The sequence below is a fragment of the Rhizobium sp. Leaf384 genome, from assembly GCF_001424065.1.
Lineage (GTDB): Bacteria > Pseudomonadota > Alphaproteobacteria > Rhizobiales > Rhizobiaceae > Ferranicluibacter.
In genome coordinates, this window is the sequence record NZ_LMQE01000007.1 from 1 (window position 1) to 55,477 (window position 55,477).

The 55,477-nt window shown below is 62.7% G+C and carries 60 protein-coding genes, 1 tRNA gene and 1 pseudogene (1 of these 62 cut by a window edge); 23 read left to right on the forward strand and 39 right to left on the reverse strand.

Going from position 1 to position 55,477, the window contains the following annotated elements; translation table 11 throughout:
* The 15 genes and pseudogenes from ASG25_RS15725 to ASG25_RS15805 all read right to left on the reverse strand — a co-directional run.
* On the reverse strand, positions 1-966 hold a 966-nt coding region (locus ASG25_RS15725), incomplete at both ends, for a phage major capsid protein (RefSeq protein WP_210168465.1).
* Positions 967-1,404: 438 nt separating this feature from the next.
* Positions 1,405-2,559 carry a S49 family peptidase gene (locus ASG25_RS15735; protein WP_244479426.1) on the reverse strand — a complete coding sequence of 385 codons (1,155 nt, stop codon included), beginning with the start codon at positions 2,557-2,559 and terminating at the stop codon, positions 1,405-1,407.
* A 500-nt stretch (positions 2,560-3,059) separates the two neighbouring features.
* A complete protein-coding gene (locus ASG25_RS15745) occupies positions 3,060-3,959 on the reverse strand; it encodes a phage portal protein (RefSeq protein WP_062475919.1) in 900 nt (299 codons plus the stop codon).
* 2 nt (positions 3,960-3,961) lie between these two features.
* Entirely contained in the window at positions 3,962-4,156 is a 195-nt protein-coding gene (locus ASG25_RS15750; protein ID WP_062475922.1) for a hypothetical protein, read from the reverse strand.
* Complete coding sequence (locus tag ASG25_RS23485) at positions 4,156-5,094, reverse strand: terminase TerL endonuclease subunit (protein ID WP_348271268.1); 939 nt, start codon at positions 5,092-5,094, stop codon at positions 4,156-4,158. The genes ASG25_RS15750 and ASG25_RS23485 overlap by 1 nt, the downstream gene beginning before the upstream one ends.
* Before the next feature lie 126 nt (positions 5,095-5,220).
* A pseudogene (locus tag ASG25_RS23490) lies at positions 5,221-5,992 on the reverse strand (terminase large subunit); the annotation flags it as partial.
* A gap of 1 nt (position 5,993) precedes the next feature.
* Positions 5,994-6,377: a hypothetical protein gene (locus ASG25_RS15765; protein ID WP_244479427.1), complete on the reverse strand. Its 384-nt coding sequence runs from the start codon at positions 6,375-6,377 to the stop codon at positions 5,994-5,996.
* A gap of 207 nt (positions 6,378-6,584) precedes the next feature.
* Positions 6,585-6,902, reverse strand: a complete 318-nt coding sequence (locus tag ASG25_RS15770) for a hypothetical protein (protein ID WP_062475934.1) — start codon at positions 6,900-6,902, stop codon at positions 6,585-6,587.
* A complete protein-coding gene (locus tag ASG25_RS15775; RefSeq protein WP_244479428.1) occupies positions 6,902-7,108 on the reverse strand; it encodes an HNH endonuclease signature motif containing protein in 207 nt (68 codons plus the stop codon). The genes ASG25_RS15770 and ASG25_RS15775 overlap by 1 nt, the downstream gene beginning before the upstream one ends.
* A 331-nt stretch (positions 7,109-7,439) precedes the next feature.
* Complete coding sequence (locus tag ASG25_RS15780; protein WP_062475940.1) at positions 7,440-8,135, reverse strand: transcription termination/antitermination NusG family protein; 696 nt, start codon at positions 8,133-8,135, stop codon at positions 7,440-7,442.
* On the reverse strand, positions 8,119-9,348 hold the full coding sequence (locus ASG25_RS15785) for a hypothetical protein (protein WP_062475943.1): 1,230 nt from the start codon (positions 9,346-9,348) through the stop codon (positions 8,119-8,121). Before ASG25_RS15785 ends, ASG25_RS15780 begins: the two co-directional genes overlap by 17 nt.
* Positions 9,345-9,638 (reverse strand): hypothetical protein, encoded by a 294-nt coding sequence (locus tag ASG25_RS15790; protein ID WP_062475946.1) that lies wholly within the window; start codon positions 9,636-9,638, stop codon positions 9,345-9,347. Before ASG25_RS15790 ends, ASG25_RS15785 begins: the two co-directional genes overlap by 4 nt.
* Positions 9,635-11,095: a hypothetical protein gene (locus ASG25_RS15795; protein ID WP_062475949.1), complete on the reverse strand. Its 1,461-nt coding sequence runs from the start codon at positions 11,093-11,095 to the stop codon at positions 9,635-9,637. The genes ASG25_RS15790 and ASG25_RS15795 overlap by 4 nt, the downstream gene beginning before the upstream one ends.
* A gap of 2 nt (positions 11,096-11,097) precedes the next feature.
* A complete protein-coding gene (locus ASG25_RS15800; protein WP_156379779.1) occupies positions 11,098-11,580 on the reverse strand; it encodes a hypothetical protein in 483 nt (160 codons plus the stop codon).
* A gap of 220 nt (positions 11,581-11,800) precedes the next feature.
* A complete protein-coding gene (locus ASG25_RS15805) occupies positions 11,801-12,016 on the reverse strand; it encodes a YdaS family helix-turn-helix protein (protein ID WP_062475955.1) in 216 nt (71 codons plus the stop codon).
* 82 nt (positions 12,017-12,098) lie between these two features.
* On the opposite strand from ASG25_RS15805, the gene ASG25_RS15810 reads away from it, so the two are divergent.
* The 10 genes from ASG25_RS15810 (at position 12,099) to ASG25_RS23165 (ending at position 16,179) form a co-directional block, all read left to right on the forward strand.
* Positions 12,099-12,791: an XRE family transcriptional regulator gene (locus ASG25_RS15810; RefSeq protein WP_082480328.1), complete on the forward strand. Its 693-nt coding sequence runs from the start codon at positions 12,099-12,101 to the stop codon at positions 12,789-12,791.
* A 481-nt stretch (positions 12,792-13,272) separates the two neighbouring features.
* Positions 13,273-13,461 (forward strand): hypothetical protein, encoded by a 189-nt coding sequence (locus ASG25_RS15815; protein ID WP_156379611.1) that lies wholly within the window; start codon positions 13,273-13,275, stop codon positions 13,459-13,461.
* A 72-nt stretch (positions 13,462-13,533) separates the two neighbouring features.
* The gene (locus ASG25_RS15820) at positions 13,534-13,770 is read left to right on the forward strand and encodes a hypothetical protein (protein WP_062475961.1); all 237 of its coding nucleotides are present in this window, start codon (positions 13,534-13,536) and stop codon (positions 13,768-13,770) included.
* On the forward strand, positions 13,770-13,949 hold the full coding sequence (locus tag ASG25_RS15825) for a hypothetical protein (RefSeq protein WP_062475965.1): 180 nt from the start codon (positions 13,770-13,772) through the stop codon (positions 13,947-13,949). Before ASG25_RS15820 ends, ASG25_RS15825 begins: the two co-directional genes overlap by 1 nt.
* Positions 13,949-14,128: a hypothetical protein gene (locus ASG25_RS15830; protein WP_062475968.1), complete on the forward strand. Its 180-nt coding sequence runs from the start codon at positions 13,949-13,951 to the stop codon at positions 14,126-14,128. Before ASG25_RS15825 ends, ASG25_RS15830 begins: the two co-directional genes overlap by 1 nt.
* Positions 14,125-14,337: a hypothetical protein gene (locus ASG25_RS15835; protein ID WP_062475971.1), complete on the forward strand. Its 213-nt coding sequence runs from the start codon at positions 14,125-14,127 to the stop codon at positions 14,335-14,337. The genes ASG25_RS15830 and ASG25_RS15835 overlap by 4 nt, the downstream gene beginning before the upstream one ends.
* A complete protein-coding gene (locus ASG25_RS23160; RefSeq protein WP_164490741.1) occupies positions 14,330-14,503 on the forward strand; it encodes a hypothetical protein in 174 nt (57 codons plus the stop codon). Before ASG25_RS15835 ends, ASG25_RS23160 begins: the two co-directional genes overlap by 8 nt.
* Position 14,504: 1 nt before the next feature.
* Entirely contained in the window at positions 14,505-15,023 is a 519-nt protein-coding gene (locus tag ASG25_RS15840) for a hypothetical protein (RefSeq protein WP_062475974.1), read from the forward strand.
* On the forward strand, positions 15,005-15,373 hold the full coding sequence (locus ASG25_RS15845) for an HNH endonuclease signature motif containing protein (RefSeq protein WP_062475977.1): 369 nt from the start codon (positions 15,005-15,007) through the stop codon (positions 15,371-15,373). The genes ASG25_RS15840 and ASG25_RS15845 overlap by 19 nt, the downstream gene beginning before the upstream one ends.
* Positions 15,370-16,179 (forward strand): hypothetical protein, encoded by an 810-nt coding sequence (locus ASG25_RS23165; RefSeq protein WP_062475981.1) that lies wholly within the window; start codon positions 15,370-15,372, stop codon positions 16,177-16,179. Before ASG25_RS15845 ends, ASG25_RS23165 begins: the two co-directional genes overlap by 4 nt.
* Before the next feature lie 18 nt (positions 16,180-16,197).
* Here ASG25_RS23165 and ASG25_RS15855 read toward each other — a convergent pair whose 3' ends face one another.
* Entirely contained in the window at positions 16,198-16,410 is a 213-nt protein-coding gene (locus ASG25_RS15855; RefSeq protein ID WP_062475984.1) for a hypothetical protein, read from the reverse strand.
* Positions 16,411-16,498: 88 nt separating this feature from the next.
* Between ASG25_RS15855 and ASG25_RS15860 the strand changes: the two genes are divergently transcribed.
* Genes ASG25_RS15860 through ASG25_RS15875 form a run of 4 tightly spaced genes read left to right on the forward strand, consistent with a single transcriptional unit; the run spans position 16,499 to position 18,753 of the window.
* Positions 16,499-16,753, forward strand: coding sequence for a hypothetical protein (locus ASG25_RS15860; RefSeq protein WP_062475987.1), 255 nt, complete (start codon positions 16,499-16,501; stop codon positions 16,751-16,753).
* A complete protein-coding gene (locus ASG25_RS15865) occupies positions 16,750-17,394 on the forward strand; it encodes a hypothetical protein (RefSeq protein WP_062475990.1) in 645 nt (214 codons plus the stop codon). The genes ASG25_RS15860 and ASG25_RS15865 overlap by 4 nt, the downstream gene beginning before the upstream one ends.
* A complete protein-coding gene (locus ASG25_RS15870) occupies positions 17,395-17,655 on the forward strand; it encodes a hypothetical protein (protein WP_062475993.1) in 261 nt (86 codons plus the stop codon).
* Positions 17,656-17,664: 9 nt separating this feature from the next.
* Positions 17,665-18,753, forward strand: coding sequence for a tyrosine-type recombinase/integrase (locus tag ASG25_RS15875; RefSeq protein ID WP_062475996.1), 1,089 nt, complete (start codon positions 17,665-17,667; stop codon positions 18,751-18,753).
* 57 nt (positions 18,754-18,810) lie between these two features.
* Here the strand turns inward: ASG25_RS15875 and ASG25_RS15880 are convergent.
* Positions 18,811-18,886, reverse strand: a tRNA-Ile gene (locus ASG25_RS15880).
* A 155-nt stretch (positions 18,887-19,041) separates the two neighbouring features.
* On the opposite strand from ASG25_RS15880, the gene ASG25_RS15885 reads away from it, so the two are divergent.
* Positions 19,042-19,845, forward strand: coding sequence for an SIMPL domain-containing protein (locus tag ASG25_RS15885; RefSeq protein WP_277996168.1), 804 nt, complete (start codon positions 19,042-19,044; stop codon positions 19,843-19,845).
* A 205-nt stretch (positions 19,846-20,050) separates the two neighbouring features.
* Here the strand turns inward: ASG25_RS15885 and ASG25_RS15890 are convergent, their stop codons facing one another.
* The 10 genes from ASG25_RS15890 to ASG25_RS15935 all read right to left on the reverse strand — a co-directional run bounded on the left by ASG25_RS15890 (position 20,051) and on the right by ASG25_RS15935 (position 32,081).
* Entirely contained in the window at positions 20,051-20,419 is a 369-nt protein-coding gene (locus ASG25_RS15890; protein WP_062476002.1) for a hypothetical protein, read from the reverse strand.
* Between the two features lie 199 nt (positions 20,420-20,618).
* Complete coding sequence (locus ASG25_RS15895) at positions 20,619-21,023, reverse strand: nuclear transport factor 2 family protein (RefSeq protein ID WP_062476005.1); 405 nt, start codon at positions 21,021-21,023, stop codon at positions 20,619-20,621.
* A gap of 114 nt (positions 21,024-21,137) precedes the next feature.
* Complete coding sequence (locus ASG25_RS15900; RefSeq protein WP_062476008.1) at positions 21,138-21,563, reverse strand: secondary thiamine-phosphate synthase enzyme YjbQ; 426 nt, start codon at positions 21,561-21,563, stop codon at positions 21,138-21,140.
* 115 nt (positions 21,564-21,678) lie between these two features.
* Positions 21,679-22,032, reverse strand: coding sequence for a DUF1428 family protein (locus tag ASG25_RS15905; RefSeq protein WP_062476011.1), 354 nt, complete (start codon positions 22,030-22,032; stop codon positions 21,679-21,681).
* Between the two features lie 116 nt (positions 22,033-22,148).
* Positions 22,149-23,405, reverse strand: coding sequence for a DUF930 domain-containing protein (locus ASG25_RS15910; protein ID WP_156379780.1), 1,257 nt, complete (start codon positions 23,403-23,405; stop codon positions 22,149-22,151).
* Positions 23,406-23,459: 54 nt separating this feature from the next.
* Positions 23,460-24,059 (reverse strand): GNAT family N-acetyltransferase, encoded by a 600-nt coding sequence (locus ASG25_RS15915; protein ID WP_062476017.1) that lies wholly within the window; start codon positions 24,057-24,059, stop codon positions 23,460-23,462.
* Between the two features lie 377 nt (positions 24,060-24,436).
* Positions 24,437-26,491, reverse strand: coding sequence for an RNA polymerase sigma factor RpoD (gene rpoD / locus ASG25_RS15920; RefSeq protein ID WP_062476020.1), 2,055 nt, complete (start codon positions 26,489-26,491; stop codon positions 24,437-24,439).
* Between the two features lie 662 nt (positions 26,492-27,153).
* Entirely contained in the window at positions 27,154-29,067 is a 1,914-nt protein-coding gene (gene recQ, locus ASG25_RS15925) for a DNA helicase RecQ (RefSeq protein ID WP_082480332.1), read from the reverse strand.
* 346 nt (positions 29,068-29,413) lie between these two features.
* Entirely contained in the window at positions 29,414-31,453 is a 2,040-nt protein-coding gene (dnaG, locus tag ASG25_RS15930; RefSeq protein WP_062477031.1) for a DNA primase, read from the reverse strand.
* 169 nt (positions 31,454-31,622) lie between these two features.
* Positions 31,623-32,081: a GatB/YqeY domain-containing protein gene (locus tag ASG25_RS15935; RefSeq protein WP_062476023.1), complete on the reverse strand. Its 459-nt coding sequence runs from the start codon at positions 32,079-32,081 to the stop codon at positions 31,623-31,625.
* A 334-nt stretch (positions 32,082-32,415) separates the two neighbouring features.
* Here ASG25_RS15935 and carA point away from each other — a divergent pair, with 334 nt between their 5' ends.
* Positions 32,416-33,627 (forward strand): glutamine-hydrolyzing carbamoyl-phosphate synthase small subunit, encoded by a 1,212-nt coding sequence (carA, locus tag ASG25_RS15940; protein ID WP_062476026.1) that lies wholly within the window; start codon positions 32,416-32,418, stop codon positions 33,625-33,627.
* Positions 33,628-33,810: 183 nt separating this feature from the next.
* Here the strand turns inward: carA and ASG25_RS15945 are convergent, their stop codons facing one another.
* From ASG25_RS15945 to ASG25_RS15955, 3 genes are all read right to left on the reverse strand, one after another.
* A complete protein-coding gene (locus tag ASG25_RS15945) occupies positions 33,811-35,199 on the reverse strand; it encodes an MATE family efflux transporter (RefSeq protein ID WP_062476029.1) in 1,389 nt (462 codons plus the stop codon).
* A gap of 119 nt (positions 35,200-35,318) precedes the next feature.
* Positions 35,319-36,596: a TCR/Tet family MFS transporter gene (locus ASG25_RS15950; RefSeq protein ID WP_082480334.1), complete on the reverse strand. Its 1,278-nt coding sequence runs from the start codon at positions 36,594-36,596 to the stop codon at positions 35,319-35,321.
* A gap of 337 nt (positions 36,597-36,933) precedes the next feature.
* Positions 36,934-37,845 carry a neutral zinc metallopeptidase gene (locus ASG25_RS15955; protein ID WP_062476031.1) on the reverse strand — a complete coding sequence of 304 codons (912 nt, stop codon included), beginning with the start codon at positions 37,843-37,845 and terminating at the stop codon, positions 36,934-36,936.
* A gap of 370 nt (positions 37,846-38,215) precedes the next feature.
* Between ASG25_RS15955 and carB the strand changes: the two genes are divergently transcribed.
* Positions 38,216-41,701 (forward strand): carbamoyl-phosphate synthase large subunit, encoded by a 3,486-nt coding sequence (gene carB / locus ASG25_RS15960; RefSeq protein ID WP_062476034.1) that lies wholly within the window; start codon positions 38,216-38,218, stop codon positions 41,699-41,701.
* A 205-nt stretch (positions 41,702-41,906) separates the two neighbouring features.
* Here the strand turns inward: carB and ASG25_RS15965 are convergent, their stop codons facing one another.
* The 3 genes from ASG25_RS15965 to ASG25_RS15975 all read right to left on the reverse strand — a co-directional run bounded on the left by ASG25_RS15965 (position 41,907) and on the right by ASG25_RS15975 (position 43,709).
* Positions 41,907-42,944, reverse strand: coding sequence for an alpha/beta fold hydrolase (locus ASG25_RS15965; RefSeq protein ID WP_062476037.1), 1,038 nt, complete (start codon positions 42,942-42,944; stop codon positions 41,907-41,909).
* A 78-nt stretch (positions 42,945-43,022) separates the two neighbouring features.
* Positions 43,023-43,367: a hypothetical protein gene (locus tag ASG25_RS15970; RefSeq protein ID WP_062476040.1), complete on the reverse strand. Its 345-nt coding sequence runs from the start codon at positions 43,365-43,367 to the stop codon at positions 43,023-43,025.
* Positions 43,368-43,412: 45 nt separating this feature from the next.
* Positions 43,413-43,709: a hypothetical protein gene (locus tag ASG25_RS15975; protein WP_062476043.1), complete on the reverse strand. Its 297-nt coding sequence runs from the start codon at positions 43,707-43,709 to the stop codon at positions 43,413-43,415.
* Between the two features lie 238 nt (positions 43,710-43,947).
* Here ASG25_RS15975 and greA point away from each other — a divergent pair, with 238 nt between their 5' ends.
* Positions 43,948-44,424, forward strand: coding sequence for a transcription elongation factor GreA (greA, locus tag ASG25_RS15980; protein ID WP_062476046.1), 477 nt, complete (start codon positions 43,948-43,950; stop codon positions 44,422-44,424).
* 236 nt (positions 44,425-44,660) lie between these two features.
* Positions 44,661-45,734, forward strand: coding sequence for a glycosyltransferase family 4 protein (locus ASG25_RS15985; RefSeq protein WP_062476048.1), 1,074 nt, complete (start codon positions 44,661-44,663; stop codon positions 45,732-45,734).
* On the opposite strand, the gene ASG25_RS15990 is transcribed toward ASG25_RS15985, so the two are convergent.
* The 4 genes from ASG25_RS15990 to ASG25_RS16005 all read right to left on the reverse strand — a co-directional run bounded on the left by ASG25_RS15990 (position 45,726) and on the right by ASG25_RS16005 (position 49,253).
* Positions 45,726-46,652 carry a hypothetical protein gene (locus tag ASG25_RS15990; RefSeq protein ID WP_062476051.1) on the reverse strand — a complete coding sequence of 309 codons (927 nt, stop codon included), beginning with the start codon at positions 46,650-46,652 and terminating at the stop codon, positions 45,726-45,728. The two genes, ASG25_RS15985 and ASG25_RS15990, sit on opposite strands and share 9 nt — an antisense overlap.
* Positions 46,653-47,120, reverse strand: coding sequence for an Lrp/AsnC family transcriptional regulator (locus ASG25_RS15995; protein ID WP_062477034.1), 468 nt, complete (start codon positions 47,118-47,120; stop codon positions 46,653-46,655).
* A gap of 258 nt (positions 47,121-47,378) precedes the next feature.
* Complete coding sequence (locus ASG25_RS16000) at positions 47,379-48,401, reverse strand: glycosyltransferase (RefSeq protein WP_062476054.1); 1,023 nt, start codon at positions 48,399-48,401, stop codon at positions 47,379-47,381.
* Between the two features lie 9 nt (positions 48,402-48,410).
* Positions 48,411-49,253 (reverse strand): glycosyltransferase family 2 protein, encoded by an 843-nt coding sequence (locus tag ASG25_RS16005; protein ID WP_244479429.1) that lies wholly within the window; start codon positions 49,251-49,253, stop codon positions 48,411-48,413.
* A gap of 364 nt (positions 49,254-49,617) precedes the next feature.
* Here ASG25_RS16005 and trxB point away from each other — a divergent pair, with 364 nt between their 5' ends.
* The 4 genes from trxB (at position 49,618) to ASG25_RS16025 (ending at position 53,741) form a co-directional block, all read left to right on the forward strand.
* Positions 49,618-50,592, forward strand: coding sequence for a thioredoxin-disulfide reductase (gene trxB, locus ASG25_RS16010; protein ID WP_062476060.1), 975 nt, complete (start codon positions 49,618-49,620; stop codon positions 50,590-50,592).
* Between the two features lie 111 nt (positions 50,593-50,703).
* A complete protein-coding gene (locus tag ASG25_RS16015; RefSeq protein ID WP_062476063.1) occupies positions 50,704-51,600 on the forward strand; it encodes a LysR family transcriptional regulator VtlR in 897 nt (298 codons plus the stop codon).
* 681 nt (positions 51,601-52,281) lie between these two features.
* Positions 52,282-52,575 carry a metalloregulator ArsR/SmtB family transcription factor gene (locus tag ASG25_RS16020; RefSeq protein ID WP_062476066.1) on the forward strand — a complete coding sequence of 98 codons (294 nt, stop codon included), beginning with the start codon at positions 52,282-52,284 and terminating at the stop codon, positions 52,573-52,575.
* Positions 52,576-52,613: 38 nt separating this feature from the next.
* On the forward strand, positions 52,614-53,741 hold the full coding sequence (locus tag ASG25_RS16025; RefSeq protein ID WP_062476070.1) for an alkene reductase: 1,128 nt from the start codon (positions 52,614-52,616) through the stop codon (positions 53,739-53,741).
* Between the two features lie 92 nt (positions 53,742-53,833).
* On the opposite strand, the gene ASG25_RS16030 is transcribed toward ASG25_RS16025, so the two are convergent.
* Together ASG25_RS16030 and ASG25_RS16035 are read right to left on the reverse strand one after the other, a co-directional pair.
* The gene (locus ASG25_RS16030) at positions 53,834-54,988 is read right to left on the reverse strand and encodes an MFS transporter (RefSeq protein WP_062476076.1); all 1,155 of its coding nucleotides are present in this window, start codon (positions 54,986-54,988) and stop codon (positions 53,834-53,836) included.
* Between the two features lie 19 nt (positions 54,989-55,007).
* On the reverse strand, positions 55,008-55,477 hold the 3' portion of the coding sequence (locus ASG25_RS16035; protein ID WP_062476080.1) for a pyridoxal phosphate-dependent aminotransferase. The gene runs 733 nt beyond the window's last position; the window shows 470 of its 1,203 coding nt (coding positions 734-1,203); the start codon falls outside the window, past its right edge; the stop codon is at positions 55,008-55,010.

A 55,477-nucleotide genomic window follows, 5' to 3' on the forward strand; every position in this document is an offset into this window, starting at 1 on the left:
CGTCGGGCCCTTGTCGATCGCCAGATACTGCGACAGGTCGACCAGCATGATGTCGCCAGCCGTGCCGAGCGTTGCGGCGTACTCGACGGGGATGATCGGGCGGCCCATCAGCGTGGCATACTGGCTGCCGTTCGCACCGGGCGGTGTGAACATGATGGCAGGCGCTGCGATGCCGCCGACGTTCTCGGTCCCCGCCGCATTCTTGACCTTGATCACGAACTGGTAGAGCTGAGGTTCGACGTCTTGGTTGATGATCCAGACAGCGTTCTTGCGCGAACGGGCCGGCATGCGAGCCCACATCTTGAGGATGTTTTCCGCAACGATGGTGCCGGCCAGCTGATTGGCTTCCTTGGGAACGGTGATGGCAGATCCGCCATTAAGGAAGCCGAGCGGCATACCGGCGCCCGTGCCGTTGACGATCGCATCCTCGATCTTGAACAGGAATTCGTCGGCAAATGCCTGTCGCAGCCAGGACTCGAGCGCGGTCGAATCCTGCAGAAGCTCGTCGGTCGCGTAGCAAAGCCCCGTGAGCTTATCGAGCTCCATCTTGATACGACGAAACTTCGGTGTGCTGTCACGCTTCAAGCCAGCCTCAGCCGTCCAGAACGACTGGATACCGCCCCAACGCGAACCGTTCGCGCGGCTCGTTTCGTCGACACCATTCATGTGGATGCCGTTCGAGTTGGGCCCGATGGGAATGCGGCGCACTCGGCTGGCGATCTCGCCGCCCTCGTATGTGTTCTGCAGGAGCTCGTTAGAGAAGTCCGTCTGCACAAGAAAGCCACCATCGGCCGCAACACCCTCCGACATACCGGTCGGGCCGGCAAAGATCAGCCGGGGATCAGCACTGCCGCGACGATCGGGGTTAGCGGCGCCGGCGATCGCCAGCATCTGCTCGCCGAGCGAGGAGAAGCGCGCGCCTTCGCGGCCCTGCGCATTGTTGCGGTCGGCGTTTTCGTTCGGGTCNAGCGGCGCCGGCGATCGCCAGCATCTGCTCGCCGAGCGAGGAGAAGCGCGCGCCTTCGCGGCCCTGCGCATTGTTGCGGTCGGCGTTTTCGTTCGGGTCRATCACGCTACCGAYCGAGCGCTGGCGCTCCATCTGGCGTTCGGCGCGAACGATCTGGTCGTCGAGCGCCGTCAGCTCGGCGGAGATCGCATCGTCGCGAGCGGCTTCCTGATCGGTCAGGCCGCGGTGTTCGGACGCGGCCAGATCGAAAGCGCTCTGCGCTTCCCTAACCAGATCGGCACGCTTCTGGCGAAGAACCTTGATTGTCATGTACATGCTCCGTTGATGAGAGAACCGGGCGAATGGGGCGCAGGAAGTCAGCCCACTGTCCCGGCGGTCGTGGGGCGCTGAAGAGATATCGATGGAATGCGGCCTACCGCGTCAGTGGCCGCGCGTGATCAGCCGTTGCGCGACCGATGAGCGTGGCGCCGGCGCCGAAAAGCATCGCGATCGCTTTCCGTGGCGGACGGCGCAGAAGCGTCCAGCAGGTTGCCGCTCACCTGCAGTCCTGATGGATTGTCAACAGGAGGCGAAGGTGGCGCATCTGGTTCGGTGGCATCGGCGGTCGCATGCAGTATCGTGTCATGATCTGCGCGAGGTCCGGATGACGTCTTCATGGAGGCAACCCGGCGCAGTGTCTCGTCCAGCGTGGCAACCCGATCGGCCATGCCGAGCTTCACCGCGACCCTGTCTTTTTCGACGCGCCCTTCGCCGAAGCCGCCGACGACATCGCTGACCTTGACGCCGCGACCACGGGCAACGTCCGTCGTGAAGTCGCGGTAATAGTCGTCGATCTGGGCCTGCAGCGCTTGCGTCGCCTCATCCGTCAGGGGTTCGTACTGGTTGCCTTCGACCTTGTACTTGCCAGCCGAGACGAACGTGAACTTGACCCCCTGCGCTTCCGCAGCCTTCGAGACGTCACGATGCAAACCGTAAACGCCGATCGAGCCGACCTGACCGCCGGGTGTCACCACGATCTCGTCGCAGGCCGATGCAATCCAGTACGCCGCCGACGCGGCCAGGCTGTCCACCTGCGCAATGATCGGTTTCTGGCCTCGCGCCTTGAAAATCTCGTTTGCCAGAACCTGCACGCCGTGGACGTTTCCGCCTGGGCTGTTGAAGCGCAGCACGATGGCCTTCACGGATGCATCGCCCAGTGCATTGCGGAAGCTCCGCATCACGCGCTCGGTGGACGTGCCGCCTGGTCCACTGATGTCGTCAACCTCAGAAGCGTGCTGGGCAATAATTCCGAATACCGAGATCACGGCGATAACTGAGGCAACCGGCGCAGGCGAACCACCCTCGCCCCGACCGAGGACGCTGATCTGCTGACCAACAACACCGACTTGATCCAGAGTGGTCGCACTGAAGAGCGTCGCAACGCCGTTCGGCTCACGCTCGCCCTTGAGTGCTGCGATCTCACTCGCCGACAGGCGAATGCCCTCGGCACGCCGCTCGACGACTTCCGCGATGGCTTGGAGCCGGTCAGGCGTGATGGCCCATGGGTGCTGGACGATGGCTGCATGCAGGTGAGGAAATCTAATTGTCATCATCAGGCTCCGGAACAGTGTCAGAGATCGAGGGGCCGCCGTTATGACCGATCAAGGCGCTGGCCGTGTCGTCGGACCGGTGGTTCGGCATGTTGTCGGGCGTCGNTCCGGAACAGTGTCAGAGATCGAGGGGCCGCCGTTATGACCGATCAAGGCGCTGGCCGTGTCGTCGGACCGGTGGTTCGGCATGTTGTCGGGCGTCGTGGTATTCGTTGGCACGAGGGGATCATCGAGACCGTCGAGCGGATTGTAGCCCAGCGCCTCACGGGCCTCATTGCGCGTGAGGATCCCATTGAGAACGAGCCGCGAGAAGAAGTCGGCCTGCGCTTTAGAATCGCCTGCAATCAGCGGCTCCACATCGAAGGCGGCCTCGTAGATGTTCGGCGCGAGAATCAGATCGCGGCGAATGGCTCCCGTCCAGCAGCTGAGCCAAGGCATCAGGTTATTGCGCACGAAGGCCAGCATAATGGCCTCGACACCGGTGCCCCACGAGCTGGTCTTGGTCATGTGATGCAACAGGACGAGCGGCACATCGAACCAGCGCGCAATTTCCTCGATCTGGAATTCCCGCGTTTGCAGAAATTGCGCTTCTTCGGAATCGAGGCTGATGCTTTCGAACTTGGCACCCTGCTCCAGGATCGGCGTCTTGCTGGCGTTGCCGAGCCCAGAAAAATTAGCGTTCCACTGCGACTTGAAACGCCGAACGCCGCGTCGCTCATCTGCTTCTCGACAGTCACGACACCGGATGGACGAGCGCCATTCGAGAACAGCCGAGCACCGTGCTCTTCAGCGGCCAAAGCCAAGCCTATGGTCTCGCGAGCGTAGGCGACAGGGCTCACGCCGACGAGACCACTAGGTGCCATGTGCGACCGCAGATGGAGAACCTCATCCTGCAGCAGGATCCTGTTTCCCTTGATCGGGTCCGCGACCAGATACCGGATGCTCTGATCGGCCAAACGCTCGACATGCACGCGATCCGGATGGATCGGCTCGAGGCTGTTGGCAAACCCGCGCGGTCCGGAGACGATTTCAGAGTAGGCATTTCCACGCAGCGCGAGGTGGCCCATCATCATCGCCTTGAAGTCCCAAGCCGACTGCCAATGGTTAGGCTGATATTCCAGAAGGTCGTTCAACGGATGCGATGGCGCCTCCGAACGCTTCTTTGTCACAGGATCGCGCTGATACATTCGCAGCGGAAGCGTCGCGACTGTCTTTGACAGAAGGCCGATGCATGCGTAGGCCGCCGACACGCGCATCGCACCATCTTCCGTGACGCGGCGGCCGGCCAGGCTCATGCTGGACACACCGCCGCCATCGTACCAGCGATCATCGTCGGCCGGCGGCGGTGCCTTGCTGTCCGACGAGGCGCGCACGCCGCCAAGCATTGCGGAGAACAGACCCATGCTCAGCGTCCGCCGCGCACAGTGCCGAGAACGGCCAGGCCGACCAGAATGCCGCCGGCAACCATGAAGCCCGCAGGCGGGTAGTGCAGCCAGGCGCCGTAGCCTGAAAGTGCCGCGCCACAGATGCCGATGATCTCGCGGCCGGTCTGGCGATCGATCCTGATCGACGACGATACGGCCTTGGTGTCTTCTGTCATCAGGCTACCCTCAATCCACGTTCTTCATAGACGGACCGACCGTCCGCCTCGGGGTTGGTAATCATCACCGTGACCGCGTCGAACAGCGCCATGGCCGGGTCAATTTTGGCGTCGCCGGCGTTCTGCTTGGTGGCGCGGATCGCGGTTGCGGTCGGCTCGATCTTGATGTTGCCGATGCACCAATCTATCATTCGGCTGGCCGAGTGGACGAAGGTGCCGTTTGCCAGCTTTCGCTCGGTGGTCTTGATGGCGTTCATCAGCTTGTAGCCCTGCCCGACGCCCTCGATCTGACCACCCTCCGGCGTGATCCCAATCTTGGCGAGCTCCTCAACGAATTCGCCGTAAGGACCCTCGTTATCGATCGCGACACAGGCGAGCAGCCCGGCCTCGTTGATCTCAGCGATAATTTCGATGATCTCGCTGACGTCTTTCAGCTCGTCGTCGACTATGGTGAGATCACCGTCCGCCTTGAAGTCGAGCAGGGTCGAGGCAATCGACTGGCGTCGATCGAGCACACCCTCGTGACACCATGCACGCGACACGCTGAGCCAACGCCTCGTTTCCTTCTCACGTCCAAGGGCTGCAAAGCCGAACAGGTCGTCCAGCCCGCCGCCATCGATCCCGACGACGATGACTTCCGAACGCTCCATCAACGTCTTCATCGTGAGCGTCGCGTCGATCCGCCGGTCCCAGAACTCGGCCCCCGGCCACGCATCGGTCTTGATGCCGATACCAATCTCGATGTTGAGATGCTGGCTTGCCCAAATGCGGATATCGCGCTCGCCCTTGACCCGCTCGCCTTCCCAGTCGAGCACCAGGCTGTGAAGCCGCATCGACCGACCGAGGTTCGGCATGACCATTCCCCAGTTCTCCGGGTCCTGCCACTTGAACGGGTCGCTGGCGATATCGTCCGGGAACTCGTAGAGGATCGGAAGCATCGCCCGGATCAACTTGCCCCGGTAGTCGCCATTGCGGATCTTGCGCGCCGTGATCAGCTCGTCGCGGAAGACGCCCGCCGGCGGCGCATCGCTCTGCGTCGTGATGATGATGAGCAGGCCTTCGGNCGCCATTGCGGATCTTGCGCGCCGTGATCAGCTCGTCGCGGAAGACGCCCGCCGGCGGCGCATCGCTCTGCGTCGTGATGATGATGAGCAGGCCTTCGGCATTCTTCTCGAGACCGCCACGGATCTGGCGCATCACCTGCGCTGCATGCGGGTTTCGTCCGAGCAAATGAAGTTCGTCGAGCAGGACTACGACAGGCATAGAGCCCGTGAGAATGTCGAGCGCGAAGGTCTTCACCTTCATCATCGAGCCGTTCAGAAGGTCCTCAATCCTCTTCTCGTGCCAGACGATGTGAAAGCGGCCGGACCGGCCGGGCCCACCGTAGAGCTCCGGTGCAGCCTGGATCATGCCGGCCGCCTGCAGAAAGGCTCGGTCGGAAACGGACTGCGTCGGCCCGATGAACAGCATCTCGGCATTGTGCCGGCGGTTCATCAGCATGGCGACGATGATCAGCCCACCGCTGTACGTCGTCTTCGACTGCCCTTTTGGCACCAACGCAAAGATCTCGCGGATCATGCGAACGTGCTCGCTCGGATCATAGCAGCCAAAGGCGGCGCGTACGATGCCGCGGAACCATGGACCGCACGCATCGCGCATCTTCGGCTGGCCAATGACATCCGGCAACCGGAGCTCGTCGAAGATCTCGACGGCGAGATCCGCCTCTTCCTGGAACAACGGAAGATCCGGGATCAGCGACTGGCCGTTGCGGATACGATCCTCCCAGTCGACGCAACTTAGATCCCATCCAACTGCCTGACGAACATGTGCGGTCATGTCAGTTCAACTTGTCACTGTCGGTGGTCCGCATCGCCATCAGGCGACCAAGCGGCGTTGCGGTATCCGGCGTACGCGCATCCTGAAGGGCCTGCTCTTTCTTGCCCAACTTCACCGGCTTCTTCGGCTGGCTCTGCTCGGCAACCCGGCGGGCAAAGTCACTGTCGGCGATCGCCGCCTTGTCGAGCTTCTTACCCAGCTCCTTGATCGCTGCGACGTTGCCCGCTTCGACTTCCTCGTAGAGGCGCAAGAGCACGGTGCCTTCAAGCTGGAAGCGGGCCGTTTGCCGGCAGGCCAGTTCTCGAAAATAATGTTTGCGCAAAGTCGGCTCTGTGATGCCGAGAGCTGCAGCAATCTCCGCTTCCTTTCGGCCCATCGCCAGCAACAGTCTGACTTTGCACCGCTTTTTGTCATCAACCAGATGAGGGGGGCGCCCCCGCTTCCCCCAGCCCTCGGGAACCTCATCTCCAAAGAGGTCAAAAACTGCAGGCATAGAAAAAAAACCTCTCGCTCGCACCCAAGCGGTTGGGGCTCTTGGACCCTGTGGACTTTCAACCCCCTACCCCCCGCGGCGCCTTTGGCGTCCGGCAGGTCAGGTTGCGTCGCCCGCTCCGTCCATGACGTTGATGCCGTGCATCAGCCTCTCGACCTCGGCTCTGACCTCCGGCCTGGCGTGACTGACGAAGCTGTCGTGAAGGATAACCCTGCCAAGACGACCTATGAGTTTGGCGGCGGAAGATCGATTGCGGATCCCAATGACCTCACATCTGCGTGCGGCCGACAGACCGCGCCGTTCACGGATACCGTTTGCCAGCCAACGTGCAACGTCATTGGTAGCCGCGACGACGACGAGATCGCCGTCCGGCAGAGCATCGATGAAAGCCTTGGCACGATCCATCTGTTCACTCATCAGAACCGCTCCGCCATTCGCTTGCCACGTTGCGCCAAAGTCTTGGTCGTATGGCACGAGCCGCACAGAAGCTTGATGTTCGAGGGATCGAGCAACGGCCCGCCATCCTTCACCTCAACGATGTGGTCGCCGAAGATGCGCGTATTGACCCGACCGCATCCCACCTCCTCGCACCGACGACCGCGCTCAGCGATCAGACGGCCCATGAGTGACCGCCACTCCGGAGATAAGTAGAAAGCGTCCGCCGTTTTGGGTTTCGGCTTGACGGCCCGCGCATCGATCTGACGGATGGAGGGCTTGATAGAACGAAGACGCATGCTTCTAGAACGCAAAAGGCGACCTTTTGGCCGCCTCGTCGTCTGGTCATAGCTTTCGCACTGGCCCTGAATCGGTGCCTCAGTCGAGGCTGTCAGGGTGAGGGTCCGCCCGGCTACCGACCTGAGAGTTTCCTCTCTTTGCCTCGCGTCCTGCCGAGACATTCAGGGCCGAAGCCCAAGGGTGCACTGAGATCGCAGATCATCCGTTGCCCATTTCTACTCACAGCTTTGCGAGAGACGCAAGAGGAATATCGAAAGGCGTTTCATTCCCGAATACCTTGGTGAGCGCCTTGCATCGAGGGCTCTTCCCCTTGCCAATCGACAGGATAACGCACTCGAAATTAGCAAAGGGTCCGAGCGTTACTCGCGCCGTTTCGCCTACCATGAACGGCGCGTGATCCCTATCGTTGCTGGCCCTCTTCACCGCGTCTGCCTGCGCCAACAACTGCGCTACTTTCTCATTGAAATTTCTAATGGATTGACCTGAAACGCGATGCGGTCGGGCCGGTCCTCCGACCACCCCAAGCACGTGCCTTAGGCGCAGAAGAGACATTATTGCGCCCGCCGAATAGACACACTGGACGAGCACATATCCGGGCATCCATGGAGTGCGCGGCTTCTCCCATTGCCGCCCACGACGCACGACAATGCCTGCAGGTTCGCACTGTACGAGCGCCTCTACATCTGCGACCAACAGCACATTTTCCACAGCGAACTCTTTTCTGGGTTCGACCTTGAGGCAGTACCAAGCCGCAGATTCCGGCTCTTCCGCCACCAGCCGACGGCCTGCAAGCGATAGATCGCGAATCGCTATCTGCTCACTGATGCCGCCGCGCAGCAGCTTCGCATCATCAAACGGGTGCTGAGAGATGGGTTGGGTAAAGTCAAAGATTGCTTTCTCATGCTGCATGTTCATCGCCCCGATCTCCCGTCACCATCCGCTTGAAAGCATCCAGCGCCGCCAGGATGGAGCCATCATCCACCCCGTCGGCTGTCGGGAAGCAGATCCACTCATGCTTGCCCATCTCCGGCCACGGCCATCCCTGCGTGGCGTAAAGCCGCTTCCATGCAGCCACCTCAGGCGAATTGACATGGAAGCTCCGGAACGCTTCCGACGCAGAAACGATGGGCGCCGACACCAGCGAGCCGCGCTTGTCCTGCGCGTCACGGTACATCCCAGAGACCTTTGGCCAAGCCCAACGCTCGCGGTGCTCTCGACGAACTCGCTCACCAAGAGGGCCGCCCTGCGCCACCATCCGGGCCTGAGATGCCGTCATCTGCGGCATGGGACTTTCCGGACCGAGGAGGCACGCAAGCGCATTCCCCTGCCAAGCTTTACTGAAAGGGTTGTGCAAGGCCGAAGGCGCAGACGTGGTTGGTACGTCGGCATGGGCTAACCGCTCCCATTGCCGCTCGCTCAAATAGGTCGACGCGGCTTTGGCCTTGGTGCGTCCCATCTTGTCCCGTGCAGCCAGATAGACCGGCGTCAGATCCTCGCAGGCCTTCCTCTGCTCAGGCGTCAATGCCTGCCAGCAGCGAACAGCGTTCATCTCACTGTCATCGAGATATCCCGGCCATGCGTGCCACCATTTCTTGAACCGACGCTCGACAGAGCGCGGATTTTCCTCCTCATCCCGAAGGTCGCGCGCTCGCGCTCTCTCTCCCAGTTGATCAGAGGTCGTTAGATAAGGGTCGTTAATAGGTGCCGACCCAGAGTCGGCAGGGGGTGCCGACTCTGGGTCGGCAGGGGGTGCCGATATATCGGCAGGGGGGGTGCTATATACAGCCCCGGAAACAGGATCAAATTCCTCGGATTCCCACTCTTCGAAGTCCTCCTCGGCGACTTTCTGGTCGAAGATCACCCGATACCAGTGCGCCGAATCCCGTCCGTCTTTGCTCACCTCAAGGTGCTTTTCGACAACGCCAATGATGGACAACCGATCAAGCGACGCTTGGACGGTCGAACGCGCGCATTCGAGCTGCCCTGCCATCTTTACCTGCGAGCGCCGGCACCAACCGTGCTTGTCCGTATGTCGCCCGAGGAGGCACAGCACCTGCAGGTCGCGCCCCTTGAGCCGCGTGTCCGTCACGATCCAGCCGGGGATGATTGCAAAACGGGTCGTTGTCATTCCGCTACTCCGCGCGCAATCATGGTGAGCCCGAGCCGGGCGTAATGCTGGGCAAATTGAACGAGGTCCGGTAGAGCGCCGGTGCGCGGATCGCGGACTGCGGAAAGCGCCGCCATCTCCGCATCCAGCGCTTCGACGCCGGCACGGAAGCGAGCAGCCTGCAGCATGGCCCTGATCGTCGTCTGATCGCGCCACAGGACGGAGTGCGGGACAGCGAGAAGCCATCGCGCACGCGCCTGGTCAGTGGCAGCCTCCGCAAGGCCTTCGATGATGGGAAGCAGCAAGGTCATGCCGCCTCGCTTGCCGCGCACAGAACCATATGCACGCCGCCGTCATCCGGCAGACCGAGCACACCACGCGATACGCACTCCTCGATCAGAACAGCCGCCACGCTGTCACGCACTCCAATCTGCTGACGCAGCTCGCGCCGCGTGACGTCGGTGCGTCGGGAGATCCATGCGTGCGCCCGTTGACGCGCTTCCGCCGCCCGCTCGTCGAGCGTCAGGCGTGGCGTCGTCCGGCTGAAGTCCTCGTCATCAGCAACGAACGATGCGAGACCGAATGAGCCGGAGAAGCCCGGACGCAAAGACCCTTTGTCGGCATGCTCCATCCAGTCGACCCTGCGCATCGCCGTCTCGCTGCCATAAGTGCCGTCTGGCTGACGCTCCCAGACGAACCAGGCTGTGTTCATGCGGCTCGACGCCTTCGGCCCCTCCCACCCCTCCCGGTGCATCATCGGCAGGCGACGCTTGAACACGTAGACGCGTGCAGGCGGATTCTCGTCCATGACGAATGACCGAGCTTCATCCTTGAAGCCGCAGAGGAAGTTGAGGTTAAGAAGCATCGCCATTTTGCGCGGGCGGTGCGTGCGCAGCGCATGCGCGACGAAGTCGTTTAGCAACTCGCCATAGGGCGGGTTAGTCACGATATCCGGACCGTCGCCCTCGCCAGCTGTGGTCGCCAGAAAACTGCCGACGCCTTGCAGCTCTCCGTTCCGATCCGCCGTGCCGCGGTCGACGAGATCCGACAGGCGCACGTCATAGCCAGCTTCCTCGAACACACGCGAAATCGCGCCATAGCCGCAGGCCGGCTCCCAGACGGTCGAGGTAAAGCGCTCGAAGGCAAGCAGCGTGCGCGTTGCCACATCCGGCGTCTGGTAGAAGTTGTCGCCGCGGTCGTCCTTCGACGCCGAAGCCGTACCGATCGCCGCGCGCAGGTTTGACTTTGGCGGCGCGATAACCCGCTTCAGGTCGGCCTTTGTCGCCTCGGTACCCGCCGCCCGCTTTTCGTCCAGGAAGCGCTTGATGATATCGGGATCATGCTTCACCGCGTCGCGGATCTGGCGCGCCTCGAAGATCTGCGGACGCGTCAGGCCGATGTCGGCAACACTCGGAATTTCAACGTTGGCGTCTGCAACCTTGAAATTCCGCCCGCCGCCATGGCCGGCGACCTCGCCGCGCTCGCGCGCAGCGTCGTATTCGTCTGCCAGCCGGCGCTTTGCCAGAGCCTCAATTCCCAGAGCGTCGGCTTGCGTCCGGAAGATGGCCGAGACCACGTCATCATGCGCGCCTTTGGCTTTTAGCAGACGGGCCGCCGCCTTGGTCGCGTCATAGGCAAATGCCGCCTGGTCACGCGCGTCGAGCACGTCGGCTGCCATGACAGCGCGCGCCAGCGTGTCGGCCGCACGGTCGACGAGCGTGCGGATCTCGCCATGTTCGGCAGGGAGGATCTTGAGAGCCTGTGCCATGATCAGCCACCCAGCCGCTTGATCATGTCGCGCACAGTCTTTTTCAGGCGATGGCACTTGTCGACGATCGTCCGTTTTTCCAGCGCGTCGATGACATTGTCTTCGAGCGCGGCGAAGATCTCTTCGGCGAGCGCCATAGCCTTCCGGGCAATCGTGTGCGCGTCGGCTTCTGTTACAGGACCATCCGGCTCATCTGCCGGAGCAGCCACGACCAGCTGAAAACCGAGGATCTCGCCATAAGCGGTCAGGATGATCGGCGACCCGGCTGCGCGATCCACCTCGACGGCGATGTCGAGCGGGATCAGGGTTTCCACGTTTTCGGCATTCGTCGAGGCGTATTTCGAGAGCTGGCTGATGCTCGCGCGCGTACGCGTCGTAACGACGCTGACGCCACCCGCCAGGCGATAGGCCGCCTCGGTCGCTTTCTTGATGGTGCGCACCTCTTCGGCAGAGATGCCACGCACAGTGTCGGATTTCAAACGCACGAAAACACCCCGCGAAATGGCAAGGAAAAAAATTCGGATAAGGATTCGGTGAAGCACGCCCGAGGACGGCTTAGAGATTTGTCATCACATCACGGAGGCCCTTGAGCCGATGACAGACAGAACAAAAAGCCACCGGAGCGCCGGAGGAGACGGGCGCTCCGGTGGCAGTTGGCAGAGCAGGCATTGGCCCAGCTCTGCGGGGAACTGGCGAAATAACTCGTCATTCGGCCGCCTCATTCGGCGTAGGACCGAAGATGTCCGGTCGCAGATGATGGCGAGAAATGCCGGTGATATCTTCGACTGCAAGCACACGACCAGCCGGCACATGACGCCACTGCAGGACAGCCGGTGGCGAGATAGACAATTTGCGCGCCAGCTCGCTTGCACTGCCGGCAGCAACAAACACGGTTTTGAGATCGGTAGGAGCTTGCGTCATGCCTGGATATAAGTCTCGCTTAGAAAATGAGTCAAGCGAGAATTATCTAGACCCGAGCCGGGATGCCGCGCGAATTATAAGCATGGCTAAAGGTGAGCACGCGACGAAGATCGGTATCGCAATACGAACCGCGCGTAAGCGCCGCGGCTTGGTTCAGCGCAACATTGCCCAACAGCTCGGCATAGATGTGGCTGCCGTCGGCATGTGGGAAACGGGCCGGAATTTACCGTCCCCCGAGAATCTGCTTCGTGCAGCTGAGTTTCTGCGGGTTGACCCATCAGCGCTTATGCGTGGCGATCTGGTTTATCAAGACGACGAGGCGCTCGCTGATGCCGAGGTGGTCTCAGATGGATTCGTCCCAGACCTTGGGCCAATGGATATCCAGATGCTCGGCGTCACCTATGGTGGCGATGATGGCGACTTCACCTTCAATGGTACTGTAGCAGGCTTCGTAAGGCGCCCGCAGGGCATCGCCACCCTAAAGAACGTCTGGGCAACCCACGTGCTGGGCGACAGCATGGTTCCTAAATTCGATCCAGGTGACGTTATCTACTGCGGTGGACGCGAACCGGTGCCAGGCGACTGCATCGTCATCGAACTTTACCCAGACAACGAGGGCGAAAGCACGAAAGCATACGTGAAACTGTTGAAGCGTCGAACAGCTAAAGAGATCATCACCGAGCAGTATAACCCGAAAAAAGAGATTATATATGATCGTTATCGCGTCAAAAACCTTTGGCGAGTGATCCCTTGGAAAGAGCTTCTTGGCTTCTGAGCACATCCCGCTCTGCGCGCCGCGCTTCATGATCATGCAAAAACAAGGCCTGCACGGTGATATTCCTCGCCGGCAGGCCATCATCTGCGCATTCGGAACATGAAAATTTTGGCAGCAGCGATCTGATCTCAACATGAAGTGAGATCCCTTTTTTGACCAGTTCGCTTGGCTCCCGCCATCTGCTTCGGCCGCAATCAGCGCACTCGATCCGCAGTCGGTCGATCATACCAAGTGTAACCGGCTCCTCCTCGACTGGCATGAATCCCGCTCCGTTCCCTGTTGGTTCTCATTGTCGAATCAATTTCTCCAAGAGTCGATAGGCGGGCTCATGAATCTCGCTTATAAATTTCACTTGCATTCACTTATAATTGTCGCTTATGTTTTCCGTGCCTCCCCGGACAGGAGCGGTGCGGAAACAGGTTAAGCGTCCCGCGCCGCTCCATCGTCGAGGCAAAGCCAACGACAACCGATGGAGCGCAGCATGAATACCTACAATCCCGTGACGACCCGCCACGTTGCAGCCGAAATGGCCACCGCTCAGCGCGAAGCCGGCCGCAGCCTGACGAAGAACGAACTCATGTCAGAGCTTGGACTGACCGACGAACAGGTCACAGCCCACGCCAACGAAGCCGCCCGCCTGTTCGCCAACAGCGAACGTCGCGCCGCCTGATCCACGATCCGCTTTCGGTGACCGCCCGGCACTTCTGCAGGCGGCATCCGAAACGGATGAAGGATCTCCAACATGTCCCGATTGCCTGACAATGCGACCGCGCTGCGGTTTCGCAAAAGCATACCTGCGCCCGCCAAGCGCCTTTCGCATTTTCGCATCACTTGCCGCGGCAAAGAGGTGCACGACGTGCTGGCCCCAGACGCCGAAGCTGCGCGCCAGCATGTCCGCAAGCGTGGCGCCGGCTCCCAGATCCGAACCGTCCGCCTGATGGCCGAGGCATCCGCGCCGGATCTGCGGAGCGCTGGCTAATGGACGTTCGCTCTCCCACACGCGGCAATGCCGTTTATCACCCCGAGGTTGCCCGCAGCCGGCGGCGCCAGCGCCGCATGCGTACTGCAAGCAAGGCTGCCCTGGTCCTTGTTACCCTTGCCGTGATCGTGCTCGTGGCCGTCGCGCTCATCGCCCTCTTCACCGGAGGCTTCCGCTGATGGTCACTCTACCCAACGTCATGGGCACCAACCATCCGTCCAATCGTCGTGTGCCGTGCCGATTGATGCTCGCCGGGCTGCTCGGTGTTCTGTTCCTCGCACTCATGGGAGCCGTACCGCTGGCAACCGTCGGCATGGCGCGTCACGCAGCGTCCGAGCGCGCGGAGGCTCGCGTATGAAGACGCTCGACCCGCGCATGCAGGCCGCGCTGCTCGCCTGCTACGTCACGCCCGATGCTGAGTTTCGGGAGATCGCCGCAGCTCATGGCGTCGATCGCGAACAGCTCCAGGAGGAATGGTTCGACCTCGAAGAACAGCGCCGCGCCTATCGCGCGCGCCCTGCTCTGCTGCCAGCGCCGGAGCCGACGAGGATGGCTGCACATGCGTGAGTCAGAGCCACGGCCCCTGCTGCCCTTCCGCGTCCATTTCGAAGATGAGACCATCGCGCCCGTTGATATCGCTGCCTGCGATCCCGCCGAGGCGCGCAAGCACGTCGCCATCAGTCACCCTGGCAAGCCGGTCAACAAGGTGAAGATCGTCAGGGAAAAGATCTGACATGACGATCGCGCCGCCCTCCCCAAACCAGAAACGCATGGATGCGATACGCCGCCGCGTAGGCGCAGCCATGCCGGACTGGACGGTGATGGCGGACGAAACCGGCACGTTCGTGATGGCTGCCGACGGCCCCGATAGCGAGCGGGTCTACCGTGTCGAGGACGACGCGAACCTCGACAACCGGGAGATGGCTCTCAGCGCACCGGAGGATCTTCGCTTTTTGCTCCGGATGTATGACGCGCTCGTCAAGCACCTGAAGCTGGCACGGCCTTCTGAGGCCAGTTCGCGCAAGCACGCGAACTATGCCGCAGAATGCGCGATGAAGTGCGACGACCGGAGGTTCCGGGAATACCTGCAAACCTGCCACGGCGTCGACACATCCGATGGCGAGCGCATCGCCACCCGCATCCGATCGATCCTTTCGATCAAGTCACGCGCCGACTTGAATGACAACGCCGAAGCTGCAGGCCGCTGGCGCAAGCTGGTCGGAGATTTCGACGCATGGAGCCGAACCCATTGACCCTCTCACGTCGGGAAGTCATCCGCGAAAAGATCATGGCCCGCGTCGTCGTCGACGAGGCGACTGGCTGCTGGATCTGGACCGGGCCGACCTCTGGCGAGGAAGGCCGTGGCGCAGGCTACCCCCGGATGAGCCTCGCAGGCCAGACCGTCGCCGTCCACAAGGTCATGTGGACGAACGAGCACGGCTACATCCCCGGCAAGAAAGAATTGGACCACAAATGCCGCAACCGGCTGTGCGTTCGCCCCGACAACCTTGATCACGTCGAGCTCGTCACCCGCAAGCGCAATGCGCTGCGGCGTGAGGCGGCAAAGCGCGAACTGAAATGCACCGAGGAGACTGCACGATGAAGAGCTTTGCTCAAGAGGTCGCACTGGAGATGGCCGGTAAAGCCATATTCGACGTCATGGAATATGACGGACCCATCGGAACGGAACGGCCAGAGTGGGTGACGTGCGCGACGACGCCAAGGCAAGATAAGGCCCGCCGCCGCTACGCAAGTGCCGCGCTCACGGCTGTTGCGACATTGCCTCAGGGAGACCGCCACACGGACGACGAGCCGGAGGCATGCCACGTGTGCTGCGAGGCCCTGCAGCCTGGCGACCCCGTCTACTTCAGTGATGACGGCATGATGCATGCGGCGTGCTGCGGACCCGAACGGGAATGCTTCTACAACGAGGACGAGGCACCGCTCGTCGACGGCGAACCGATCCCGCGACCGCTCATCTGGAATGGCGATCTCAGCACCATGCAGCTCGCGTCGGACGCACGAAACGATGAGGTATGCGTCGATCGCTTTGCCAATGTGATGAAGGCCAAGCTGGCACAAGCGCGAAACAAAGGCCGTGCAGGCTGGGACGATCATGCTCGCTGCAGCCTGTCGGACCTTTCCGCCATGTTGTTCGAGCACGTTGCGAAAGGAGATCCTGTCGACGTCGCCAACTTCGCCATGATGATCCATCAGCGCGGAGGTATGATCGAGGCTCCATCACCCCAGGCAGAAGTGCGGGGAAGCGAGGATCTGCGCAAGCGCGTCATGCGGGCCATCTTCGACCCAGGCCAGACCGAGGGCTACAAAGGCAATCGAGATCTGACGACGTGGCAGACGGACGCCGTCATGCGCCTTCTCGGGTCGGCTGCAGAGGGCGGACGATGAGCGCCGCCCTCGCACTAACTACCCTTTCGGCAGGTCGTCAGGATAGAGGGCGGCAATACGCCTGGCCCTCTCTGCTTCCAATGTTGCCCGTATCATTCGAAAGCCGCGCGAGGTCAGGCGAGCATCGCCGTTCGTCATCTTCCTCGCATAGCCAAGGGCGATTGTGTCTTCGAAAATCCGGTGGAATGGGCGCTCTCGGTGGATCTGGAGTAACTGGTTCATCAGGTTCATTTGCAAGCCTTTCTTTGTTGGATGCGAATCAACCTTACAAGCGAATGGTTGTTGGCATCTCTGCCCCCTCAGCAGCGGGAGCGACAGTATGAGCGACCGCAGCAACCGCCGCGAAGTGCGGAACCCCGTCCTATCGCTGCCATCGGTAAAAAGGCTCGATGAGCTGCCACCTGAAACTCGCGAACTTGTCGCGGACATCCTTGGCGACCTGGTCAAAGACGCTCGGTCCAGAGCGCAGCAATCATGGATCAAGAACAAAGGCCCGATGGCGGCATATTGGAAAGCGGTTGGAGCCTACGCCCACCACTTCCGCCGCGTTGTGGCAGGGAGGATTGAGCGTTGAGCATCGTTCGCGACAACCTCATGAACCGGGAAGGCTACCGTCCCTATTGCGGCAACGTGAATTGCAGCGCCGGCATGCCGCGCACCCATTACATCAAGGGCCAGTTCCAGTGCGGTTGCGACTGGCGCTCGTCGTTCGAACCAGAGTTCATCGCGGCCTATGAGGCTAAGTGGGCATCACCCGCGCCCGAGACGAATGTGCTAGGCCGGCGCGAAGCTGACGCTGTTGTCATCCCCGGTACCTTTTATGACAACAGCCTCCCCATCCACCATCAAAGATCCCGCTCGCTGAGCAGCCTCGACGACCTCGGCGGCAGCCCAGAAGCGACCAGCTTTGATGATGCCGCGAACATCACTCATAGTCGTCTCGACGACTTCAATCCCAGCATGCTCGATGCCATCGATAACAATAGTGACTTCACGCCTCATTCTGTCCTCCATCCACAACGGTTTGACAGCATCGTTGAACAGAAGAGGAATGTCGAGGCTCCGCCCCATACGGAAGCGCAGTCAGCCATCACGCCGCAGATGATCCGCGACACGGCTGCATGGTGCCAGTCAGAAGACGAACTGCGCGAGACCTTGCGCCAAGCCGCACTGGCACTCGAAGCCGCATCATCACCCCAACCGAGGGAGAGCTAGATGGGAGCAACGGCTCGATTACACGATCCAGTTGCCTACGCACCTCGCGGGCTCTCACGAGAAGAGGCTGCGCGCTACATCGGCGTTGGCACTACGAAATTTGATGAGATGGTGAGCGATCGGCGAATGCCGAAGCCCAAGCGTGTCGATGGGCGGACGATCTGGGATCGTATCGCGCTGGATGCAGCATTCAGCGATCTGCCTTCAGATGGCGAGAACCGGATCGACGAGATATTGTCACGCGGCAATCGCCGTGCGTAATGTCGCTCAATGACCGACAATGAGTATCCTTACGTTTCCGGCTTCACCGACCGACATGGCAAAAAGCGGTGGCGATATCGCCGCGCTGGTAAGACTATCGCCCTGCCCGGCGTTCCCGGTGATCCGGAGTTTGAGGAGGCGTACAGCGCAGCGATAGAGGGCCGCGAGCGCCGACTGGCGACCGTTGTGCGATTGCCAGGGCAAGCTCTGCCCGGCTCCTTTCAAAGCGCATGGAAAAAAGTCCAGCGTGGTCCGGATTGGCTAGCCTTCGATCCGAAAACGAAGGCGAAGAATGTCAGCCTCGCCGGCCAGTTTTTGGAGCTTCCTGTTGCGCCCTCGCACCCAGAGGTCTGGGGTGACATGCTCGTGCGGGATTTAAAGCGCCGGCACGTCAAAGAAATCCTAGCGCACTATTCAGAGACACCCCACAAGGCAAAACACGTCCTGGTCGCGATCAGAAAGATGATTGCCGTGGCGCTCGATGAAGAATGGATCGAGACCGACCCTACATGGAAGCTTTCGTACCGCCCAGAATATACCGGCTGGCGAGCATGGACGGCACAGGAACGTGCTGATTTCGAATCACGATGGCCGCTTGGATCAACGCCTCGAACCGTCTACGGGCTCGCCTTGTGGCTCGGCAACCGGCGATCAGATCTGGCTAAGCTGGAATGGAAGTCATTCGATTTCAGAGAGAACACAGTCACCATAGCGCAGACGAAAGGCGGGAAAACGCTTGTCCTTCCGATCACGCCAATGTTGCGGGAGATCGTAGACCCGATCGAAAGGAAAAGTCCTTTCGTCATCGTGACTGCTTATGGTGATCCGTTCTCCGAAAAGTCACTGACAGGCCGAATGGCAGACTGGACACACTCTGCCGGGCTGCCCAAAGGCTGCACTATTCATGGCCTGCGCAAAACCCTTGGCAAGCTGCTGGCGGAGACCGGCGCCACGACGCGCCAGTTGATGGAAACGCTGGGTCACGACAATATCGAACACGCCGAACTCTACAGCCGCGAGGCAGAACAACAGCGCCTTGCGCGCGACGCGATGAGTCGGCTGTCGCGGAAATATCAGACAAAAAAGCCAGTGGGCTAACCTACTGGCTAACCAGCCTGGCTAACGTCACTGTAAGTCATTGTATTCATTAAAAATTGGTAGGCCCGGAGGGACTCGAACCCCCAACCAAGCGGTTATGAGCCGCCGGCTCTAACCATTGAGCTACAGGCCCTGACGGCGGTGCCGTTTCTGGGAGGTCAATGGTGGCCTCCGCTGGGATGGCTTTAGCGGAATTCTCGGATTGTCACAAGGCGCCGCCGTATTCCCTTCACAATCCATCCGCAACAAGGGTGCAGGGACGAAATCGATGAAGAGAAAGAACCGGATATGTCGTCAATGCTCCGTCTGCGCCGCACCCGCTTGGGTGGTTTCGTGCCTGCTCTCACCCTGTCGGTCATGGCGGTGACCGCCCTGCCCGCTTTTGCCCAGTCGACGTCGACAGAGCCCTCGCAGGGACACATGCTTTCCGCGCCGGTATCCGCACCGCTGCGCGAGGCCGTGATCGAGGTGAGTGGCGAAGGCCGCGCGGCCGTCGCGCCGGATATGGCGATTGTCTCCTTCAGTGTCGTGACGGATGCCAAGACGGCGCGGGAGGCGCTCGACGCCAACTCGAAATCGATGACCGACGTGCTGGCGGCGCTGAAGACCAGCGGCATCGCGGAGCGCGATCTCCAGACGTCCGGCTTCGCGGTCAATCCACAGTATCGCTATCCCGAAAACAACAATGGCAACGAGCCGCCGACGCTCATCGGCTATCAGGTCGCCAACACGCTGACGGTGCGGCTGCGCGAGATTGCCAAGCTCGGCGCAATCATCGACCAGGCCGTGACGCTCGGCGTCAACCAGGGCGGCAGCATCCAGTTCACCAACGACAAGCCCGACGCGACCCTGAACGATGCCCGCAAGGCAGCCGTCGCCGATGCCATGGCCAAGGCCAAGATCCTCGCGGAGGCCGCCGGCGTGAAACTCGGACGGGTGATCGAGATCAGCGAGAACGCCGGGCGCCCCGAACCCATGCCCATGATGGCCCGCGCCATGGCAAAGGATATGGCCGAGGCATCCGTGCCGATCGCCAATGGCGAAAACAGCTATACCGTCACCGTCAACCTGACCTTCGCCATCACCCCCTGAGGTCGATCGGCACAGCCGGTTCGCAAGGTGAGCCCCCGGGCGGCGGATGTGCGAAGCCCCGTCGCCAAAGCCTCGCCGTCGGCTGATCTGAACCTCTCTCCGTCCCTGACGAAGATCCATGCCCCATCATCAAAAAGCCTGCCCGGTCTGTCGACCGGGCAGGCTTTCATGTCAGTCCGCCCCTCAAACCGGGGCGTAACGCCGATTAGCGGCCGATCCGCGGGCATCCGCGGATGTTGGCAAACGCGATCGTGCGGAAATCGCCGCGGAACCGGCCTTCGACCACGACCCGGCGCGGGGTCACCGCGACGACGCGCGCGCGGCGCAGGCCGTAGGCACTGGCCTTATCGGCGGCCAGCCAGGGTGCACACGCGCCACGACGGTCGCGACCCCAATCCCGGCGATCATGCCGGTCGCGGCGCCAATCACGTTCGTCGCGATACTGAACGTCGACAACCGGGCCAGCGTGCAGCCCGAGGCGGATCTCGCTGGCGGAAGCCGTCCCGACAAGGGCGGAAAGGCTGGAAACGCCGATCATCGCGGCAATGGCAAGGCGGGTCATCATGGTCTTCATGGCGTATCCTCCATCTTCGGGACCGCGCCTGCATGACAGCGGGGCGGTCTTCAATTGCGCCGTTATCCGGCGAATGCACCCTGTCTAGCGGAGAGAAGCTGAATGTACGTGAAACCGCACATTCAGAAACCGTTCATCTCGACAGCACACGAACGCCCGTCGCGCGGACACCGGCGGTCCATGACGCACAGCACGGGCATCAGCGCAGAAGTTGCTGCTCGAAAATGCGGATGTTGCGGTAATGCGTGAGACGGGTCACGCTCGGCCCCTCGAACTCGAAGACGAAAACGCTCGGAATCGAATAGGATTGCCCGGCCGCAGGTGGAAAGCCCGCCATCGTCTCCCGGTACGTGCCTCGGGCCGTGACATCGACGGCGACGCGTTGCCCCAGCCGGTCACGCATCGGCACCATGTCCCCAAACGTCTCGTCGAAGTGGCGGAAGTAACTCATGATCGCCAGGCGCAGCGGATGCGATCCGATCGCACGCTGCCCCGTCAGCGTGTCGAGCGCCGCGTCTTCGTCGAGAAACCCGGCGATCGTCTCGAAGTCTCGATGGTTCAGGGCCTCCATGAACCGCTCGGCAATCGTCTGAACGTCCGTCATCCTTCCCTCCGTCCTCGGCACGCGGCCTGTTGCGGCAGACGCGCCGAAGAAAAGTTGCGGTCCGGCGCGCCGATGTCAAGCGACGGGATCGCCCGCGCCAACACCGGATCGATGTCAGGAGGAGCCGAGATGCAGGACAACCTCGCGCCGGTGCGGCCGCTGGCGGTGTTCGAACAGATAGAGGCCTTGCCAGGTGCCGAGCACGAGACGGCCCTGCGCGACCGGAACGCCGATGGACACCGCCGTCAACGCGGCCTTGATATGGGCCGGCATGTCATCCGGCCCCTCGTCGGTATGGACGATCCATCGCATCGCGGGATCGTCGGACGGCGGGACCAGACGGGCGAAAAACATGTCGAGATCTCGCCGGACGTCCGGATCGGCATTCTCCTGGATCAGCAGCGAGCACGAGGTGTGCCGGACGAACACGGTCAACAGACCTTCCTCGACCTGCGACCTTCTCACGAAGGCCTGCACCTCGTCGGTAAAAGCGTAGAGCCCGGCACCCCGGGTCGATAGAGTGAGCGTGGTCAGAGGCATGAGATCTCCCGGATGGTGATGGTGCCCCGGTCGACGGAGACGCCGTCTCGGGGCCACGTCGGTCAATGCCAAGGTGGGCAACACGGATTTGCGGATGCGTCTCTGCCGAGCGGCGTCAGGCGCGAACCAGCATGTCGAACCCACCATAGATCAGTCGCTGTCCATCAAAAGGCATTCCTTCGGGATCGATCGTCAGCCGCGGGTCTTCCATCACCCTGGGCACGATGAGATCGCGATCCGCCTTGGAGGGATAGATGATCCAGGCGAAGATCACCACCTCGTCTCCGGTTGCCTGTACGGCGCGCGGAAACGAGGTCACCTGTCCCTGCGGCAGATCGTCGGCAATACACTCGACATAGTCGAGCGCGCCGTGCGCCTTCCAGATCGCGCCGGCCTGGCGCGCAAGATCCGCATAGGCTTCGAGCCGATCCCGACGGACGGCGACCACGAAGCCATCGACATACATCATGTATCCCCCTTCTAGACGCGCGGCGCGCCTTCGATATGGCGAGGAAGGCAGTGGCCCGCGAGTTGTTCCCGGGAAATGGATCGAGGGTGCCAAAAACCGGCTGTCCGGCAGTCCCCTCAGTTCGCCACAAGACCACGCGCTGCCCAGTCGCTTTGCGGAATGATCGCGCCAAGGGCGAAACGAAACATGGTGATCGTGTCGAACGCGGCGTTGACGGTGCAGTCGAAGGTAATCCCGCGCCAGACACCCTGGGATCGAACGGCGCCGCCGCGCGCACGCAGATGAGGGCCGGTGATCAGACCGCCATTTTTGCCGAAGCCTTTGAGGAGATCCGGCCTGAAAGACGCGCTGGAATGGCGCGCCTGTTCCAGCGCTTCGATGCCGCAGATCTGGACGATGCGGTCCTGCGGTGGCAGCTTGCCCAAGGCGCCCCGCACGCGGGGATCGGCCAGGATGCTCTTGGCGTAGAGCGTCTTCGCCGCCTTGGGCGCCGGTTCCGGAGAAGGCTTCGTCATCGGTTTCGCCGGCACTTCGGGAACGAACGCTGCCTGTTCGTTGGGCGTCATCGGCGCGTCGCGAAGATCCGCAGCCCCTGATCCTGATTCGGCCGCACCTGCGGGTGTGTCGGCAGACGGCGCGGCCGCCGCCGGTGGAGAGACGGCCTCGCCCTCTTCTCCTCCGGAGGTCGGTGTCTTCCCGGCGAGGATCTCGGGCGAAGACGGCGGCGGCGTCGCGGGCGGCGCCGAAACATTGGCCTCCGGCTGGCCGCCGTCGGCCTCCGTCGAGGACGTTGGCTCTGCGTCCGACTTTCCATCCAGTCGAGCATCCGGCTTGTCAGGGACATCAGCAGGTGTTGCGGCCGCATCCGCCGGCGGTTTTGACACGGGATCGGCAGGGACCGGCGTGCTGCCCTCCGGTGCGGGCATGTCGACAGCGTCCGGCGGCGCATCGGTCTCCTCAGCTGCGGATGCCTCGAACGGCCGCGAAGGCGCAGCCGCCGGCTCAGACTCCGAAGGTTCCGGGGTTGACGTCGGCGGCGGCGGCGGTGACGCGGCCGAGGCCGAGGCCGAGGCCGGCGGTGGCGGCTTGCGTTCGCCAGGCGGCTGACCCGCCGCCTTTTCGGTTGGGGCCGGCTGATCGGCCGCTTTTTCGGCCGGGGCCGGCTGGTCGGGCTTCTCTTCAGGCTCCGGCTGCTTCGAAGGTTCAGGGTCCGGAACGATCTCGACGGCAACGCTTTGCTCGGGCTCGGCCTCCGGCGCGTGATCCGGCAGTTGCAGAACAAACGGTGCGATGATCGCGGCATGAAGCGCCAGCGAGGCGAGGATCGCAAGGATCGGCCTCCGTGAACGGCGCTGGAACGGTTCTGGTGTCACGGCATGGACATAGGCGTCTTCCGACACGAGACCAAGCAGAAGGTGGTTGCGCCGCTACTTTCCCGCAACGGCGTCATGCCGTTCCCCACGCTGCGGCATAGGCTCGGCAAGACCGGGCGCCAGCAGCGCCATCGCCAGGACATCCGCGTAAGCACCGTCGCGAAACGCGTAGGCTCGCAAGAGACCCTCACGCTCGAACCCCGCACGTTCATAGAGGGCGATAGCACCGGCATTGTCCGCGAAGACGGTCAACTCCACCCGCCGGATCTGCAGCCAGTTGAAGGCCGCATCCAGCAGGGCGTGCAACAGTGCACGACCGATCCCTTGGCGCTGAAAGTCGTCGTGAACACCGAGTCCAAGAATGGCGACGTGCTGGCGTCGCCCCGTCTGACGGTGCAGCCCCCCGATCCCGACAATTTGCCCGTCGCGTTCGGCCACCACCGTCGGTGACGCCGCCTCGCTGCCCGCAGCAAGCCACCGCGCCGTGGCGTCCTCGCTCTGAAACGGCAACCGCTGCGTCCCTGCTCGATAGCGCGGGAGATTTGCGAGCCGGGTGATGCCCGCGACATCGCGGGGCTCGGCTGAACGGAGTGCAAGCCCTTCGGGCAGATCGCGATCGCGCGAAAGCCGATCGAAAAAAGAAAGGGGCGGCATCAGGTTGCTCCTTGGAGGATCAAGGGCAAACCGCGTCCGGGCCGCCCTTGGGAAAGAGGGCACGGACGGCGAGAGAAACAATCAGTCCCGACGCCGCCGCGCGCACCCCATCAGGGATGCCACACTGCAGGTCGTCATGGCGCGAAGACAGTTCATGAACGCGAGCTTATGCAGGCCCGTCCGCAGCGTCGAGCCAGCTCGCAGTGGCAAGCCAGGGTAACCGGGAGCGAGCCGCGGTGCGCCTGCGCGGTCTTGTCAAAGCCTCTCTCGGTCGAAGCATCGCTTCTCCGACACCACCCGAGCAACAAAAAGAAACGGCGCCCACTCCCGTGGACGCCGTCTCATCATTGCAGGCGAAGCGTGTCGAACGCGTCCGCTCAGCTGTCGAGGAACGAGCGCAGCTTGCGCGAACGGCTCGGATGCTTGAGCTTGCGCAGCGCCTTTGCCTCGATCTGGCGAATTCGTTCGCGCGTAACCGAGAATTGCTGGCCAACCTCTTCCAGCGTGTGGTCCGTGTTCATGCCGATGCCGAAGCGCATGCGCAACACACGTTCCTCGCGCGGTGTGAGAGACGCCAGGACCCGCGTGGTCGTTTCGCGCAGGTTCGCCTGAATGGCAGCGTCGATCGGCAGGAGCGCGTTCTTGTCCTCGATGAAATCCCCGAGATGGCTGTCTTCCTCGTCACCCACGGGGGTTTCGAGAGAGATCGGCTCCTTGGCGATCTTCAGGACCTTCCGGACCTTTTCGAGCGGCATCGCCAGCTTTTCGGCCAGCTCTTCCGGGGTCGGCTCGCGGCCGATCTCGTGCAGCATCTGGCGTGAGGTCCGCACGATCTTGTTGATCGTCTCGATCATGTGGACCGGGATGCGGATCGTGCGCGCCTGGTCGGCGATCGAACGCGTGATCGCCTGCCGGATCCACCACGTCGCATAGGTGGAGAACTTGTAGCCGCGCCGATACTCGAACTTGTCCACCGCCTTCATGAGACCGATATTGCCTTCCTGGATGAGATCCAGGAACTGAAGTCCACGGTTGGTGTACTTCTTGGCGATCGAAATCACGAGACGCAGGTTGGCTTCCACCATCTCCTTCTTGGCGATCCGGGCTTCCCGCTCGCCCTTCTGGACCATGTGAACGATCCGGCGAAACTCCGAAATCGAGATACCGGTTTCCGTTGCGAGATTGTGGATCTCGCCGCGGATCGTGCTGATCATGCGCTCTTCGTTCTTCACGAACGGCGCCCAGCCGCGGGCGGTCAGGTTGCTGACCGTTTCCATCCAGTTGGTCACGAGTTCGCTGCCGGAATACTGTTCCAGGAACGAATCGCGCTTCACGCCGTAGCTTTCGGCAAGACGCAGCAGCTTGCCTTCGTTCTGCACCAGCCGCTTGTTGATGTCGTAGAGCTGCTCCACCAGGTTATCGACGCGATTCTGGTTGAGCGACAGCGACTTCACGGCCGTGATGAGCTCGTCCTTGAGCTCCTTGTACTTCTTTTCCTGCGCCGAGGTCAGCGAGCCCGAAGCCGCGTTCATCCGCAACTCGACCTGCTGGTCCTGCAGCTTGCGCAGCTTCTTGTAGGTCTCGGCAATGATGTCGAGCGTTTCCATGACCTGCGGACGCAGCTCGGCTTCCATCGCGGCGAGAGACAGGTTCGACTCGTCGTCGTCCTCTTCCTCTTCCTCCGGCGGCAGGCCTTCGCCACCGACATTGGTGATGTCGTCTTCGCTGGTGCGCGAACGGCGGGTCTTTTCCTTTTCCTCGGCGGCCTTGCGGTCCGCTTCGATTTTCTCCGGCGACTGGAACTGCGGCGCAGCCTTGGCTTCAGGCCCGGAATAGGTCGTTTCGAGATCGATGATCTCGCGCAGCAGCGTCTGGCCTTCGTTCAGTTCGTCGCGCCAGATGATGATGGCCTGAAACGTCAGCGGGCTTTCGCAGAGACCCGCAATCATCGTCTCGCGGCCGGCCTCGATCCGCTTGGCGATCGCAATTTCGCCCTCGCGCGACAGGAGCTCGACCGAGCCCATCTCGCGCAGATACATCCGCACCGGATCATCGGTCCGGTCCGTCGGCTCTTTCTTCTTGGCGGTTGCGAGCGCGGTGCCGCTGGAGGTCGCGATCTCGCCGCCCTCGCTGTCGGGCTCGTCGTCGCTCGCCTCTTCCTCGCTGCCGGACGCGTTTTCGTCGACCTCTTCGTCCTCGACGACGTTGATCCCCATGTCGGACAACATGGCCATCGTGTCTTCGATCTGCTCGGAGGTCACCTCTTCGGACGGAAGAACGGAATTCAGCTCGTCCATCGTGACGTAGCCGCGTTTCTTCGCGGCCTTGATCATCTTCTTGACCGCGTCGTCCGAGAGATCGAGAAGCGGGCCGTCCGTTGCGCCGTCGCGTTCAGATTCGGCTTCTTCGTTCTCTTTGACTTTGGTTGCCATTCTTCGTCGCTTTCTTTGGACCAGCATTCCACGTTGGAGCGGTGACGAGCCGTGTGGCCCGGGCGCCTCAGGGGCGCAACACCGCGAACATTACCCCTGACCTAACGGGCTGATATTAATTCCCGATTAACCACGGCACCGCCGTGATCCTTCCGGTCGGCTGCGACAGCAGCACGTTCCAAACATCACTTGCATGATGATCGTTTCCGCCGTATCCAATAAACCTTCCAAGCCAAAGACGGTTGATTCCCAGATTCTTCGGCCACGTCAAGCTCTTCCGGCAGAAAACAGCGCAATAAGGCGAAAAACGCCGAAATTATGGCTTGGCATTGCCGCTGTCCCGATCTGCTAGGCAGATGTAGGTCTTTTCGGGCGCAAGACAAGAGCAAGACAGACGCTCGTCAAAGCAAGCTGCATCCTTTTCCGCTTTACACCTTCAGTATCCGTGTAGCGTAAGCCTATGATCACAAGCATTGGCCAGGCGCGGAGCGAGATTATGTTCCGACGGTCTGTGGCCGCAACTCCGGATCATCCTGCGCATATCTGCACGCGCTTATCTGCACGCTTGTCCTGCAGGCTTCGCTGAACCTGCCGTCGCTCGCATCGCACCGCCCGTTTCGCGGCAGAAACGGAACCATCGCAGCGATCCCCCGCGCATCCCGCTATCCCCGAAACGTGCGGATGACCTCCAGGAACTGATCCCCGAAGCGTTCCTTCTTGCTTTGCCCGATCCCGGGGACTTCGAGGAGTTCGTCCGCGTCGTCGGGGCGCATCTTGGCGAGCGCGATCAGCGTCGTGTCGGGAAAGACGACATAGGGTGGCACGTTCATGCCACGTGCGATCGCCGCGCGTGCCGCCCTCAGCGCCTCGAACAGTTCGAGATCCGATCCGTCCAGCGCCGCCTTTTCGCGCGCCGCGGGCGATCGGGCGTTCCGGGCGGCTTTTGCGGAGGTCGGACGGTCCTTCCGGAACCGAACCTCCGTCTCCTTCTTGAAAACCGCCCGCGCCGATGGCTCCAGCTTGAGCGCGCCGAAGGCCGCATGATCGACACTGAGAAAGCCTGCCGCGAGCAATTGCCGGAGAATCGACTGCCAGGTCTTTGCCGCGATCTCCTTGCCGGCCCCAAACACCGGCATATCCGCGTGGCCGAAGCGGGTCGTCTTTTCGTTGACCGCCCCGGTGAGCACGTCGATGACGTGTCCGGCACCGAAACGCTCGCCCGTTCGGTAGACGGCCGCCAGGGCCTTGATCGCCGCTTCGGTCCCGTCCCAGGTCTCGACGGGGTTAAGGCAGGTATCGCAATGACCGCAGTCGCCGGGGTGCCGCTCGCCGAAATGCGCAAGGATCGCCTGCCGCCGGCAGGATGCCGTCTCGCAGATGCCGAGGAGCGATCCGAGCTTGCCGCGTTCGATGCGCTTGATGTCGTCGGCTGCTCCGCCCTCGTCGATCATCTTGCGCCGCTGGATGACATCGGCCATGCCGTATGCCATCCACGCCTGCGACGGCAGGCCATCCCGCCCGGCGCGTCCGGTCTCCTGATAATAGGCCTCGACGGATCCCGGCAGGTCGAGATGGGCGACATAGCGCACATCCGGCTTGTCGATCCCCATGCCGAACGCGACCGTTGCCACGAGGCAGAGGTTTTCCTCTTTCAGGAAGGCATCCTGGTTTGCATCGCGCACCGAACGATCCATCCCGGCGTGATAGGCAAGCGCCCGAATCCCCTGCCCGTTCAGCCACTCGGCCGTGTCCTCGACCTTCGCGCGCGAGAGGCAGTAGACGATGCCGCTTGCGCCCTTGTGGCGTGACAGGAAGCGCAGCAGTTGCTGGCGCGGCTGGTCGCGCTCCACGATCTCGTAAGCGATGTTCGGCCGGTCGAAGCTCGTGCTGAACACGCGGGCATCCGACAGCGCCAGCCTCTCGATAATATCGCCGCGCGTCTGCGGATCCGCCGTCGCCGTCAGCGCCATGCGCGGCACGCCCGGGTAAAGCGTGGCCAACTGGCCGAGCGTGCGATATTCCGGCCGGAAATCATGACCCCACTGCGACACGCAATGCGCCTCGTCGATTGCAAACAGCGCGATCGTCGCCCCCGCCACCATCTCGCGGAACCCGTCCGTTACGATCCGCTCCGGCGTGACGTAGAGAAGATCGAGCGTTCCCTCGCGCACCGACCGCCGAACATCGAGAAAATCCTCGCGCGACAACGATGAATTCAGCGCTGCCGCGCGAACACCCAGTGCCTTCAAGGCTTCCACCTGGTCGCGCATCAGCGCGATCAGCGGCGAGACGACGATCCCTAACCCAGGGCGGCAGAGCGCCGGCACCTGGAAGCAAAGCGACTTGCCCGCGCCTGTCGGGAAGAGCACGACGGCATCCCCGCCGGAGACGACATGATCGACCACCTCGCCCTGCTGGCCGCGAAAAACGGAGTAGCCGTAGACGGCTTTCAGAACATCGAGCGGCGCCTTGCCGGAAGCGCGGAAGGCTTCCTGCGCACCCGCCTGCCGCCCGGCTGCGGGTTGGGGGGACGGCGCATCGAAAGGAGGATCATTGCGAATTCGGGAAGACGGCATGGAGGAAGAGGTCATGAAAGCCATTCTGCATGATTCCGACAGCCGGCGCGAGGCTGCAAGCGGCTGGATGTCCGCAGCACCGCTGCTCTCAGCTGCCCTGGGCCCTGCGTTTGCGCTTCCACCTTGCAGACAATGCGCAGAAAGGGAAGCGATTTGTTCTCTCTATGTTCGTGAACCCTCGGGATCGGGATCTGGGGGTCGCATGTGAATCCGATGGAAGACGGCCGGATCAACCGCCGGGACGAAAGCCTCATGCATCTCGCCCGAACGTGTGCAGCGGTTTCGGGAAACGACATCCATCAAAGTCTGGCGACAAAACGAGAAGATGCTCTCGTCGCCACCCGTGTCACTTCGCCCCCGGACCTTTGACCCGGCCAGACAGCACGCCGAACCCCTCGATGATCGCTTCCTGGTTTTCCAGGCGTTCGACCTCGCGCTGCACCTCTTCGAGGTTCCGGAGCACAAGACTTCCGAGCTCGTCGTCGCCATCCTCGGTCGCACGCGCCAGGTCCCGCTGAAGCTCGCGGATCTGGCGCTGGAGCGCCTTCGTTCGCTTGTGCAGGGCCAGAGCCTGTCGGTAGCCTTCCAGCGCATCGGCAGGATCGGCAGCCTGGGTCGCGATCCAGAGGCGTGCAAAGCGCACCTGCTGATCGAGGATGGCCAGAAGCCCGGCAAAGCCGGCCGCTTCGAGGTTTTCCACGAGCATCTCGCGTGTCAGCCGCGGGCCTTTGGCCGCCACCGCATTCAGAACCTGCGACCAGAGACGCTGAAGATCCTTGCTCTCGTAGTCGATGACCGAGATCTCGTCATATTCGGCAAACAGAACATCGGGATGGTTGACGATGGTCAGCGCCAGCACGCTTTCCTTGAGCGGCGGCAGCGCCTGGACACCAGATACGATCGACGATCGTGCAAGCCGGTCGGAGATCCCTGCCAGACTGCGCATCGGCGCCGTTTCCTTGCCGAACGCGCCACGACCGCCGGAGCGACCACCGCCGCCGCCCTTCTGGCCTCCGGGTGAGAAACCGCCCGCCCCGCCGCGCGCGTAGTTTCCGCCCGGATAGCCGCCAGCCGGATAGCCGGAACGCTGAGGCCCGCGGAGATAGGTGTTGAGCCGGTCGCGCATGGCCTGTCCATAGTGCCGGCGCACGCTCTCGTCGCCGATCACGCCCACGATCTGCTTCAACTTCGCCTCGAGCTCCGCCCGTTTCTCCGGCGTCTCGAAGCTGCCGGCCTGGACTTCGCGGGTCCAGACCATTTCCGAAAGCGAACGGGATGCCGCGAGGACGCGGTCGAACGGCGCCCGGCCCTCCTCCCGCACGAGATCGTCGGGATCCTTTCCATCCGGCAGGAGCGCGAACCGGACGGATCGGCCGGGCTTGAGATGCGGCAGCGCAAGATCGACCGCACGATTGGCGGCGCGAATACCGGCACCGTCCCCATCGAAGCAGAGGATCGGCTCGGGCGTCAGTTTCCAGAGAAGTTCCAGCTGGTTTTCCGTCAACGCGGTGCCGAGAGGCGCGACGGCGTTCTCGACGCCAGCCTGGTGGAGGGCAATGACGTCCATGTAGCCTTCGACGGCGATAATCGTCTCATTGCCCTCGGCACCTCCGAGCGTGCGGCGCGCCCGGGCAAAATTGTAGAGCACGTTGCCCTTGTGAAAGAGCTCGGTTTCGTTGGAATTCAGATATTTCGCCGGTGCGTCCGGCGACATCGCGCGCCCGCCGAACGCGATCACCTTCTCGCGGGACGACAGGATGGGGAACATGATGCGATCGCGAAACCGATCGTAGGAAACGGCGATATCGGGGCCATGCACCACGAGGCCGCAGGCCTCGATCTGTTCGCGCGGGATCCCCTTGTTGGCGAGATGTTCCTTCAGGGCGTTGCGGCTTTCGGGCGCGTAGCCGAGCCGAAAGGTCTCGATCGTCCGCCCCGTCAGTCCGCGGTCGCGCAGATAGGCACGCGCCCGCGCGCCGTTTGCCGTTTGCAGCTGGTCCTGGAAGAACTGCGTCGCCATCTCCATGACGTCCTGCAGCGTGGAGCGTTGCCGATCGCGCTTTTCCGCTTCCACGTCCGGCTGCGGCATGGCGACGCCCGCAAGATCGGCAATTTGCTGCACGGCCTCGGGAAAGCTCATTCCGTCGAGTTCGTTCAGGAAGCGGAAGTGATCTCCCGAAACCCCGCAGCCGAAGCAGTGGTAACGGCCCTTGCGATCTTCGCAGTGGAAACTCGGGGATTTCTCCCCGTGGAAGGGGCAACAGGCCCAGTAATCACCCTTGGACGCGTTGGTCTTCTTCCTGTCCCACGTCACGCGCTTGCCGATCACGTCCGATATCGGAATACGATCTTTGATTTCTTCGAGAAAGGTCGGGGAAAAGCGCATGATCCCGATATAGGCGCTTGCGCGCCGTATCGCTACAGCGCGCAACATCCCTTCCCGCTATCCACAGGCACCCCCTATACAGAGCCACCCGCTATTCATAGGCGAGCGGCGGGCCGAACGTCTTGCCGTCGCACCGTCGGCCCACGACAGAGGCGACCCTCCGCCGATCTCAGGCGCCCGAGAGAAGCCCCTTCAGCACGCCCGACGCCTTTGCGAAATCCATCTGGCCCGCATAGCGCTCCTTCAGAATCGCCATCACCTTCCCCATGTCCTTCGGACCCGTCGCCTGTGCCTCGGCGATCGCGGACGCGACGACCTCCTTCACCTGCGCGTCGGAAAACTGGACCGGCTGGAAATCGGCGATGATGGCGATTTCCTCGCGCTCATGGGTGGCGAGTTCCGGCCGACCGGCATCCTCGTAGACCTTGGCGGATTCTTCGCGCTGCTTGACCATCTTGGCCAGGATCTGCAGCAGTTCGTCGTCGGTCGTCTCGGGCTTGCCGACGCCGCGGTTGGCGATGTCGCGGTCCTTGAGCGCCGCCTGCACCAGCCGCAAGGTCGATACCCGTCGTGCGTCCTTGGCCTTCATCGCCGTCTTCAAGGCATCGTTGATCGTGTCGCGCAGCATGCGTGTCTCCCTAATGTCGTGTCGATCTCATGTCGGTCTCGTCGTCTGCCGGCTCTCTTAGACCATCGGCCCGTCGGCAACAAACAGCTTCGTGCGCGAATGATCCGCCTGGGAGATCGACGAGCGGCGTCCAGGTGGTGGCGGCCGGGCATGTGCATTATTCGGCGGATTCGCGGCGGCGACGGTTGACCCCGCGCGACCGCGCGCTTATGTCGAGGACCTGCACCAAGAGAACCGGAATTGCGACCCGCGCCCGCCTGCGCCGGGCGGCACCCGGATGCTGAGAAGCTTGGCGACCCGGTGGCCCGATCGTCCGCTGCCTCGCCGAAAGAGGATGACGCCGATGACAGCTCCATGGACCACCGAAATCGCAACCGCCGTCCTCGTTCTGGCGGATGGCACCGTGATCGAGGGCAAGGGCATCGGGGCGACGGGCGCCGTACCCGCCGAAGTCTGCTTCAACACGGCTCTGACGGGCTACCAGGAAATTCTCACCGATCCGTCCTATCTCGGGCAGATCGTCACCTTCACCTTTCCGCATATCGGCAATGTCGGCGCCAACGATGAGGACGTCGAGGATCTGACGCCCGCAGCCCGCCACGGCGCAGTCGGCGTGATTTTCAAGGCCGACATCACCGACCCGTCCAACTATCGTGCCGCGCGCCATCTCGATGCGTGGCTGAAGGCGCGCGGGATCATCGGCATGTGCGGTGTCGATACGCGTGCGCTGACCGCGTGGATCCGCGAAAACGGCGCGCCGAACGCCGTCATCGCCCATGATGCCAACGGACAGTTCGATCTCGACGCGCTGAAGGCGATGGCGCAAGATTGGAGCGGCCTCGAGGGCCTCGACCTCGCCAAGGTCGCCACCTCCGGCCAGTCTTCCGTCTGGAGCGAGAAGCCCTGGGTCTGGAACGAGGGCACCGGCGCGCTTGCCGCCGATGCAGCGAAGTATCACGTCGTCTGCATCGACTACGGCGTCAAGCGCAACATTCTCCGTCTCTTCACCGGTCTCGACTGCAAGGTCACCGTCGTGCCGGCGACGGCGAGCAAGGACGACGTGCTGGCGCTTGCCCCGGACGGCGTGTTTCTCTCGAACGGTCCGGGAGATCCGGCCGCAACAGGCGAATATGCGGTGCCCGTCATCCGCGACCTGATCGAGACCGACATTCCGATGTTCGGCATCTGCCTTGGCCACCAGATGCTGGGCCTCGCACTCGGGGGCAAGACCGAGAAGATGCACCAGGGCCACCACGGCGCAAACCATCCGGTCAAGGACCATACGACCGGCAAGGTCGAGATCGTTTCCATGAACCATGGATTTGCGGTCGACTCCGCCTCGCTGCCGTCGGGCGTCGAGGAGACCCACGTCTCGCTGTTCGACGGCACCAATTGCGGCCTGCGCCTCTCCGGCAAGCCGGTTTTCTCGGTTCAGCACCACCCCGAGGCCTCTCCCGGCCCGCAGGACAGCCACTACCTCTTCCGGCGGTTCGTGAACCTGCTGCGGGAGAAGAAGGGCGAGGACGCTCTGGCAGAGCGCGCCTGAGACAGGCGCGCCGTCCGACAAGCAAACGAGGTCATCCCTAGCCTGTCCGCTTTGCCATGCGCACCGGGCAGGTTGAGGCTTAAACTGCGTAGCGTGAAACAGGATTCACGCAACGCGCTTTCAGGTCTTGTTTTTGATGCATGTCGTTTCCCGAAACCGCTGCACACCTTCGGGCGACATGCATTAGCTGACCTTTCGCACGATCCGGAAGAACCGGGCGTTCAGGAGGCAGGCCGCAGCCAGCAGGCCGAGCGAAAAGCCGTACCAGACGCCCTGCCCGCCAAATCCCAGCGGAAACGCAAAGAGCCAGGCCGAGAAAAAGCCGATCGGCCAGTAGGAGATGAGCGCCAGCAGCATCGGCACCGTCGTGTCTTTCAATCCGCGCAGCATGCCCGCCGCGATCGCCTGCAGCCCGTCGACGAGCTGGAAGGCACCGGCAATCACGATCAGGGGTCCGGCATAGGCCAGCACCATGGCCGCATCCGCCCGGTTCGTGTCGAGATAGAGGGCAGCCAAGACATAGGGGATGGTGGCAAACAGGGTGGAGCCGAGCGCCGCGCAGATCATGCCGAGCGCAAGGGCGGAGATACCCGCGCGTCGCACGCCCTCCATGTCGCCCCGGCCGTAGGCCAATCCGACGCGCACGGTCGCCGCCTGGGCAAGCCCGAGCGGAATCATGAAGGCGATGGACGCAAACTGCAGGGCGATGCCGTGTGCGGCCAGCTCCACCGTCCCGATCGTACCCATCAGCAGCGATGCGACCGTGAACAAGCTGACTTCGGCGAGGATCGTCAGGGCAATCGGCAGTCCGAGCAGCACCACTTCCTTCAGCGCATGCCAGTCCGGGTTCCAGAACCGCACGAACAGCTCGAAGCGGCGCAGCGTCTCATGCCGCTGGATGTAGACGATGGCCAGCACGAGGCCAAGAATCGCGACCGCGAGTGCCGCCCAGGCCGCACCGACCATGCCGAGCGCGGGAAAACCGAAATGACCGTAGATCAGGAGGTAGCAGAAGCCGGCATTGAGGACGAGCGTGATCAAGGTGATGTAGAGAATGATCCCTGCCCGCTCCAGCCCGCTGAGGAAAGCCCGCAGGACCATGAAGACGAGGCTCGGAAAGATCGCCCATTGCGCCACGTGCAGATAGCCCGCCGCCTTCGCCGCAACCTCGGGCTGCTGGCCGGCAAACAGGAGGATGGGCTCCGCCAGCCACAGGAACGGCGCCGTCAGCACCCCGTAGATCAGCACGGCCCACATGCCCATGCGCACCGAACGCCGCGTGGAAACCACGTCGCCGCGCCCGACGGCCTGAGCCACCATGGGAACGACGGCATTGGAAAAGCCGGACCCGAACACGAAGACGGTGAAGAACATCTGCGTCGCGATGATGATCGAGGCAAGCTCGGTCGCACCAAGCTTGCCGACCATCACCACGTCCGTGGTGTTGATGGCAAGCTGAGCGATCTGCGCGGCGACGAAGGGCACGCCGAGAACGACGCTTCCGCGGAAATGCGCTGCCCAGGAATTGTCCCAACGGATATCGCCCGCAGCGGGGTGCGTTGACGTCAGCATGATCGAAAAGCCTCTGGTCCGTCGCGGCCGGAATGGGCACACGCGACGCGTCGCTCATAGCGCGAACAGGAGAAAACCTCCAGAGATCGCCAGGCTATGCTGAGAATTTCATCAAATCATCACGAAGATTGATCGGGATTGAGGCAATCCTGACCGGAGGCACCAGTAACCTTCCTGGAAACATCGACCGGTTTCAACCGCGTGACGTAGAGAAGGACGGCACCGGCGATGAGAGCCGCGGAAAGGAGATAGGGCGCGCCGGCAAAGCGGATGGGCGCGTTGGGTGTCGTGAAGCTGCTGAAGATATGCGCGAACATCAGCGGCCCGAGAATCGTCGTGAAGGAGGAGATGCTGGACAGCGCGCCCTGCAGCTCGCCCTGGGCCGAGGGTGGGACCTTTGCCGCCGCAATCGAGCGAAGCGGCGGATCGGCAAGGGCCTCGAGACAGGTGGCCGCGATCACCGCATAGACCATCCAGCCCTGGAACGCGAATGCGTAGCCGATGAGACCGATGCAGCAGAAGACGAGCCCCAAAGCCCCGGAACGCCACTCGCCGATGAGCGACACGACGCGTGGCAGGACGAACGCCATGACGATCGCGCTGCAGATGCCAAAGACGCCGAGCGACAGACCGATCTGTCCCTCGCTCCAGCCGTAGCGATAGGCCGCCACGAAGGACCAGACTGCGGGATAGACCGCATGGGCCTGCCAATAGAGGAAGAACACCAGCAGCACCCAGCCGATCCCGGGATAGGTCCGCATCTGGCGAAGCGCGCCAAGCGGATTGGCCCGGCGCCAGTCGAAGCGCCGACGATGCTTGCGCTCCAACGTTTCCGGCAACAGGAAGAACGCGATGACGAAGTTGAGGAACGAGAGCAACGCCGCACCGTAGAACGGCACGCGCGGCCCGAACTCGCCGAGCGCGCCGCCGATGACCGGGCCAAGCGCGAACCCCGTGCCGAACGCGATACCGATCAGGCCGAAATTCTTGGCGCGATTGGTGTCGTCCGAGACGTCGGCGATGAAAGCGGACGCCGTGGAAAGACTGGCGCCGGAGATGCCGGCAAGAATGCGCCCGACGAACAGCATCCCGAAACTCGTCGCCAGCGCGCAGATCAGATTGTCGATCGCAAATGTCAGCACCGATGCGAGCAGCACGGGCCGGCGCCCGAACCTGTCGGAGAGATTGCCGATCAGCGGCGCGAAGAGAAACTGCATGGCGGAATAGACAAGCAGAAGCCACCCGCCGTCGATGGCCGCGTCGCTGATCGTATCGCCCGTCAGCTCCGATAGAAAGGCAGGAAGAACCGGCATGATGATCGCGATGCCGATGATGTCGAGAAAGAGGATCATGAAGACAAGGAAAAGCCCTCGTCGCGCCGATGCCGGATCTGTCATCGCGAAGTCCCCCCTGCTGCCTGCTGCCTGCCGGACGCCGGACGACGCCATCCCGCAGCCCGCCGCATTCCTGTCGGCCCCCGCCGCCGACCTGCGCGCCCTGTGATGGCGGCTGTAGAACCAGAAAGGCGTGGAGGCAATGATCTCGCAGAAACCGGACATCCACGGCGGCGGCAACCCGCAACACCTAATGACGGGCCGTTGCGCTGGATCGACGGAGAGCAGGCCCATCGGGTGTGACGCAGCCGGTCACCCTTCGGGCCGCTCCTGACGCCCGAACGCCGAACGGCCCGCGGAGGCACTGATCCGCCGCGGGCCGTCCAGAAAGAAGCGTTCGTCAGACCGGATTGTTGAAGGTATCGCAGGCCTGCAGCTGTCCGCTGTCGAAGCCACGCTTGAACCAGGTCGCCCGCTGCTTGGACGTGCCGTGATTGAAGCTTTCCGGAACGACATAGCCCTGCGTCCGCTTTTGCAGCGTGTCGTCGCCGATCTGCGTTGCAGCGTTCAGCGCCTCCTCGAGGTCGCCTTGTTCCAGCAAGCCCTTCTGCTGCGTGTACTTGCCCCAGATGCCGGCATAGCAATCGGCCTGCAGTTCGGTCCGGACGGAGAGCTCGTTGGACGAAGCCTCGTCCATGCCCTGTCGCTGTTCGTTCACCTTCGGCAGCGTGCCGAGCAGGTTCTGCACATGGTGGCCGACTTCATGCGCCACCACATAGGCCTGCGCGAAATCGCCCGAGGCCTGGAAGCGCTGGGAAAGCTCATCGAAGAAGGACGTATCGAGATAGACCTTCTGATCGCCCGGGCAGTAGAAGGGACCCGAGGCCGACGACGCCTGCCCGCAGGCCGACTGGACGGCACCGGTGAAGAAGACCAGCGTCGGCTCGCGATAGGACTGGCCGTTCGCCTGGAAGATGCCGTTCCACGTGTCCTCGGTCTCGGCGAGAACGGTCTTGATGAAGGCCTTCGTCTCTTCCTGCTCGGCTGTGCCCTGGGTGCTGCCCTGGCTCTGTTCGTAGCCGGACTGGCCCATCTGGCCGCCGTCGAGAACCTGCAGCAGATCGATGCCCATGGCCTTGAAGATGAAGTAGATCACCACGAGGAAGATGATGGTGCCGATGCTCAGTCCGCCCCCACGTCCGCCGCCCATGGGGATGCGAATCGGTCCGCCGCGGCCGAAACCGCCCCGCACCGGGCCGGAGCCGCTCTGATCTTCGACGTTGCTCGATTGGCGACGGCCCTTCCATTCCATGGCGGTTCACTCCGTTGGATATGCGCTTTTGGTAACCGGCATATAGAGCGCTTCCCGCGAAAGCCTACGTCTGTTTTCTGCAAATTGCGCGTGTGGATACGGATCGAACCTCCGGCAGCCGTCCGCCGGTCGGGACGCGGTCACTCCGGCAAGCCGGGCACCGGGCTGGTGTCCAGGTTTGCAACGGCTTTCCAGGCGCCGTCTTTCCGTCGATTTTCCTGTTGTGATCGCGATTTCGGGGTTTCGCACGGGCGCCCATTTCCCTATAAGCCCCTTCTAGCCTTAAAGACGTGAGACTGCACGACCGGCCGATGGACACCCGCCATCGGAGCCGGCTTTTCGCGCAGCCTGCAAAAGCGGAACCGACATCATGCCAAAGCGCCAAGACATCAAGTCCATCCTCATCATCGGCGCTGGACCGATCGTCATCGGCCAGGCATGCGAGTTCGACTATTCCGGGACGCAGGCCTGCAAGGCACTCAAGGAAGAAGGGTTCCGGGTCATCCTGGTCAACTCCAATCCCGCCACCATCATGACCGATCCGGGCCTTGCGGATGCGACCTATGTCGAGCCGATCACCCCGGAAGTCGTGGCGAAGATCATCGCGAAGGAGCGCCCGGACGCCTTGCTGCCCACCATGGGCGGCCAGACGGCGCTGAACACGGCCCTGTCCCTGAAGCGGATGGGCGTCCTCGACCGCTACAATGTCGAGATGATCGGCGCAAAGCCTGCGGCCATCGACATGGCCGAGGATCGTGCCCTGTTCCGCGAAGCCATGGCCCGCATCGGCCTGGAAACCCCGAAGTCGATGCTGGCGAATGCAACCGACATCAAGGAAGCCGACCGCAAGACGCACGAGGCGGAACGCAACAAGCTGCGGGAAACGCTGTCGGGCGCCGACCTCGACACCGCGCTCGACGCGCTCGAGAACCAGTGGAACCTCGGCGAAACCGATCGCAAGCAGCGCTACATGAGCCATGCCATGGCGATTGCCGCCCAGGCGATCGACCATGTCGGCCTGCCCACCATCATCCGCCCGTCCTTCACGCTCGGCGGCACCGGCGGCGGCATCGCCTATAACCGCTCGGAATTCTTCGAAATCGTCTCCTCGGGCCTCGACGCCTCTCCCACCACCGAGGTGCTGATCGAAGAGTCGGTGCTCGGCTGGAAGGAATACGAGATGGAGGTCGTCCGCGACACGGCGGACAACTGCATCATCATCTGCTCGATCGAGAACATCGATCCGATGGGCGTCCATACCGGCGACAGCATCACCGTCGCCCCGGCGCTGACCTTGACCGACAAGGAATACCAGATCATGCGCAACGCCTCGATCGCGGTCCTGCGCGAGATCGGCGTGGAGACCGGGGGATCGAACGTGCAGTTCGCCGTGAACCCGAAAGATGGTCGTCTCGTCGTCATCGAGATGAACCCGCGCGTGTCCCGCTCCTCGGCGCTCGCATCCAAGGCCACCGGCTTCCCGATCGCCAAGATCGCCGCCAAGCTTGCGGTCGGCTACACCCTGGACGAACTCGAAAACGACATCACGGGCGGCGCAACGCCAGCCTCGTTCGAGCCGTCGATCGACTATGTCGTCACCAAGATTCCGCGCTTCGCCTTCGAGAAGTTTCCCGGCGCCTCCCCCGTCCTGACGACGGCGATGAAGTCGGTCGGCGAAGTCATGGCCATCGGCCGCACCTTTGCCGAATCGCTGCAGAAGGCCCTGCGCGGCATGGAAACCGGCCTGACCGGTCTCGACGAGATCGAGATCCCCGGCCTTGATGACGGAAGCGACGGGCGCAATGCCATCCGCGCCGCCATCGGCACGCCGACACCCGACCGCCTGCGCATGGTTGCCCAGGCGCTGCGTCTCGGCATGTCGGAAGCCGATGTGCATGACGGCTCCAAGATCGATCCCTGGTTCATCGCCCAGTTGAAAGCCATCGTCGACATGGAGGCCCGCATCCGCGAGCACGGCCTGCCGGACGACGCCGGAAACCTGCGCATGCTGAAGGCGATGGGCTTCTCGGACGCGCGTCTCGCCACACTCTCGGGCAAACGCCCGAAGGAGGTCGCCGAGAAGCGCAACGCACTCGACGTGCGCCCGGTCTACAAGCGCATCGACACCTGCGCGGCCGAGTTCGCCTCGCCCACCGCCTATATGTATTCGACCTACGAGACGCCCTTTGTCGGCCAGACGCGCAGCGAGGCCGGAATCTCCGATCGCAAGAAGGTCGTCATTCTCGGGGGTGGCCCGAACCGGATCGGCCAGGGGATCGAATTCGACTATTGCTGCTGCCATGCCGCCTTCGCGCTGAAGGATGCCGGCTTCGAAGCCATCATGATCAACTGCAATCCGGAAACCGTCTCCACGGACTATGACACGTCCGACCGGCTGTATTTCGAGCCGCTCACGGCAGAGGATGTCATCGAGATCCTCAAGATGGAGCAGGAAAAGGGTGAGCTGGTTGGGGTGATTGTGCAGTTCGGCGGCCAGACGCCCCTGAAGCTTGCGGAAGCGCTGGAAAAGAACGGCATCCCGATTCTCGGCACTGCACCCGATATGATCGACCTGGCCGAGGACCGCGACCGGTTCCAGAAGCTCCTGATGAAGCTCGATCTCAACCAGCCGAACAACGGAATTGCCTATTCGGTCGAGCAGGCCCGTCTCGTGGCCTCGGAGATCGGTTTCCCGCTGGTCGTGCGCCCGTCCTATGTCCTCGGTGGCCGTGCCATGCAGATCATCCACTCGGAAAGCATGCTGCAGACCTACCTGCTCGATACGGTTCCCGAGCTCGTGCCGGAAGACATCAAGCAGCGCTATCCGAACGACAAGACCGGACAGATCAACACGCTGCTCGGCAAGAACCCGCTGCTCTTCGACAGCTACCTCGCAAACGCCATTGAGGTCGACGTCGACTGCATTTCCGACGGCAAGGACGTCTATGTCGCAGGCATCATGGAGCATATCGAGGAAGCCGGCATCCACTCCGGCGACAGCGCCTGCTCCCTGCCGCCGCGCACGCTTTCGGGCGACATGCTCGACGAGCTGGAGCGCCAGGCGAAAGCCATGGCCAAGGCACTGAAGGTCGGCGGCCTGATGAACGTGCAGTTCGCGATCAAGGACGGAACCGTCTATGTGCTCGAGGTCAATCCCCGCGCCTCGCGGACCGTGCCCTTCGTCGCCAAGACGATCGGGGCGCCGATTGCGAAGATCGCCGCCCGCGTCATGGCCGGCGAAACGCTCGAGCAGTGCTTTGCTGCCTACGGCGGCAAGCCGGATCCGCGCGCCCTGAAGCATATCGCCGTCAAGGAGGCCGTGTTCCCCTTCGCCCGCTTCCCCGGCGTCGACATCCTGCTCGGCCCGGAAATGCGCTCGACGGGCGAGGTGATTGGCCTTGATACGGATTTCGCGCTGGCCTTTGCGAAGGCGCAGCTCGGCGCCGGCGTCGATCTTCCGCGCGAGGGCACCGTCTTCGTTTCCGTGCGCGACGGCGACAAGGACGGCGTGCTTCCGGCCATCCGGATCCTGACGGACATCGGCTTCAAGGTTCTGGCAACCGGCGGCACGGCCCGCTTCCTCGAAGCCAACGGCATCGCGACGACGAAGATCAACAAGGTCCAGGAAGGACGTCCGCACATCGAGGACGCGATCCGCAACCGGCAGGTCCAGCTCGTCATCAACACGACCGACAGCAACAAGGCGATCTCGGACTCCAAGTCGCTCCGCCGCGCAACCCTGATGCAGAAGGTGCCCTACTATACGACGATGTCCGGGGCCGAAGCGGCCGCCGCCGCCATCAAGGCGCTGAAAGCCGGGAACCTCGAAGTCCGCCCGCTGCAGAGCTACTTCTAGAAACGCATCTTCGGATCGGCGCAGATTTCGCAGCCGCCGATCCGACCGCCTTGGTTCGCGGTTCCCGGTTCCGCCGCGCAACGGTCCCCGTGATTGCACTCGACCAAAGCGCGTTGCGTGAAATGGATTCATGCAACGCGCTTTAAGGTCTTGTTGTAATGCATGCCGTTTCCTGAAACCGCTGCACACGTTCGAGCCACATGCATTAGCGGATATGGCGCTCGTCCATTTGCGCTGTCGACTTGATATCCCATCGGTTCTGGAAAACGGGTCGAGGATGATCGCTGAGGCACAACTCTCCGCCGATCCTGTCGCGCGTCGGAATGAAGTCCCGGTCGATCGCGCCTTCCAGCGTCATCGCTAAATCACGCGCGAACACCCGGTTACCAATGTACCAGGAGTGGGTCCACGAGACGTGGCCAAGGCCCGTGTCCGGCTTAAGGTTCTCGAAATACGGTCCGCAGTTTACCGCGACGGCCTTTTCCGGAGCATCGTCCGGCAGCCCGCGCCGACCGGCCCGCGGCGAGACGCCGAGGCGCTTGGCCGTCGACACGGCAAGCGCCGCATCGAACGGATTGTAGTAGTTGGTCAGCCGCATGATGCGCGAAAACATCGGGCGTGACCAGTCGCTCCTGCCGGAAAGACTGTCCCGCGACACGTCTCCCGCAATGAAGGCGACCTGGCCGATGCGCCACGGCGTGTTCCGCAAGGCGCCGTCCTTTTCCGCCTGCAGGAAAGCTTCCATGGCGACATAAGCGCCCGTCGAGTGAGCAAGCAGGTGGACGTTCGTTTGGCATCCCGCCTTCTGGCCGTCGCTCAGAAGGCGGATCGCCTTGCTGACCAGGGACATGGCGACCTGTGATCCGTCCCATCGATCCTCGAGATAGTTGAGGGTCTGATTGGCGCTTGGCCAGTCGAACGCGACGACCTGGCCATGCCAGCCCTCCGCGTGGAGATCGGCGCTGAGCTGCCGTGTCCGGCGAAGGACGTCCTGCATGCTGTTGTTGTAGCCATGGATGAAGATGAGAACGTCGCCCAAGGGCGCGATCGAATTCGGATTCTCATCGCCATCGGCAAGGCTCTGGACCTCGCCTGCCCAGATCTTGGGGTTCGCGACGATATGCGAGCTGTCGTAGGAAAGCTCGACCGTGGACGGCACCTTGAGGAACCGGACCGGACCCGGCTCGCTCGTGAAGACGTCTCCGTTTCGTTTTCGGGCACTGATGACATAGGTGTCGGACATGGCGATACTCCCCCCAGGAAACCAGAGCGAGTATCGTGTATTTCTAATGAAATGTATACGGGATCGCGGCGCCCGCCGTCAGACCTGTGTCGGGCGGATGGTTCCCACCGAGACGGTGCCCTGGACGACGCCCCGCTCGCCTTCGTTTCGCAGCGCCGGACTGATCGCTTCCTCGATCACCGTGTAGAGCTTCTCGTTCCGAAAGACGCTGGCCATGCGGGTGTCCGTGCCTTCGGCCGGCTTGGCGTCGATCTCGGTAAAGTCGAGTTCAGCCTCCGCAGCGACGATGCGGGCATCGGCCGGTGACAGGGCGCGAACGACGATCTCGCCCTGGCTCGGCGCGTTACCATAGCCTGGATCGTCCGGTCGCGCCGAAGGCACGAGGCGATAAAGCCGAAGCTGCTGTATGTCATTCGATGTCATGGGTTTTCCTCCGTTTGTCTGAAGCGCAGAATCAAGGCTCGCGTGTCAGGGTGGGGGCGCTCGGGTCGCTACCAGCGCCTCGGCGCGGGTCAGTGCGGCGGCGATGAGGACGCGGATTTCGGCATCGGCATGATTCTGGCCGGCAAAACCCTCGTCCGGCATGACCCCTGGATCCTCCTCGTGGTCGGCCACGACCTCGGTGTCACGCGCCATTGCCTGCAGCATGTCGCGCCCTTCGGGATCGCGCGCGACGTAGGTCATGAGACCGATCAGAAGCCGACGATAGGCGTTCAGGCGTCCGTCGATCTGCTCGGGGGACTGCTCGGGAAAGGCAGGGTTCATCGGCACGCTCCATGTTGCCAGACCCAACGGTCGCATACCCCGGTTGGTTCCTCAGGGCGCCGCAAGCACCCGTCCGACCTTGCACAATCTTCAAATTATCTGGCTTCCCACGGGGCCTTTCTGCTATAGTTGATGCCTTGATGTTTCGAACGGTTCCGGAGTTGACGCTCCGGATGCCGTTTTATTTTGCTTCGGGCCTGCCTGCGCGGGCCCGGCGCGCACCATGAAGGACGTTGAAATGGTCGAAAAAGTACCGATGACGCAGAGCGGTTTTGCCAAGCTGCAGGAAGAGCTGCGCTGGCGCCAGCAGGAAGAGCGGCCGCGGATCATCGAGGCGATTGCCGAAGCGCGCGCCCATGGCGACCTTTCGGAAAATGCCGAATATCATGCCGCCAAGGAAGCGCAGAGCCACAATGAGGGCCGCATCGGCGAGCTCGAGGATTTCACGGCGCGCGCCGAGGTGATCGACCTCTCCAAGATGTCCGGTTCCAAAATCAAGTTCGGCGCGACCGTCAAGCTGATCGACGAAGACACCGAAGAGAACAAGACCTACCAGATCGTCGGCGACCAGGAAGCCGACGTGAAGCAGGGCCGCATCTCGATCTCCTCGCCCATCGCGCGCGCGCTGATCGGCAAGGAAGTGGGCGATTCGATCGAAGTCGTCGCCCCGGGCGGATCGAAGGCCTACGAGATCCTCGCCATCAACTGGGGTTGATACCCGGAAGCCGGATCGATCACCCATGAATGTTTGCGGCTCCCGATCCCGTATCGGGAGCCGTGTTGGTTTCGGCACCACACCTCGGGCCGTGCCTGGGGCGCGTTGCCTTCGCCGCTCTCCTGCAAGGCTGGCGCTGACCTGCGCCGTGCGCCGCGGTGTCGCGTCGATTGCGCGGTGGATGACGCACAGGCGCGGGTGACGGATCGCCGCGATTCCTCTATCCTTGTTCCATCATGAGCAGGCTTCTGGACATCCGCACCGTCGACATCATCGCTCCGAATTTCAAGAAGCGGCTTTCCGGCGTCACCTCGACGATCGTGCAGCTCGTGCCGGTGCAGACACGCAGGGGCGAGCGGATCGCAACGCTCGGTCCGGGCCTGCCACAAGACCTTCCCGCCATCCGTTATCGCGACCTCCTGCGTCTCCGCCGCCCGCCCGAGGGCCGAGCCGTCCGCATCTGGCACGCCCGCCGCAATCTCGAAATGCTCCCCGGCATCCTCCTGCGCGACGTGCTGCGCATGCCGCTCAAGCTACTGTTCACCTCCGCCGCGCAACGCAAGCATTCGCGCTGGACCAAGGGACTGATCCGGCGAATGGACGCGGTCGTGGCCACCTCCGCCCGTTCGGGGAGCTTTCTCGACGTCCCGCACACGGTGATCCGCCACGGGATCGACCTCGAGCTCTTTCATCCCCCTGCTGCAGGGGGTCGCGAACCCGCGCCGGACGATCTCGCCGGCCGCAGGCTTCTCGGCTGCTTCGGGCGCGTCAGGCCACAGAAAGGCACGGACCTCTTCGTCGAGGCGATGATCGCGCTCCTGCCGCATCACCCGGAATGGACAGCGATCGTGTGCGGACGCGTGACGGCCGAGCACGAGGCGTTCGCGGCCGGCTTGAAGACATCGATCGCCGAGGCGGGCTTGTCGGACCGCGTCCGGTTTCTGGGAGAGGTCGACGACATCAAGCCCTGGTACCGCCGCGTCTCGCTGCTGGTCGCCCCTTCCCGCAACGAGGGATTCGGCCTGACACCGCTGGAAGCCATGGCGTCCGGTGCCGCCGTCGTCGCGTCCGACGCCGGCGCCTATGCGGAGATGATCCGTCCAGGCGAAACCGGCGCGGTCGTTCCGGCGGGGGATGGAGATGCCCTGACCACCGCGCTTCGGCTGTACCTCCAGGCCCCTGCCCGCGCCACGGCCCATGGCCAGGCAGGCCTTGCTCACGTCCGCGCGGAGTTCGGGATCGAGCGCGAGGCGGGCGCGCTTTCCGCGGTCTATGACCGACTGCTGGAGCGCAACGCCCCGTCAGCCTGAGAAGCGCGCGTCAGCCCGGAGCAACCGGTTGCTCAAGGGAATGCCGATCTTCTGAAGGGCGGACGTTGGCGCGTAATTGACGAACAGCGACCCCCTCGCTTCCCCGACCTTCTTTGCCAGACGGATATGCGCAAGGATCCGCCCCTCGGCCTCCGACACACCGGAAAAGACCCGTTCACCGGGTTTCTCGTAGAAACGCGGCTCTGCGGCGTTGGATATGTCGATCCCGATGAAACCGATCACGCGCGGGCGACAGAAAAGCGCAAACTGGAGCGCCGACACCGCGACGCTGCCGCCCTGGAAGATGCCCAATCCCGGGTCGAGCGACACGCCGGAACGGGTCGGTGCGTCCACCGTCACGGCCGCCATGCGCGCGACGTCGGCAAGATGGCGCCTGTTCTCACCATACGGCTTCAACAGGTTGTCGATCAGGATGACGGGCCTGTCGGTCAGCCAGTCCGGATCCTGCTCCAGAACTGCGCGCAGCACCGCGACGGAGAGGAGGCAGAGGATGGTCCGGTCGAGGCCGGCGAGAAAGGCGCGGAAATGACGATAGACGAAACGCTCATCCTCGGCGACGAAAGCCAGCGGACGGGCAATGCACTCCGGCACGAGGGCTATGGCGCCGTTGAGGAGAAGCGTGCTCCGGTCGGCAAGCGCCTTCAGATCGGCATCGCGGACCGACGGCCCGGAGCCGACGATGGTGATATCGCTGCCGGCAAAGTCTGATAGCGCAGATGGCGGCAACAGGGTGCCCACCGGCCGCCCCTTGAAGAGGATGTTCTTTTCGGGGCCGTAGGGTGCAGGTTCGATGCGCAGGGACGGCGCCCAGTCATAGGCGTGGGCGCGGCGTCGACCGTAGGCAAGCGTGGCGGCCAGCTTCCAGAGGCGCCGGTGCAGCGGTCGATCGGATGCCATTCAGATATCCACCAGCCCGACCTTTTTGACCTGCCGGATGGTCAGCATGGTGCGGACGGTATCCACCTGCTCGTTGGCGGTCAGTTCCTCGATCACGAAATCCTGGAACGTGGTCAGATTTTCCGCCACGCAATGGAGAAGGAAATCGCTGTCGCCATTGACGAGCCAGGCCTGCCGGACAAGCGGCCAGGCCGTGGTCGCGGCCGAAAAGGCCTTCAGGTTGGCGTCGGACTGGTGCTTGAGGCCCACCATGCAGAACGCGACGAGATCGAGCCCGAGCATCGGGCCGTTCAGCACCGTGCGATAGCCTTCGATGATTCCGGTTTCTTCGAGCCGCCGCACGCGACGCAGACACGGGGGCGCGGAAATGCCGACCCGGGCCGCAAGCTCCACATTCGTGATCCGCCCGTCGGCTTGAAGTTCGCGAAGGATCTTAATGTCGATCTGATCGAGATCAGCGCGCAGCACGGGGTTCACCACCTCTTGTTCGCCTCGACAACGCGGCAGCATCTCTGGCGCGCTTGGGGGAGGCAGCGGTTCTGGCTGACACGCACGACACGCCCGGGCCCGCTCGACCTGAGACAGTCATGCACGACGACCCATTCGGTTTCTGCATCATCGCAAAGCCGGGAGCAAGAGGTTTAACGGGCATGCTTTTGGCCGGCAGAAAAGACGGCCGTCGAGGCCACGCGATCCCGGGCGCCAAGAGCCTCGCTTGCCTTGCATCTAAGGACGACGACGGAAGAGGTCGATGTAGGCGGCGGCCGTCGCCTCTTCGGAAAACTGCCGCATCAGCGTTGCATGACCGCCCTCGCTGAGGGCGCCGGCCAGAACGGGATCGGAAAGGATGCGGGAAATCGCGCCGGCAAACTGGTCCGCATTGCCGATATCCGCAAACAGGCCGTTCTCGCCTTCCTTGACGAACCAGGACGGTCCCTCCGCCCGGGAGGTCACCACGGGCCGCTTCTGCGCCCAGGCTTCGAGGATGACGTTGCCCAGCGGCTCGTGGGTCGACGGCATGACGAAGACATCCGCCGCCGCAACGAAAGGACGCGTATCCGCCTGCCAGCCGAGGAAACGGGTGCGCCCCTCCATGTCCCGCTCCCGGACGAGCGTCTCGAGAGCCGCGCGCTCGGCACCGTCGCCTGCGATCCAGAGAAAGACACCGGGAAGCTTCGCCACCGCTTCGATCAGCGTGTCGAAACCCTTGCGCTTGACGAAGCGCCCCATGGTCATCACGACAGGCGCGTTGTCGGGTGTATCGACCGTCTTGCGCGGCACCGACGGCACGAGGTCGGTCTGGGTAAAGTTCGAGATGACCTCGACGCCGCGTGTCCAGCCGATCCGACGCACATGATCGGCAATATCCGGCGTATTGCAGACGAGCATCTCCGTCGTCTTGAAGTAGTCGAGATGCGAAGGGTAGTCGCCCAGGCGCGAGACCGTCAGTCCATGCCTGTAGCGCGGCGTCAGCCGTCCGGCGCGCATCACCCAGGACATGATGGCGTCCGGCCTCTCGCGCTCGGCCAGGTTTCGGATCCGGATGGGCAAGGTCAGTCTGTCGAGGGAAAGATTGCGGAAATTGCTCTCGATGATGCGCGCATAGGGCTCGATCTGAGGGCGCCACGCGCGGGACCTGCGGATGACGGCCGTCTGTTCGACCCCTTGGTGTGCAAGGGCCCGGACAAGATGCACGAAGAATTTCTCGGCGCCGCCATCCTTGCCGAAGTGGAGGTGAAAAACTTTCATGTCTCGGACTTACCTGCTCTGCGAATCGTCGTCATTGGCGCGGTAGCGCAGCGCGTGCCGCTGGTGAAGCTTCGACTGGGTGAGGAAGGCGTAGACCGCGCCGGTCATCGCCTCGATGAAGCCGGACGTGCCGCACCGCCAGAGACCTGTCAGGAAGTAGAGCCGGAGAAAGTAGATCGGCGACGAGAACACGAGGCTCCAGGCGTTCGGGCGTCGGCCGGTATTGTAGGCCTGGTCCGCTTTCAGCGTGGAATAGTGGTTCTCCTTCAGGATCTGCTCGTCCATCCGCAGCGGCCGGTAGTGCAGCAGGCTTCCCGTCGATGCCTTGCGCACGATCCCGTGGGTCACGATGCCTTCGTGGACCGCCTGGCTCAGGTCATAGGCCCCTGCGCCCCGTCGCACGAGTCTGAGATTCTTGCGCTCGCGGACATGCAGGGGGGTGTATCCGTAGCCGATGAGATAAGGACGCCGCGCGATCTTCCAGCCGACCACGTCGGCCCCGACGGCCATCAGTCGCGGCAAGGCATCTCGCAGCGGACCATCCAGCCGCTCGTCGGAATCCACGTTCAGGCACCAGGCCTGCGTGCATTGATCGAGCGCGAACTGTTTCTGCCCGGCATAGCCCCGCCACGCTTCCTCGAAAAACCGGATCGGCCAGCCTGCGGCGATATAGCGGCGGATGAGCGGCACGGTCCCGTCGGTCGAGCCGGAATCCACGATGACGATCTCGGCGCATCCGGCAAGGCTCTCGATGCAGTTGCTGAGATAAGCCTCCTCATTCTTGCAGATGATGAAGACGGAGAGCGCCAGGGGCGACGTCGTTCTTGCGGGATCTATTCGGCTGTGCATCATGTCTCGACCATGGGCTTTTCTCGCTGTCGCGTGCGCACCGCAGCATCGACGTCGACCAAGATGTCACGCTAAAAGAAAATCACCTAAATTACTAATGTTTAATTCTATGGTGGGAGATGGGAGTGGAGAGAGATGCGGCTCGGCTGCATGATTGTCGCCATTTCTCGGCGAACCGGGCGTGCGGACGGTCGCCAAGCCGCGCAAAAGGCCGTTCCGCCGTCAATCAAATGTGGTAATCCTGTTCTGCGCACTTGAAACCGCTTGACCCTCATCCCTACACTGAGCACTCCTGCCCTTATCCACCTCGCCCGTTTTGCGCACTGGGCCTGAAAACCGAGGCTCCCGTCGCGCCCAAGGAAACGCCATGACCGCCCGCCACACCAAGCTTCTCATCATCGGCTCCGGCCCGGCCGGCTATACCGCTGCCATCTATGCGGCACGCGCCATGCTCAACCCGGTTCTCATCGCCGGCATGGAGCAAGGCGGCCAGTTGATGATCACCACGGATGTCGAGAACTATCCGGGCTTCGGCGATCCGATCCAGGGACCCTGGCTCATGGAGCAGATGTTGAAGCAGGCCGTGCATGTCGGGACCGAGATCGTCAACGATCTCGTGACCTCGGTGGACGTGTCGGTCCGCCCGTTCCGCCTCACGACCGATAGCGGCACGGTCTGGACGGCGGATACGCTCGTTATCGCCACCGGCGCCAAGGCGAAGTGGCTGGGCATCGAGACGGAGGAGACCTTCAAGGGCTTCGGCGTGTCGGCCTGCGCGACCTGCGATGGGTTCTTCTATCGCAACAAAGATGTCATCGTCGTCGGAGGCGGCAATTCGGCCGTCGAGGAAGCGCTCTATCTGTCGAACCTCGCAAGGACGGTCACGGTCATCCACCGCCGCGATCACTTCCGGGCCGAGCGTATCCTGCAGGAACGCCTGTTTGCCAAGGCCAACGTCAAGATCGTCTGGGATCACGAGATCGCCGCCTATACGGGAACGCCACCCAAGCCGCCGATGCCGGCCTCCGTCACCGGCGTATCGCTGCGCAACACGCGCACCGGCGAGATCTCGGACATGCCGATCGACGGCGTCTTCGTTGCCATCGGCCACGCGCCGGCAACCGAGCTCTTCAAGGGCAAGCTGCGCCTGAAGCCGAATGGGTATCTCTGGACCGCGCCGGACTCGACGGCGACGGACGTCGAAGGGGTCTACGCCGCCGGCGACGTGACCGACGATGTCTATCGGCAGGCGATCACCGCCGCCGGAATGGGCTGCATGGCCGCCCTGGAAGCCGAGAAGTTTCTGGCGGGCCATATGCCCGTCGCAATTGCAGCCGAGTAGACGCTGCGAGAGAAAGTGGCATCATCGACGATGGTGCCCTCTGGGAACGAAGAAGCGCCGGACGGAGGAAGCAATACGGCTTTCGCCCGAGGGCGTTGAGTGGGGGACCGAATGCCGCTTGACTGGGATAAACTGCGCATCTTCCATGCTGCGGCGGAGGCAGGTTCTTTCACCCATGCGGCCGAGAAGCTTCATCTGTCGCAGTCCGCCATCAGCCGCCAGGTGTCGTCGCTCGAGCAGGACGTCGGCATCAAGCTCTTCCATCGACATGCCCGCGGCCTGATCCTGACGGAACAGGGTGAAATTCTCTATCGCACGGCGCACGAAGTGCTGATGAAGCTGGAAAGCGTCAAGGTTCTCCTTACGGAGACGACCGACAAGCCCTCCGGCAAGCTGCGCATCACCACCACCGTCGGCCTTGGCCAGGGCTGGCTGACCGACAAGGTGCAGGAGTTTCTGGCGCTCTATCCCGACATGTCGGTACAGCTGATCCTCGACAACGAGGAGCTCGACGTGAACATGCGCCACGCCGATTGCGCCATCCGGCTCCGCCAGCCGCAGCAATCGGACCTCATCCAGCGCAAACTGTTTACCGTGCACATGCACCTCTACGCAGCGCCGTCCTATATCAACAAGCACGGCGAGCCGCAGTCGATCGAGGATCTCGACAACCACCGCATCATCACCTTCGGCGAGCCCGCCCCCAACTATCTGCTCGACGTCAACTGGCTTGCGATCGCCGGGCGCGACAGCGACAATCCGCGCAATTCGCATCTCCAGATCAACAGCCAGACCTCGATCAAGCGCGCCTGCCTGCTTGGGATCGGTATCGCGATGATGCCCGACTATATCGTCGGCCGCGATCCCGGCCTCATCCAGCTGCCCATCGGCGCCGACATACCCTCGTTCGATACCTATTTCTGCTATCCCGACGAGCTGAAAAACGCAGCCAAGCTGAAGGTCTTCCGGGACTTCATTGTCTCCAAGGCACGAAACTGGAACTTCTAGACCGGCACCAAGGCCGTGCCGAAATTTCAGCCAGTGGCTAGCCTCTCCTCAATCTGTTGTTAAGGCTGATTTTCTTCAAAGGACCCTCGAAGCTCGTTGAAGCGAAAAGAGAATTTTGCCTGAAAATTAGCCAGAGGTGCAGGGATCGCATGGCTGCCGTGCAGTTATATGGATTGCTGGCCGCCTAAGAAACGATCATATCAACCACAGCTGATGCATCTTGGTGGCGATTTTCCTCCCAGTGCCACCGCAGCAGCTGTTCCCCTCTGGAGGTTGAATAACCTTCATAATTTTAAAGGGCCCAAGTTTACTTGCGGCCCTCTTTTTTTGCCCGGATTTTGGACTGCGGCGGACAAGCCGGTCGCGACCATCTCCTGCGCTGCACCTGCGCTTCGCAAAAATTCAACGAAATCGCTGGGCGAGCGTTGATTTCGTCACAATGCTTTCCCATATCCGTTTGAGCTGTTGCACCGGTGGTCTAATCCCTCCCAGTATCACCGCATCAGCTGTTCCCCTCTGGAGGTTTCATGACCTTCACATCTCAAGGACCTCGGTTTTGCCGCAGGTCCTTTTTTTTGCGGTCCGCTAATCTTTCCCGCCCGCCCGTCTTGTAAATCGTTAATCGACGATCCATGTATCGATGTGAGCCGATTTAAAGATCGTAGCATTGCGACGGACAGCATGGACCTGAACGAAATTCTCAAGGCACTGGCGCATCCCAAGCGGGTCGAGATCCTGACCAAGCTCAAGGATCCCGACGCCCACTTCTCGTCGCAGGCCCATCCTGTCGAGATGGGCGTCTGTGCCAGCCAGTTCGAAACGGTCGGACTGTCGCAATCCACGATATCGGCGCATCTCGCCATTCTTCAGCGCGCAGACCTGGTGACCACCCGACGTGTCGGCCAGTGGATTTTCTACAAGCGTAACGAAGACACCATTCAGGCGTTCCTTGCCGCAATCGGCACGGCTCTCTGAACCTCACCCTCCCCCGACCCGACTGGAAAGGACATTCCATGACGTCTCTCTTCGAACCCACAACCGCCGGCGATATCGCGCTTGCCAATCGCATCGTCATGGCGCCGCTGACGCGCAATCGCTCGCCGGGCGCAGTGCCGAACACGCTAAACGTCACCTATTATGAACAGCGCGCCACCGCCGGCCTCATCATCACCGAAGCCACGGCGATCACCCATCAGGGCCAGGGTTATGCCGACGTGCCCGGCCTCTACACGGCTGAAGCGCTGGAAGGCTGGAAGAAGGTGACGAGCGCCGTCCACGCCGCCGGCGGCAAGATCGTCGTGCAGCTGTGGCATGTCGGCCGTATCTCCCACACATCGCTGCAGCCGGGCGAAGGCAAGCCTGTGTCGGCATCGGCGATCACGGCACAGTCGAAGACCTATATCCGCCATCCCGACGGCACGGGCGAGTTCGTCCCGACGTCAGAGCCGCGTGCGCTCGAAACGTCCGAAATCGCCGGCATTGTCCAGGATTTCCGCAAGGCGGCCCGCGCAGCCATGGATGCAGGCTTCGATGGCGTCGAGATCCACGCTGCGAACGGCTACCTCGTCGACCAGTTCCTGCGCTCCGGCACCAACACACGCACCGACCAATATGGCGGCTCGATCGAGAATCGCACGCGCTTCCTCTTCGAAGTCACCGACGCGATCGTTGCCGAGATCGGTGCCGGCCGCACGGGCATCCGCCTGTCCCCGGTCACGCCGGCAAATGATGCCTTCGATCCCGAGCCCCAGCCGCTCTTCGACCATGTCGTCGAGGGTCTCGCCAAGCACGCGCTGGCCTATATCCACGTGATCGAGGGCGCAACGGGCGGTGATCGCGACTTCCAGCAGGGCGACACGCCGTTCGATTTTGCAGCCCTCCGTGCGCGCTACGAAGCTGCTGGCGGCAAGGCGGCCTGGATGGCCAACAATGGCTATGACCGCAAGCTGGCAATCGAGTCGGTCGAAAGCGGCCGTGTCGATCTCGTCGCCTTCGGCAAGCCGTTCATCGCGAACCCGGATCTCGTCGAGCGCCTGAAACAGGATGCCCCGTTGAACGCGCTGGATGGCGACACGCTGTATGGCGGCGGTGCCGAGGGCTACACGGATTACCCGGTGCTGACGCAGCAGGCAGCGGAATAAGCGCCGCGCCTATCGCCATCGTCGAAAATACGAAAGGCCTGCAGCGATGCAGGCCTTTTGCGTTGCGGCGGCGAGCGGTGGGATGCGCCGTCTCAGGCAGCGCGCGTGGCGACGCCTTTCAGAGCCGGCACGCAGAACAGCGCCCCCATGACCAGCGGCAGGCAGAGGAAGTACGAGGCGCGGATTCCGGCATGCTCGGCGACGAAGCCGAGGAGCGGCGGCGCAAAAAAGAAGATGATGAAGGTCACCTGCCCGAGCGAGGCGACGTTGACATGCGGTGCGCGGTCACGCCGCTGGGCAGCGGCGGAAACGGCGAGCGGATAGACGGCGCTGCAGCCGGCGCCCATCAGGGCAAAGCCGACCAACGCCACGACAGGATGCGGCGACAGGCCGACGGCGAGGATGCCGATGATCGACAGCACAAGGAGCGCGGCAGCGACCGCGCGACTGCCGAAACGCTCGACGATCGGGTCGGCCACCAGACGCACCAGGGCCATGAAGAAGGTGAAAAGCGTCAGGCCCAACCCGCCGACGAAAGGCTCGGACTGGAACACGTCCCGCATGTAGATCGCCGACCAGTCGATGCCCGCACCTTCGACCAGGAACGCGGCGATACCGATGAGGCAGAGCGGCAGCAGCCCCACGGTCGGGAAGGCGAAAGCAGGCGCCTTTTCCTCCGGCAGATGCCCGGCATCGATCGGCGCGGCCTCGAGCCCACGGATCGCGACCCAGGCAAGGACGATGACCAGCAGCAGGACGACGCCGAGATGCGCTTCCATGGTCATGCCGGACTGGCGGATGAACGAGGCCGCGAGGGCCGTGACGAAGAAGCCGGCGCTCCAGCAGCCATGCGCCCGGTTCATCACGCTGCGGCCGGTGGCAGCTTCGATGCGCCCGAGTTCGACGTTGAGATTGATTTCCAGCGCGCCCGCCAGCATGCCCGCCACGAGCAGGACGGCAAAGACACCGGCAGCCCCAGGCATCCACGGCACGAGCGCGTAGCATGTGGCCGTGCCGATCACGGTGACATAGGCTGTGACCTTGGGTCCGAGCCGCTCGATCAGCGGCGATGATACCGTTAGCGAAATCAACGCACCGATCGCCATGCCGATGAGCGTCAGGCCGAGTTCGGACTTGTCGACCTGCAGGGCAACCTGCAGGTCGGGCATGCGCGCAAGCAACGCGCCCAACGCCACGGCAAACAGGAAAAAGCAGATGTAGATCCTGTGATGACCGGATAGCGTCAAGAAATGCGCCTCTTTATCGTTACTTGCAGGCGGCGCAGAAGCGCTGGATGCGCTTGCAGGCTTCCTCGAGCAGCGTTTCCGACGTCGCATAGGAGATGCGGAAGTTGGGACCGAGACCGAACGCCGACCCGTGGACCACCGCGACGCCCTCGGACTCGAGAAGCTCAGACACGAAGTCCTCGTCCGTCTCGATCACCTTGCCCGACGGGGCCGTCTTGCCGATCAGCCCCTTGCACGACGGGTAGACATAGAACGCGCCCTCCGGCGACGGGCACTCGATGCCGGTTGCCTGGTTGAGCATCGACACGACCAGATCGCGACGACCTTCGAAGATCTTCTTGTTTTCCGGGATGAAGTCCTGCGTCCCGTTGAGGGCCTCGACGGCGGCCCACTGGGCAATCGAGCACGCGCCGGACGTCTGCTGGCCCTGGATCATGTCCATGGCCTTGATGAGCGGCAGCGGACCGGCTGCATACCCGATGCGCCATC

Coding starts and splice junctions, on each gene's coding strand:
- ASG25_RS15845 (WP_062475977.1), top strand. CDS start 15,005: ATGGAGCCGAACCCATTGACCCTCTCACGTCGGGAAGTCATCCGCGAA.
- ASG25_RS15795 (WP_062475949.1), bottom strand. CDS start 11,095: ATGGCACAGGCTCTCAAGATCCTCCCTGCCGAACATGGCGAGATCCGC.
- ASG25_RS15955 (WP_062476031.1), bottom strand. CDS start 37,845: ATGGAATGGAAGGGCCGTCGCCAATCGAGCAACGTCGAAGATCAGAGC.
- ASG25_RS15745 (WP_062475919.1), bottom strand. CDS start 3,959: ATGGGTCTGTTCTCCGCAATGCTTGGCGGCGTGCGCGCCTCGTCGGAC.
- trxB (WP_062476060.1), top strand. CDS start 49,618: ATGACCGCCCGCCACACCAAGCTTCTCATCATCGGCTCCGGCCCGGCC.
- ASG25_RS15810 (WP_082480328.1), top strand. CDS start 12,099: ATGGCTAAAGGTGAGCACGCGACGAAGATCGGTATCGCAATACGAACC.
- ASG25_RS15840 (WP_062475974.1), top strand. CDS start 14,505: ATGACGATCGCGCCGCCCTCCCCAAACCAGAAACGCATGGATGCGATA.
- ASG25_RS15855 (WP_062475984.1), bottom strand. CDS start 16,410: ATGAACCTGATGAACCAGTTACTCCAGATCCACCGAGAGCGCCCATTC.
- greA (WP_062476046.1), top strand. CDS start 43,948: ATGGTCGAAAAAGTACCGATGACGCAGAGCGGTTTTGCCAAGCTGCAG.
- ASG25_RS16015 (WP_062476063.1), top strand. CDS start 50,704: ATGCCGCTTGACTGGGATAAACTGCGCATCTTCCATGCTGCGGCGGAG.
- ASG25_RS15905 (WP_062476011.1), bottom strand. CDS start 22,032: ATGATGTATGTCGATGGCTTCGTGGTCGCCGTCCGTCGGGATCGGCTC.
- ASG25_RS15770 (WP_062475934.1), bottom strand. CDS start 6,902: ATGAGTGAACAGATGGATCGTGCCAAGGCTTTCATCGATGCTCTGCCG.
- ASG25_RS16025 (WP_062476070.1), top strand. CDS start 52,614: ATGACGTCTCTCTTCGAACCCACAACCGCCGGCGATATCGCGCTTGCC.
- ASG25_RS15965 (WP_062476037.1), bottom strand. CDS start 42,944: ATGTCCGACACCTATGTCATCAGTGCCCGAAAACGAAACGGAGACGTC.
- ASG25_RS23165 (WP_062475981.1), top strand. CDS start 15,370: ATGAAGAGCTTTGCTCAAGAGGTCGCACTGGAGATGGCCGGTAAAGCC.
- ASG25_RS15780 (WP_062475940.1), bottom strand. CDS start 8,135: ATGAACATGCAGCATGAGAAAGCAATCTTTGACTTTACCCAACCCATC.
- ASG25_RS16000 (WP_062476054.1), bottom strand. CDS start 48,401: ATGAAAGTTTTTCACCTCCACTTCGGCAAGGATGGCGGCGCCGAGAAA.
- recQ (WP_082480332.1), bottom strand. CDS start 29,067: ATGCCGTCTTCCCGAATTCGCAATGATCCTCCTTTCGATGCGCCGTCC.
- ASG25_RS15970 (WP_062476040.1), bottom strand. CDS start 43,367: ATGACATCGAATGACATACAGCAGCTTCGGCTTTATCGCCTCGTGCCT.
- ASG25_RS15945 (WP_062476029.1), bottom strand. CDS start 35,199: ATGCTGACGTCAACGCACCCCGCTGCGGGCGATATCCGTTGGGACAAT.
- ASG25_RS15775 (WP_244479428.1), bottom strand. CDS start 7,108: ATGGGCCGTCTGATCGCTGAGCGCGGTCGTCGGTGCGAGGAGGTGGGA.
- ASG25_RS15790 (WP_062475946.1), bottom strand. CDS start 9,638: ATGACCTTGCTGCTTCCCATCATCGAAGGCCTTGCGGAGGCTGCCACT.
- ASG25_RS15990 (WP_062476051.1), bottom strand. CDS start 46,652: ATGGCATCCGATCGACCGCTGCACCGGCGCCTCTGGAAGCTGGCCGCC.
- ASG25_RS15985 (WP_062476048.1), top strand. CDS start 44,661: ATGAGCAGGCTTCTGGACATCCGCACCGTCGACATCATCGCTCCGAAT.
- ASG25_RS16005 (WP_244479429.1), bottom strand. CDS start 49,253: ATGATGCACAGCCGAATAGATCCCGCAAGAACGACGTCGCCCCTGGCG.
- carB (WP_062476034.1), top strand. CDS start 38,216: ATGCCAAAGCGCCAAGACATCAAGTCCATCCTCATCATCGGCGCTGGA.
- ASG25_RS15815 (WP_156379611.1), top strand. CDS start 13,273: ATGAATACCTACAATCCCGTGACGACCCGCCACGTTGCAGCCGAAATG.
- ASG25_RS15950 (WP_082480334.1), bottom strand. CDS start 36,596: ATGACAGATCCGGCATCGGCGCGACGAGGGCTTTTCCTTGTCTTCATG.
- ASG25_RS15895 (WP_062476005.1), bottom strand. CDS start 21,023: ATGACGGACGTTCAGACGATTGCCGAGCGGTTCATGGAGGCCCTGAAC.
- ASG25_RS15870 (WP_062475993.1), top strand. CDS start 17,395: ATGGGAGCAACGGCTCGATTACACGATCCAGTTGCCTACGCACCTCGC.
- ASG25_RS16020 (WP_062476066.1), top strand. CDS start 52,282: ATGGACCTGAACGAAATTCTCAAGGCACTGGCGCATCCCAAGCGGGTC.
- ASG25_RS15835 (WP_062475971.1), top strand. CDS start 14,125: ATGAAGACGCTCGACCCGCGCATGCAGGCCGCGCTGCTCGCCTGCTAC.
- ASG25_RS15890 (WP_062476002.1), bottom strand. CDS start 20,419: ATGAAGACCATGATGACCCGCCTTGCCATTGCCGCGATGATCGGCGTT.
- ASG25_RS15975 (WP_062476043.1), bottom strand. CDS start 43,709: ATGAACCCTGCCTTTCCCGAGCAGTCCCCCGAGCAGATCGACGGACGC.
- dnaG (WP_062477031.1), bottom strand. CDS start 31,453: ATGCGCTTTTCCCCGACCTTTCTCGAAGAAATCAAAGATCGTATTCCG.
- ASG25_RS15820 (WP_062475961.1), top strand. CDS start 13,534: ATGTCCCGATTGCCTGACAATGCGACCGCGCTGCGGTTTCGCAAAAGC.
- rpoD (WP_062476020.1), bottom strand. CDS start 26,491: ATGGCAACCAAAGTCAAAGAGAACGAAGAAGCCGAATCTGAACGCGAC.
- ASG25_RS15915 (WP_062476017.1), bottom strand. CDS start 24,059: ATGCCGCCCCTTTCTTTTTTCGATCGGCTTTCGCGCGATCGCGATCTG.
- ASG25_RS15750 (WP_062475922.1), bottom strand. CDS start 4,156: ATGACAGAAGACACCAAGGCCGTATCGTCGTCGATCAGGATCGATCGC.
- ASG25_RS15900 (WP_062476008.1), bottom strand. CDS start 21,563: ATGCCTCTGACCACGCTCACTCTATCGACCCGGGGTGCCGGGCTCTAC.
- ASG25_RS15825 (WP_062475965.1), top strand. CDS start 13,770: ATGGACGTTCGCTCTCCCACACGCGGCAATGCCGTTTATCACCCCGAG.
- ASG25_RS15830 (WP_062475968.1), top strand. CDS start 13,949: ATGGTCACTCTACCCAACGTCATGGGCACCAACCATCCGTCCAATCGT.
- ASG25_RS15735 (WP_244479426.1), bottom strand. CDS start 2,559: ATGATGACAATTAGATTTCCTCACCTGCATGCAGCCATCGTCCAGCAC.
- carA (WP_062476026.1), top strand. CDS start 32,416: ATGACGCCGATGACAGCTCCATGGACCACCGAAATCGCAACCGCCGTC.
- ASG25_RS15805 (WP_062475955.1), bottom strand. CDS start 12,016: ATGACGCAAGCTCCTACCGATCTCAAAACCGTGTTTGTTGCTGCCGGC.
- ASG25_RS15935 (WP_062476023.1), bottom strand. CDS start 32,081: ATGCTGCGCGACACGATCAACGATGCCTTGAAGACGGCGATGAAGGCC.
- ASG25_RS23485 (WP_348271268.1), bottom strand. CDS start 5,094: ATGCTTCCGATCCTCTACGAGTTCCCGGACGATATCGCCAGCGACCCG.
- ASG25_RS15860 (WP_062475987.1), top strand. CDS start 16,499: ATGAGCGACCGCAGCAACCGCCGCGAAGTGCGGAACCCCGTCCTATCG.
- ASG25_RS23160 (WP_164490741.1), top strand. CDS start 14,330: ATGCGTGAGTCAGAGCCACGGCCCCTGCTGCCCTTCCGCGTCCATTTC.
- ASG25_RS15785 (WP_062475943.1), bottom strand. CDS start 9,348: ATGACAACGACCCGTTTTGCAATCATCCCCGGCTGGATCGTGACGGAC.
- ASG25_RS15885 (WP_277996168.1), top strand. CDS start 19,042: ATGTCGTCAATGCTCCGTCTGCGCCGCACCCGCTTGGGTGGTTTCGTG.
- ASG25_RS15875 (WP_062475996.1), top strand. CDS start 17,665: ATGACCGACAATGAGTATCCTTACGTTTCCGGCTTCACCGACCGACAT.